At 57.2% G+C, this 57671-nt stretch carries 47 protein-coding genes, 2 tRNA genes and 1 pseudogene (2 of these 50 cut by a window edge); 14 read left to right on the forward strand and 36 right to left on the reverse strand.

Translation table 11 applies throughout. The features are described from left to right. From ACN0V1_RS06560 to aspS, 15 genes are all read right to left on the reverse strand, one after another. On the reverse strand, positions 1-264 hold the beginning of the coding sequence (locus tag ACN0V1_RS06560; protein WP_417544234.1) for a EutP/PduV family microcompartment system protein. The gene continues 291 nt to the left of window position 1, outside the view; 264 of the gene's 555 nt are visible here — the first part of the coding sequence; the start codon lies at positions 262-264; its stop codon lies off the left edge, out of view. After that, on the reverse strand, positions 243-605 hold the full coding sequence (gene eutS / locus ACN0V1_RS06565) for an ethanolamine utilization microcompartment protein EutS (protein ID WP_417544235.1): 363 nt from the start codon (positions 603-605) through the stop codon (positions 243-245). Before eutS ends, ACN0V1_RS06560 begins: the two co-directional genes overlap by 22 nt. A 301-nt stretch (positions 606-906) precedes the next feature. Next, positions 907-982, reverse strand: a tRNA-Lys gene (locus tag ACN0V1_RS06570). A 72-nt stretch (positions 983-1054) separates the two neighbouring features. Beyond that, positions 1055-1130, reverse strand: a tRNA-Lys gene (locus ACN0V1_RS06575). 86 nt (positions 1131-1216) lie between these two features. After that, positions 1217-1990 carry a tol-pal system protein YbgF gene (gene ybgF / locus ACN0V1_RS06580; RefSeq protein WP_417544236.1) on the reverse strand — a complete coding sequence of 258 codons (774 nt, stop codon included), beginning with the start codon at positions 1988-1990 and terminating at the stop codon, positions 1217-1219. Between the two features lie 27 nt (positions 1991-2017). Then, positions 2018-2587 (reverse strand): peptidoglycan-associated lipoprotein Pal, encoded by a 570-nt coding sequence (gene pal, locus ACN0V1_RS06585; RefSeq protein WP_417544237.1) that lies wholly within the window; start codon positions 2585-2587, stop codon positions 2018-2020. Between the two features lie 67 nt (positions 2588-2654). After that, a complete protein-coding gene (gene tolB, locus ACN0V1_RS06590; RefSeq protein WP_417544390.1) occupies positions 2655-3911 on the reverse strand; it encodes a Tol-Pal system beta propeller repeat protein TolB in 1257 nt (418 codons plus the stop codon). A gap of 73 nt (positions 3912-3984) precedes the next feature. Continuing rightward, complete coding sequence (gene tolA / locus ACN0V1_RS06595; protein WP_417544238.1) at positions 3985-5028, reverse strand: cell envelope integrity protein TolA; 1044 nt, start codon at positions 5026-5028, stop codon at positions 3985-3987. Between the two features lie 22 nt (positions 5029-5050). Further along, on the reverse strand, positions 5051-5497 hold the full coding sequence (gene tolR, locus ACN0V1_RS06600) for a protein TolR (protein ID WP_417544239.1): 447 nt from the start codon (positions 5495-5497) through the stop codon (positions 5051-5053). A 46-nt stretch (positions 5498-5543) separates the two neighbouring features. Then, entirely contained in the window at positions 5544-6233 is a 690-nt protein-coding gene (gene tolQ, locus ACN0V1_RS06605; protein WP_417544240.1) for a protein TolQ, read from the reverse strand. A gap of 3 nt (positions 6234-6236) precedes the next feature. After that, complete coding sequence (gene ybgC / locus ACN0V1_RS06610) at positions 6237-6698, reverse strand: tol-pal system-associated acyl-CoA thioesterase (protein WP_417544241.1); 462 nt, start codon at positions 6696-6698, stop codon at positions 6237-6239. Beyond that, the gene (gene ruvB, locus ACN0V1_RS06615; RefSeq protein ID WP_417544242.1) at positions 6691-7722 is read right to left on the reverse strand and encodes a Holliday junction branch migration DNA helicase RuvB; all 1032 of its coding nucleotides are present in this window, start codon (positions 7720-7722) and stop codon (positions 6691-6693) included. The genes ybgC and ruvB overlap by 8 nt, the downstream gene beginning before the upstream one ends. A 139-nt stretch (positions 7723-7861) precedes the next feature. Further along, a complete protein-coding gene (ruvA, locus tag ACN0V1_RS06620; RefSeq protein ID WP_417544243.1) occupies positions 7862-8491 on the reverse strand; it encodes a Holliday junction branch migration protein RuvA in 630 nt (209 codons plus the stop codon). Between the two features lie 30 nt (positions 8492-8521). Further along, the gene (gene ruvC / locus ACN0V1_RS06625) at positions 8522-9049 is read right to left on the reverse strand and encodes a crossover junction endodeoxyribonuclease RuvC (RefSeq protein ID WP_417544244.1); all 528 of its coding nucleotides are present in this window, start codon (positions 9047-9049) and stop codon (positions 8522-8524) included. Positions 9050-9084: 35 nt separating this feature from the next. Then, the gene (gene aspS, locus ACN0V1_RS06630) at positions 9085-10887 is read right to left on the reverse strand and encodes an aspartate--tRNA ligase (protein WP_417544245.1); all 1803 of its coding nucleotides are present in this window, start codon (positions 10885-10887) and stop codon (positions 9085-9087) included. Between the two features lie 413 nt (positions 10888-11300). Between aspS and fabR the strand changes: the two genes are divergently transcribed. Next, positions 11301-11924, forward strand: a complete 624-nt coding sequence (gene fabR / locus ACN0V1_RS06635; RefSeq protein WP_291948993.1) for an HTH-type transcriptional repressor FabR — start codon at positions 11301-11303, stop codon at positions 11922-11924. A 23-nt stretch (positions 11925-11947) separates the two neighbouring features. Here the strand turns inward: fabR and ACN0V1_RS06640 are convergent, their stop codons facing one another. The 4 genes from ACN0V1_RS06640 to tadA are packed head-to-tail and all read right to left on the reverse strand — an operon-like array spanning position 11948 to position 15286. After that, complete coding sequence (locus ACN0V1_RS06640; protein WP_417544246.1) at positions 11948-12379, reverse strand: HIT domain-containing protein; 432 nt, start codon at positions 12377-12379, stop codon at positions 11948-11950. Positions 12380-12401: 22 nt separating this feature from the next. Beyond that, positions 12402-13742, reverse strand: coding sequence for a UDP-glucose dehydrogenase family protein (locus tag ACN0V1_RS06645; protein WP_417544247.1), 1341 nt, complete (start codon positions 13740-13742; stop codon positions 12402-12404). A gap of 38 nt (positions 13743-13780) precedes the next feature. Continuing rightward, a complete protein-coding gene (galE, locus tag ACN0V1_RS06650; protein WP_417544248.1) occupies positions 13781-14776 on the reverse strand; it encodes a UDP-glucose 4-epimerase GalE in 996 nt (331 codons plus the stop codon). Positions 14777-14782: 6 nt separating this feature from the next. Then, a complete protein-coding gene (gene tadA, locus ACN0V1_RS06655) occupies positions 14783-15286 on the reverse strand; it encodes a tRNA adenosine(34) deaminase TadA (protein ID WP_417544249.1) in 504 nt (167 codons plus the stop codon). Positions 15287-15592: 306 nt separating this feature from the next. On the opposite strand from tadA, the gene ACN0V1_RS06660 reads away from it, so the two are divergent. From ACN0V1_RS06660 to ACN0V1_RS06675, 4 genes are all read left to right on the forward strand, one after another. Further along, on the forward strand, positions 15593-15934 hold the full coding sequence (locus ACN0V1_RS06660; RefSeq protein ID WP_417544250.1) for a lipid A-modifier LpxR family protein: 342 nt from the start codon (positions 15593-15595) through the stop codon (positions 15932-15934). Between the two features lie 106 nt (positions 15935-16040). Beyond that, positions 16041-16262 (forward strand): lipid A-modifier LpxR family protein, encoded by a 222-nt coding sequence (locus ACN0V1_RS06665; RefSeq protein ID WP_417544251.1) that lies wholly within the window; start codon positions 16041-16043, stop codon positions 16260-16262. Between the two features lie 52 nt (positions 16263-16314). Then, a complete protein-coding gene (locus tag ACN0V1_RS06670) occupies positions 16315-16755 on the forward strand; it encodes a cytochrome c (protein ID WP_417544252.1) in 441 nt (146 codons plus the stop codon). Further along, positions 16742-16927 carry a hypothetical protein gene (locus tag ACN0V1_RS06675; protein ID WP_417544253.1) on the forward strand — a complete coding sequence of 62 codons (186 nt, stop codon included), beginning with the start codon at positions 16742-16744 and terminating at the stop codon, positions 16925-16927. Before ACN0V1_RS06670 ends, ACN0V1_RS06675 begins: the two co-directional genes overlap by 14 nt. Positions 16928-16974: 47 nt before the next feature. Here ACN0V1_RS06675 and ACN0V1_RS06680 read toward each other — a convergent pair whose 3' ends face one another. From ACN0V1_RS06680 to ACN0V1_RS06710, 7 genes are all read right to left on the reverse strand, one after another. Further along, positions 16975-18099 carry an ABC transporter permease gene (locus ACN0V1_RS06680; RefSeq protein WP_417544254.1) on the reverse strand — a complete coding sequence of 375 codons (1125 nt, stop codon included), beginning with the start codon at positions 18097-18099 and terminating at the stop codon, positions 16975-16977. 2 nt (positions 18100-18101) lie between these two features. Then, positions 18102-20945, reverse strand: a complete 2844-nt coding sequence (gene rbbA / locus ACN0V1_RS06685; RefSeq protein ID WP_417544255.1) for a ribosome-associated ATPase/putative transporter RbbA — start codon at positions 20943-20945, stop codon at positions 18102-18104. Further along, positions 20942-22003: an HlyD family secretion protein gene (locus ACN0V1_RS06690; RefSeq protein WP_417544256.1), complete on the reverse strand. Its 1062-nt coding sequence runs from the start codon at positions 22001-22003 to the stop codon at positions 20942-20944. Before ACN0V1_RS06690 ends, rbbA begins: the two co-directional genes overlap by 4 nt. A gap of 2 nt (positions 22004-22005) precedes the next feature. Beyond that, positions 22006-22635 carry a TetR/AcrR family transcriptional regulator gene (locus ACN0V1_RS06695; protein WP_417544257.1) on the reverse strand — a complete coding sequence of 210 codons (630 nt, stop codon included), beginning with the start codon at positions 22633-22635 and terminating at the stop codon, positions 22006-22008. A 25-nt stretch (positions 22636-22660) separates the two neighbouring features. Then, complete coding sequence (locus ACN0V1_RS06700; RefSeq protein ID WP_417544258.1) at positions 22661-25762, reverse strand: efflux RND transporter permease subunit; 3102 nt, start codon at positions 25760-25762, stop codon at positions 22661-22663. Next, positions 25759-27126 carry an efflux RND transporter periplasmic adaptor subunit gene (locus ACN0V1_RS06705; protein ID WP_417544259.1) on the reverse strand — a complete coding sequence of 456 codons (1368 nt, stop codon included), beginning with the start codon at positions 27124-27126 and terminating at the stop codon, positions 25759-25761. The genes ACN0V1_RS06700 and ACN0V1_RS06705 overlap by 4 nt, the downstream gene beginning before the upstream one ends. Before the next feature lie 155 nt (positions 27127-27281). Continuing rightward, complete coding sequence (locus tag ACN0V1_RS06710; RefSeq protein WP_417544260.1) at positions 27282-28016, reverse strand: murein L,D-transpeptidase catalytic domain family protein; 735 nt, start codon at positions 28014-28016, stop codon at positions 27282-27284. An 87-nt stretch (positions 28017-28103) separates the two neighbouring features. On the opposite strand from ACN0V1_RS06710, the gene ACN0V1_RS06715 reads away from it, so the two are divergent. After that, positions 28104-29729, forward strand: a complete 1626-nt coding sequence (locus ACN0V1_RS06715; protein WP_417544261.1) for a L,D-transpeptidase family protein — start codon at positions 28104-28106, stop codon at positions 29727-29729. On the opposite strand, the gene ACN0V1_RS06720 is transcribed toward ACN0V1_RS06715, so the two are convergent. Next, positions 29719-30327 (reverse strand): protein-L-isoaspartate O-methyltransferase family protein, encoded by a 609-nt coding sequence (locus ACN0V1_RS06720; RefSeq protein ID WP_417544262.1) that lies wholly within the window; start codon positions 30325-30327, stop codon positions 29719-29721. The two genes, ACN0V1_RS06715 and ACN0V1_RS06720, sit on opposite strands and share 11 nt — an antisense overlap. A gap of 200 nt (positions 30328-30527) precedes the next feature. Here ACN0V1_RS06720 and ACN0V1_RS06725 point away from each other — a divergent pair, with 200 nt between their 5' ends. The 3 genes from ACN0V1_RS06725 (at position 30528) to ACN0V1_RS06735 (ending at position 41134) form a co-directional block, all read left to right on the forward strand. Further along, a complete protein-coding gene (locus tag ACN0V1_RS06725) occupies positions 30528-31562 on the forward strand; it encodes a universal stress protein (protein ID WP_417544263.1) in 1035 nt (344 codons plus the stop codon). A gap of 191 nt (positions 31563-31753) precedes the next feature. After that, positions 31754-39991 (forward strand): GH36-type glycosyl hydrolase domain-containing protein, encoded by an 8238-nt coding sequence (locus tag ACN0V1_RS06730; protein ID WP_417544264.1) that lies wholly within the window; start codon positions 31754-31756, stop codon positions 39989-39991. 111 nt (positions 39992-40102) lie between these two features. Continuing rightward, complete coding sequence (locus tag ACN0V1_RS06735) at positions 40103-41134, forward strand: zinc-dependent alcohol dehydrogenase family protein (protein WP_417544265.1); 1032 nt, start codon at positions 40103-40105, stop codon at positions 41132-41134. A 111-nt stretch (positions 41135-41245) separates the two neighbouring features. On the opposite strand, the gene ACN0V1_RS06740 is transcribed toward ACN0V1_RS06735, so the two are convergent. The 3 genes from ACN0V1_RS06740 to guaB form a co-directional block, all read right to left on the reverse strand. Next, positions 41246-42814 (reverse strand): phospholipase D family protein, encoded by a 1569-nt coding sequence (locus ACN0V1_RS06740; protein ID WP_417544266.1) that lies wholly within the window; start codon positions 42812-42814, stop codon positions 41246-41248. 56 nt (positions 42815-42870) lie between these two features. Beyond that, positions 42871-44448, reverse strand: a complete 1578-nt coding sequence (guaA, locus tag ACN0V1_RS06745) for a glutamine-hydrolyzing GMP synthase (protein ID WP_417544267.1) — start codon at positions 44446-44448, stop codon at positions 42871-42873. 62 nt (positions 44449-44510) lie between these two features. Continuing rightward, positions 44511-45974 (reverse strand): IMP dehydrogenase, encoded by a 1464-nt coding sequence (gene guaB / locus ACN0V1_RS06750; RefSeq protein WP_417544268.1) that lies wholly within the window; start codon positions 45972-45974, stop codon positions 44511-44513. A 221-nt stretch (positions 45975-46195) separates the two neighbouring features. Here guaB and xseA point away from each other — a divergent pair, with 221 nt between their 5' ends. From xseA to ACN0V1_RS06765, 3 genes and pseudogenes are all read left to right on the forward strand, one after another. Continuing rightward, on the forward strand, positions 46196-47575 hold the full coding sequence (xseA, locus tag ACN0V1_RS06755; RefSeq protein ID WP_417544269.1) for an exodeoxyribonuclease VII large subunit: 1380 nt from the start codon (positions 46196-46198) through the stop codon (positions 47573-47575). A 78-nt stretch (positions 47576-47653) separates the two neighbouring features. Continuing rightward, positions 47654-49540 (forward strand): annotated as a pseudogene (locus ACN0V1_RS06760) (propionyl-CoA synthetase); the annotation flags it as partial. A gap of 202 nt (positions 49541-49742) precedes the next feature. Beyond that, complete coding sequence (locus tag ACN0V1_RS06765; protein WP_144776544.1) at positions 49743-49952, forward strand: cold-shock protein; 210 nt, start codon at positions 49743-49745, stop codon at positions 49950-49952. Positions 49953-50033: 81 nt separating this feature from the next. Here ACN0V1_RS06765 and leuA read toward each other — a convergent pair whose 3' ends face one another. After that, entirely contained in the window at positions 50034-51740 is a 1707-nt protein-coding gene (gene leuA / locus ACN0V1_RS06770) for a 2-isopropylmalate synthase (RefSeq protein ID WP_417544270.1), read from the reverse strand. Positions 51741-51886: 146 nt separating this feature from the next. On the opposite strand from leuA, the gene ACN0V1_RS06775 reads away from it, so the two are divergent. Then, positions 51887-52384 (forward strand): Lrp/AsnC family transcriptional regulator, encoded by a 498-nt coding sequence (locus ACN0V1_RS06775; RefSeq protein ID WP_417544271.1) that lies wholly within the window; start codon positions 51887-51889, stop codon positions 52382-52384. A 119-nt stretch (positions 52385-52503) separates the two neighbouring features. Next, positions 52504-54234 (forward strand): proline--tRNA ligase, encoded by a 1731-nt coding sequence (locus ACN0V1_RS06780; RefSeq protein ID WP_417544272.1) that lies wholly within the window; start codon positions 52504-52506, stop codon positions 54232-54234. A 99-nt stretch (positions 54235-54333) separates the two neighbouring features. On the opposite strand, the gene murB is transcribed toward ACN0V1_RS06780, so the two are convergent. The 5 genes in view from murB to lpxK are tightly spaced (at most 26 nt apart) and all read right to left on the reverse strand, a layout consistent with a single transcriptional unit that may run on beyond the window. After that, positions 54334-55362: a UDP-N-acetylmuramate dehydrogenase gene (gene murB, locus ACN0V1_RS06785; protein WP_417544273.1), complete on the reverse strand. Its 1029-nt coding sequence runs from the start codon at positions 55360-55362 to the stop codon at positions 54334-54336. Next, complete coding sequence (locus ACN0V1_RS06790) at positions 55359-55838, reverse strand: low molecular weight protein-tyrosine-phosphatase (RefSeq protein ID WP_417544274.1); 480 nt, start codon at positions 55836-55838, stop codon at positions 55359-55361. The genes murB and ACN0V1_RS06790 overlap by 4 nt, the downstream gene beginning before the upstream one ends. Positions 55839-55852: 14 nt before the next feature. Further along, positions 55853-56650, reverse strand: coding sequence for a 3-deoxy-manno-octulosonate cytidylyltransferase (kdsB, locus tag ACN0V1_RS06795; protein ID WP_417544275.1), 798 nt, complete (start codon positions 56648-56650; stop codon positions 55853-55855). Positions 56651-56676: 26 nt separating this feature from the next. Then, entirely contained in the window at positions 56677-56865 is a 189-nt protein-coding gene (locus ACN0V1_RS06800; RefSeq protein WP_144776537.1) for a Trm112 family protein, read from the reverse strand. Positions 56866-56884: 19 nt separating this feature from the next. Next, positions 56885-57671, reverse strand: the 3' portion of a protein-coding gene (lpxK, locus tag ACN0V1_RS06805; RefSeq protein WP_417544276.1) for a tetraacyldisaccharide 4'-kinase. 251 nt of this gene lie beyond the right edge of the window; 787 of the gene's 1038 nt are visible here — the last part of the coding sequence; its start codon lies off the right edge, out of view — the gene reads right to left on this strand; its stop codon occupies positions 56885-56887.

Genomic DNA, 57671 nt, shown 5'->3' on the forward strand with positions numbered 1-57671 from the left:
AGACTGCAGATACACAACCGTACTGATTTCCGCGATGGTAGACAGCAAAGCGCCATAGTATGCAGGGCGGCTAGTGAACTCGCCTGGCGTGTCCACAACATGGCTGGGATGAAACACAACAGCCTGGGTTTTCAGTAGTTCGTCAGTGGATTCAAGCAGTGCAAGAGTGAGCGCTGTTTTGCCACTCCCGACATCACCCACCAGCACAAAATCTGCCAGATCAGGATGTAGTTGATGCTCATTCACGTCCGGGTTGCGTGACATACTCTGTATCCCAGTGACGACTCCAATGTAGACAGAATCGCGCTTAATGCTTCTTCTACCGACCCAATACTCCCGGTAAGGACAAGTGCCCCCGAAAAACGATCCAGAAATCCGATTTTTACTGATGCGAACTTGGTTGCTACGTCTCCGGCGATAATGGCTGTTTCGCCAGGCGTCAGGGTAAGAATGCCAACAGCCTCCGCATGTTCAACTCCAACCTTGTGACAAAGATCTTCAGTAGGATTTGCGAGCAAATGCGCCAGAGTTACCTGCTTGCCTGGAACATATTCCTGAATGATGCGTTCGATATCGGCTGATTCGCCAGAACTGCTCAAAGTCACTATAGAACACCCCGCTTCTCAGGTGCCTCTGACAACCGGCGCACCCAAGCTGTAACCTGAACATGTGGTTACAAGATGTAACCAAAACATATGACTATCCTAGACCGCTCCTGCCCAATTATCAGCCTTCATGAAACGAATGCGCTGAGGAATTGATGCTGGTCAAATTATGGTTGCAGGTTGCAAATAGGAAAGAGGTGTAAATCAGACAGGAGGAACAGGGATCAGAGGAACAAACCGACAAAAAAAAGGACCACATCTCTGCAGTCCTTAGAAGCTTCAATTTTCAAACTTCAAAATATGGTGGGTCGTGATGGATTCGAACCATCGACCAATTGGTTAAAAGCCAACTGCTCTACCAACTGAGCTAACGACCCAAAACTAGTGATCAGTGCCCGGACCCTGATCGATCCCAAGGCGGCTCAGAAAATGCCCCGGAATATCGAATATGGTGGGTCGTGATGGATTCGAACCATCGACCAATTGGTTAAAAGCCAACTGCTCTACCAACTGAGCTAACGACCCAAGCGAGGCGCATATAGTAATGATTTTTCCCCGTCGATCAACCCTTTCGCGCCATGTTTTTCAATATTCTTTTAATTACTCGCAACTCAACCCTGACCTGAGTCCAGAAATTTCTTGGCGAGGCGAGCCGCTTCGCTTTTCGGGTAGTCATTTACAACCTGCTCCATCTGCTGACGAGCTTCGGTTTTCTTGTCCAACCGATCCAGCGTTACGCCTAATTTGTAGACAGCATCCGGCGCTTTGCGATGATCTGCATAGCGAGTTGCGACAATCGAAAACGCCTGCCTGGCCTGCTCAAGCTGCGGCTTTACCAGATACACCTCTCCCAGCCAATAGTAGGCATTCACCGTAAGGTCCCCTTCGGGATACTTGTCGATAAATTCGTAAATCCGACTGATGGCCTCATCGTACTTTTTCTGGCCATGAATGAGATCCTGAATGGCCTGATACGCCTTTCTCTCCTCAGCCTCAGGCTGACGATACTCGCGTATCTGTGCAGCGCCTTTATCCTGCGCGCCAGCTTCTCCACCACCGCTCTCGGCAGCCTGGGGTTGAGCTGAGACCTTCTCGGAAAGATCGAGGATACGTTGATCCAGATCGATGTAGCGGTCTCGCCCCTGATCTTGCAGGCGCTTTATGAGGTGTCGCTGTTCTTCGGTTTCACCCTGAAGCCGCCGGACTTCACCCTGCAACTGCTGGATCATGTAGAAGAGCTCAGACGTAGCCTGACTGGAATTGGCCTTGCGCTGGGCTTCCGAAGCACTGTTCTGGAATGCGGGCGTAGATGATTGCGCCAGCGTCATTCCCGCTTGCCCCAAGGCAAGCGGGAAAACAACTGCCGCCATGAGCTGCTTTCTCATGGGGTTAACCTGATGTTGTGTTTACGTTTACTGGAATACGAGCTCCACACGGCGATTCTGTGCCCATGCACTCTCTGACGAACCCATCACCGCCGGCTTCTCTTCACCATAGCTTACGGTTTCCATCTGGCCCCGTGAAGCGCCATTCACAATCAGAAAACGCTGAACGGCGTTGGCACGACGCTCACCCAAAGCCAGGTTGTATTCCTTGGAGCCACGTTCATCACCGTGACCTTCAAGGCGCACGTTCTGGCCGGGATTGTTGGACAGATAACGGGCGTGGGCTACCAGCACGTCGCGGGCTTCTGGCTTGATTTCGGAGGTATCAAAATCGAAATAGAAGGTGGTAATGTCGCGCAGGGCTTCCTGTTCAGCTTGTTGCTGAGCTTCCATCCGCTCTGACTCGGTCATTGAGGACGAAGAAATACCACCCTGGTCACCGCCACCATACACGGTAGAGCCGCCATCCTGATCAATAGGCGCAACGTCGGAGCCGTAGCCCCCTTCATCCATGTTTTCACCGGTGGTGCTACAGCCAGCGAACAGGCCTGCAGAGAACAATAGAGCAAGTACTTTGGTTTGAGCTGACAACTTCATGGTTTATTCCTTTCCGTTGATTAACTTTAACTTCTGCCTTTCAGGTGACCGCATGCGCCGTCACCGACTACCGAACAATAGGCCCCCAGGCCGGGTCGCGAACGTCACCTTCCGAGGCGGGAAGACTGTACGCGGCGCCGCCATCAGCGGAGATGACCGTCAGTACACTTTCACCACTTTGCTTGGTGGCATAAATCAACATGCGGCCATTTGGCGACACGCTGGGGGACTCATCGGATTCTGTACGAGTGAGAACCGTTTCCTCATCGTTTTTAAGATTGGTGCGGGCGATGGTGAATGCCCGGTCACGCTGATGCACGTAATACACGTAATTACCGGAGGCATCCGGACGCGGCCTTGCATTGTAACGGCTGCCAAACGTAATCCGACGCGGCTCGGCACCCGGTTTTGCCATGTAATAAATCTGCGGACCACCTGAGCGATCCGAGGTGAAAAAGATTCCTTCACCTGAACTGTCCCAAGTCGCTTCGGTATCTATTGCCCAGTGATTGGTGAGCTTTGTCACTTTGCGGGACTGAAGGTTCATTTGATAGATTTCGGCGTTACCATCTTTCGATAAGGTCATCAGCAGGGATTGTCCGTCTGCCGACCAAGCAGGTGCTGAGTTCAAACCCGGGAAGTCCGCCACTTTTTTGCGTTCACCGGAGCCTAGCTCATGAACAAAAATGACAGGCTTGCCCGTTTCAAACGAGACATACGCCAGTTTTTTTCCGTCCGGTGACCAGGCCGGTGACAGGATCGGCTCTTTGCTCTCCAAGCGGATTCGGGCGCGTTTTCCATCAATATCACTTACCTGCAGCCGGTAACGGGCGTTACCATTAGCCCTGTCGAGCGTTACATACGCAAGCTTGGTCGAGAATGCGCCGGGAACCCCTGTGATGGCTTCATACACTTTATCGCTAATGTGATGGGCCAGTGAGCGCATATTTGAAGCGGGCGCTGCCGCTGCCTCACCCAGTATCCGCTCTTCACGGTTAACGTCGAACAGCTCGTAGCGGGCCTCTACCCGGTCGCCGTTGCGGGTGAGTTCGCCTACCAGCACGTACCGCTGGCCGAGCAGACGCCAGTCGCGGAAATACACATCAGCCCGTTTTGACGGAAGGCTCAGCATTTTCTGAGGCGGCAAAGGGCGAAATTCGCCGCTCATCGCCAGGTCGGCCTGCACAATGCCGCTGACCTTATCGCCTGCTGGCATGCTGCCGTTTTCTGCAAACGGCACCACCGATACCGGAATAGCGGAATCGGCACCTTCAGTCACCCGGATTAACAGTTCAGCCTGGGCGCTGGTGGCTACCACAAGCATCAGGGCAACCGCTGGAAAAAGGGCCTGTAATGGTCTGAATGAAATTTTACGCATCATGGTGTTACCCGCTTCCTTATCTCAATCTTCGAGGATTGAATTCGATCGTGAACTGGCGGAAATAGGTTTCAAACGTATCCCGCTCACCTGGCACCGGGTACCGATTCAAAGACTTTACTGCCTGCAACGCGGAGTTATCAAACGCTGTATTCCCGCTGGAAGCAACAAGCCTCACTCCCGCAAGCTCGCCAGTTGGCAGCAAGGTAATCTGCAGTCGCGCTGTCATTTCCTCTGTTGCCGATGAAGGCGGGTACCATGCCTGACTGAGCCGCTCACGGATCAGTGCCTGATATTTCTGGCTCTCCGACAGCATCTGCGTTTCTCTGGCCCTGGCAGCGGCAGCCTGTTCTTGACGCAGCGCTTCATCCGCGCGTGCTTTTCTGGCTTGTTCAGCCTGGGCCTCAAGTTGCTGTTCCTGAAGGCGCCGCTCAGCCTCAAGCCGCTTGCGCTCAGCTTCCTGTCGTGCCTGTTCCTCTTTTTTCTTACGCTCGGCTTCTTCCCGCTTGCGTTGCTCTTCCTTACGCTGCTTTTCTTCTTCAGCCTTGCGCTTTGCCTCTTGCTGACGCTGTTTCTCGGCTTCAGCTTCCGCCTTGCGGCGCTCTCGTTCTTTCGCCTCAGCTTCCGCTTTCTGACGCGCCGCTGCCGCTTCACGGGTCTTTTGAGCTTTAAGCTCTTCGACCTTAGCCTGTTCGCGTTTGCGGATGTCTTCTTCGGCTATACGCTTGGCGTCTTCGCGCTTCTTTTGCTCCGCGGCCTTGCGTGCCTCTTCTTCTTTCAGGCGCTTTTGAATTTCCGCCTGCTTTTGTTTCTCAAGCTCCTTTTGCTCCCGCTCTTTATCCGGCTGATCTACCGGTTCAACAATCGGGCTCGGCTCCGGCTTCTGTTGCGTAATAAGGCGAGCGGAGATGCTGCTGGGAGGTGGTTCCTGGATAGGAGAAGACCACGACCAGCCAGCAAGAGCGACGCCTGCAATAAGCAGATGCAAAGCAACCGACAGCGCGACTGGCGATTTCCAGGGCGGCACTCCGGTGCTGCTGAATTCCCGTTGCTGACCTATCACGACAATTCCACCTGCACTGATCTCACGTGTCGTCCGGGGCCGAGTCGGTAATCAGCCCAATGCTGGTTGCCCCCGCACCCTGGAGAGTGGACATCAAACGAACCACAGTGCCGTAATCCACATTCTCATCACCGCGCACAAGTATATCGCCGGATGTTCTCTGAGACAGGATCTTGGCCACTTGTTCACGGACTTCCGAGAGCGGCATGGGGTCACTGCCCTTGTCGCCGACTTCTACGTAATAGGCGCCGTTGGCATCCACAGATACGATGATGGATTCCACATTCTTATCTGCCTGAATCGGGTCAGATGTAGTCTCCGGGAGATCGACTTTCACCCCCTGAACAAGCATCGGCGCCGTGACCATGAAAATAATCAACAGCACCAGCATCACGTCGATGTATGGAACGACGTTGATTTCCGACATCGGCTTCTTCCGATTTTCGGGCATCATCCCCATACCTTTCATAGCGCTGTACTCCGGCTGTTAACGGTTTGCATCATTGCTCTCGTCACTACGATGCGCCCTTGTCGGCACTGTGAACACGACGATGCAGAATGCTGGAAAATTCGTCGGCAAAGGTTTCGTAGTTCTTCAGAAGCGCATCCGACTTGGTCGAGAAGCGGTTATAGGCTATGACCGCAGGAATCGCCGCAAACAGGCCCATGGCGGTTGCAATCAGTGCTTCTGAAATACCTGGAGCCACCGTAGCCAGCGTAGCCTGCTGAACCTGCGCCAGACCACGAAACGAATTCATGATGCCCCAAACGGTGCCGAACAGGCCTACATACGGGCTTGTAGAGCCGACTGTGGCAAGAAACGGCAGATGAGCTTCAAGGCGTTCCTGTTCGCGCGAGAACGCAACCCGCATGGCTCGTTGGGTTCCTTCCATAACAGCATCGGCGTCGCGGCTTTGCTGGCGCAGCCGGGAAAACTCTTTGAAGCCGGCTCGAAATAACGACTCCAAACCAGAGAAGGGTGTGGGATCAGCGTTCACTTCGCGGTAGAGTTGCCCCAAATCCATGCCGGACCAGAAACGCTCTTCAAACGCGAGCTGCGCCTGCCGGGCTTTACGAAACACCTGAAAGCGCTGAAAGATGAGCGCCCATGACACCACCGATGCGGCTGCAAGCAACAACATAACCAGCTGCACCAACACACCGGCATTTGAAATCAGACTCCAGACTGACAATTCCGAATCCACCGCTTACTCCTGGCTTATGTCGTGTTTTGTTTCGTTTGAAAGTGTGGCCTGCTCAAGCAAACCTCGCATATTATCCGGTAAACGCTTTGGCCTACCGCTGTCGAGTGCTATGCACGCAACTTTTACATCGGCCTCGCACAACTGCTTCTGATCCTGCACCCGCACAACCCGTTGCCTGAATTCCATCCAGACCCGGCCAAACGCCACAGGCTCTGCCGTTACGACAAGCTCATCATCGAGCTTGGCCGGCACCGCGTAATGAATTGACAGGCGTTGTACGACATAGCTTATGTTATCAGCCAATCCTGCCCTGAGCTCCACTCCGCAGTTGCGAACCCACTCTGTGCGGGCGCGTTCCATGTAGTGCAGGTAGCGGGCATGAAAAACAATGCCTCCGGCGTCTGTATCTTCTATATAAACCCGGATTGGCCAGCCAAACGTTGCTGCCGCTTCGCCGTCACTCAAAGGGGCCTCCTTCCGAGCCTGAGCCCTCCTTCACGATACCAAAGTGCTGATAAGCGTGAGATGTGACCATACGACCACGGGGTGTGCGCATTATGAAACCTTGCTGAATCAGAAAAGGTTCAAGCACATCTTCAATGGTGCCGCGTTCCTCACTGATTGCGGCTGCCAGGCTTTCAACACCCACAGGGCCGCCATCAAACTTTTCAATCATCGCCAGCAGCAACCGCCGGTCCATGTGGTCAAAGCCCTCGCTGTCGACCTTCAGCATGTTCAGAGCCTGGTCCGCAATGCCTGCGTTGATGTGTCCGTCGGCCCGCACTTCCGCATAGTCTCTCACGCGCCGCAAAAGGCGGTTGGCTATCCGGGGCGTTCCGCGTGAGCGGCGCGCTATCTCATAGGCGCCTTCTTCATCAATATCCACACCGGAAAGCCGTGCGGAGCGTACGATAATGTGGGTAAGATCCGCCGTATTATAGAACTCCAGACGCTGCACGATGCCGAAGCGATCCCGCAGTGGAGACGTCAGCAAACCTGCCCGGGTAGTTGCCCCAACCAGAGTAAAGGGTGGCAGATCCAGCTTGATCGAGCGCGCTGCCGGCCCTTCGCCGATCATGATATCCAGCTGATAGTCTTCCATCGCCGGGTACAGTATTTCTTCTACTACGGCGCTGAGCCGGTGTATTTCATCAATAAAGAGAACATCGTTCTCTTCAAGATTGGTGAGCATCGCAGCCAGATCACCGGCTTTTTCAAGAACCGGGCCGGAGGTGGTCTTTATCGCCACCCCCATTTCATTGGCAATAATATTGGCCAGCGTGGTTTTGCCAAGCCCGGGTGGCCCGAAAATAAGAACATGATCCAGCGCTTCCCGGCGCCCTCTGGCAGCCGAGATAAAGATATCCATCTGTTCCCGCACCGCAGGCTGCCCCACATATTCGGAGAGCAACGCGGGCCGGATAGCACGATCCTGAACCTCTTCGTTGTCACCGGCCCGGGCTGAGATCAGTCGGTCGGATTCAATCATTTACTCGTCCGTATATCGGGAATCAATAGACTGCAACTTAAAACCGGAAGTGGACCAATTGTACAAACAGCCCACTGCGTGTCACGTTACGCTCTCTACAGGTTTGGTGCTACATAAGCGACACATTAAAGTCACGTTATCATGCCGGGATCATATTTCTCAGGGCTAGACGTATCAGGGCCTCACTGGACAGACCTTCTTCTGCCACTTTGGTGATCGCGCGAGCAGCTTCCTGCGGTTTATAACCGAGCGCTATGAGTGCTGCCTCAGCTTCGTCTGCAGGGTTCTGCGCGGTGAACAACAACTCGGGCGTACTGCTTGCGGACTCGGCTGTAGCTGACGACGCGGGCATAAACTGCCCTTTCAGCTGACTAATGCGGTCGGCCATTTCAATCAGCAGGCGCTCAGCGGTCTTCTTGCCAACACCCGGAAGCTTTACCAGAGACTTGATATCACGCCCCTCCACGCAGCGAATAAACTGCTGCGCATCCAGACCGGAGAGAATTCCGGCGGCCATCTTTGGGCCTACACCGTTCACTTTGATCAGCAACCGGAACAGGTTGCGGTCAAGGCGTGAAACAAAGCCATAGAGGCTCTGGATGTCTTCGCGAACCACAAAGTGTGTATGAAGTGTAACTTCCTGCCCGGGTTCAGGCAGATTAAAGAACGTGGTGAAAGGGATATCGACTTCGTAACCCAGGCCGCCACATTCAACCAGCGCCTGCCCGGGTGTTTTTTCAACCAGAATACCTCGGATACGACCTATCAAGGATTGCCTCCTGCCGCTCCGCAGAGCAGTTTATTGTTGACGCACGCGCCCGCTGCGCGCCTTACCCGTAACACCGGCTACTCTCAGAATACTTTGATTCATATGCGCGTGGCATAGCGCTATTGCCAAAGCATCGGCGGCGTCTGCCTGGGGTTTTCGGGAGAGTGACAGCAACACCTGAACCATGTGCTGTACCTGGGATTTGTCGGCACTGCCCTTACCTACCACAGCTTGCTTGACCTGCCGCGCGGAGTATTCATGCACGTCGAGGCCGCTGGTAGCTGCGCCAACGATTGCGGCTCCACGAGCCTGTCCTAGCTTGAGGGCTGAATCGGGGTTGCGCGCCATAAAAACCTGCTCAATGGCAAATTCCTGTGGTCGGTATTCGCCAATGAGGCTTACCAGGCTCTGGAAAATGATTCGCAGGCGCTCCGCCATGGGCTTTTCCCCCACGCGGATGCACCCACTGTCGATATATTCTATGTGCCGGCCCTCGGCGCGGATAATACCGTAACCGGTGATCCTTGAGCCGGGGTCGACACCCAGAATAATCGCCACATCAATGCCCTTTTATTGATCTGTTAGCGCCCTGTTTACTCTTCGCCGGTGTCTAACGTGTTGCCTTCAACCGCTTTTACCGGCTTGCGCAGGCGGATGTGCAGTTCGCGCAACTGCTTTTCATCCACTACACCTGGCGCCTGAGTCATCAGACAGGTTGCACTCTGGGTTTTCGGGAACGCGATCACATCGCGAATCGAGCTGGCGCCGGTCATCAGCATGAGCAGACGGTCCAGGCCGAAAGCCAAGCCGCCATGGGGCGGGCACCCATACTTGAGCGCGTCGAGCAGGAACCCGAACTTGGCGCGGGACTCTTCCTCACTAATGCCCAAAATACGGAACACTTCCTGCTGCATTATGTCGCTGTGGATACGAATGGAACCGCCGCCCAGCTCAGTACCGTTAAGAACCATATCGTATGCGCGAGACAGAGACGTTTCGGGATTCGCAGCCAACTCTTCCGGACTGCAGCTCGGCGCCGTAAACGGATGGTGGATGGCGGTGAGGCCGCCATCCGGCAGCATCTCAAACATCGGGAAATCAACGACCCACATTGGAGCCCAATCGCAGGTCAATAAGTTCAGATCATGACCGACCCGGATACGCAATGCGCCAAGAGCTTCATTCACAACCGTGGTCTTGTCGGCGCCAAAGAACACGATATCGCCGTCCTCAGCTCCCGTGCGCTCAATAACGGCCATGGCGACGCCCTCACCCAGGAACTTGACGATGGGCGATTGCAGGCCTTCCACGCCTTTGGCCAGCTCGTTCACCTTGATGTAGGCAAGACCTTTGGCACCGTAAATGCCCACAAATTTTGTGTACTCGTCAATCTGCTTGCGGCTCAACTCTCCGCCCTTGGGTACGCGCAGCGCAGCTACACGGCCTTTCGGATCATTGGCTGGCCCAGCAAATACCTTGAAATCAACGCCGGAGACCAGATCGCCCACGTCCTGAAGCTCCAGCGGAATGCGCAGGTCCGGCTTGTCACTGCCGAAACGCTCCATGGCTTCAGCGTATGGCATACGCGGGAATGCTGGCAGCTCGACGTTCATTACGTCTTTGAACAGGGCGCGAATCATGTCCTCGTTCAGGCTCATCAGATCTTCTTCGTTGATGAACGAGGCTTCGATGTCTACCTGGGTAAACTCAGGCTGACGGTCTGCTCGCAGATCTTCATCACGGAAGCACTTGGCAATCTGGTAATAACGATCCACACCCGACACCATCAGCATTTGCTTGAACAATTGGGGCGATTGCGGAAGCGCAAAGAAGGAACCCTCATGCGTGCGGCTCGGCACCAGGTAATCACGAGCGCCTTCCGGTGTTGCGCGAGTCAGGATAGGTGTTTCCACATCCATGAAACCGTTGCTGTCGAGGTAGTTACGGATGTAGCTGGTCACGCGCGAACGGAAGCGCAAGCGGTTCAGCATTTCCGGGCGGCGCAGATCCACAAAGCGGTAGCGCAGACGCACGTCTTCGCCCACGTCTACATGCTCATCAAGCGGGAACGGAGGCGTAGCGGCAGCGTTCAGGATGGTCACTTCTTTACCGAGCAGTTCAACCTGGCCTGTGGACATGTTGCTGTTCTCAGTACCTGCCGGGCGACGGCGTACGCGGCCTGTGATCTTTACCACAAACTCGCTGCGCACTTTCTCGGCAAGCGCAAAGCTTTCAGGAGTATCCGGGTCTACCACGACCTGGGATATGCCGTCCCGATCACGCAGATCCAGGAAGATAACCCCACCATGGTCACGGCGGCGGTGTACCCATCCGCAAAGTGTAACTTCCTGATCAATGTGAGATTCGTTGATCCCACCGCAATAATGACTGCGCATACCGGTTCCCGTAGTGTCTGATGTCTAAAGTTAATGATGATGTCTGGCAAGCAAGTGGGCAGGGCTTTCCGAAACCGTGCGGAGCCATGGGTGAAGTGCAAAGCACTTCACGGGCAAGCCATGGACGGTTTGCCCAGGACCTTTGGCGCGACGCAGGAGCGTTAGCGCCAAAGGGCGGAGCCGAGCGTACACGGACGTATTTACAGCGTGTTTCGGAAAACCCTGCCCACTTGCTTGTTACGCCAATCTGGCCTGCTCTCTAAATAGGCAGGAACCATACTGGAAAAGCGCACCATTATAAACATATCAGCGCGGGAAATCAGGCGTGTTTACCCCGGAATTAAAGGGTTCTGATGACTCCCGGCAGGCATATCGCTAGAATGCTGCGTTCATTTGTCATTGGAGCCGCTACCTTGTCAACCAGAGCCGAGCAGAAACTTGTCACCCGGCGCACCCTGATGGACGCTGCGCTCGGCCAGCTGAGTGCAGACCGTGGTTTCGGAAGCCTGAGCCTGCGGGAAGTGGCGCGGGGGGCGGGAATCGCGCCAACGTCGTTTTATCGACATTTTGCAGACCTTGATGAGCTGGGATTGGTACTGGTCGACGAAGGCGGCGTTGCACTGCGGCAGTTGATGCGCCAGGCGCGCAAACGGATTGCCCGGGATGGCAGCGCCATCTCCACTTCTGTCGAAACCTTCATGGAGTATCTTGGCAACAACGCCAACGTGTTTCGCTTAATGCTTCGGGAACGTACCGGCGGCTCCAAACCCTTCCGGACGGCGATTAAAGCCGAGATCGATCATTTCGTGACGGAGCTTGCTGACGACCTTCGGCGCTTTGCGGAAGAACAGCACAAGCCTTTGTCTGATGCACGGGTGGTTGCCGAAGCCATGGTAACGCTGGTGTTCAACCAGGGCGCGGACGCACTGGATGCCACACCGAAAGAGCGGGATGAGCTGAAAGCCAAACTGAAAACCGAACTCAGGATGATTCTGATCGGCTCCCAGATGATGGCCAAGCATGCGTCAATTCGGTAATCGGTGCCAGCGAGCGGAATCACTCAGGCGGCATCCAGCTGTGACAACACAGGCGCCAGAGACCGCTTGACCTCCGCCAGCCTGTATTCATCATAAGGAACTGGCGGCTGCTTACCCCACACCGGGCCAGGCCAGGCCGGATCACCCTCAAAGCGAACGATGTGATGCAAGTGCAACTGGGGAACCATGTTTCCGAGTGCCGCCACGTTCATCTTGTCGCCCTCAAATGCTTCCATCATGCCACGACTGAGCGCAGAGGATTCCTGCATCAACTGGTGTTGCTGCTCCGGACTTAACTCGTAGATTTCACGAATGCCGGCAAGTGCTGGCACCAGCAAGACCCAAGGCCAGGTCTGATCGTTCATCAGCCGGATTTCGCACAGGCTGCTACGGCCAAGGCTGATGGTGTCTGCAGTCAGCCGCTCGTGAAGTTTGTATTCCTGCCCCTGAGTCATCGTCGCGCCCTGCCCTGCTTTATCAGGAATGAAACTGGTTACGGCCACGCCCGATGGCGTAGTAAATCAGATCGTGTCGCGCCAGCATTTCCGGCTCGTAAAGGTTACGGCCATCGAACACAACCGGCTCGCGCAACGCCGATGCAATAGCGGCAAAATCCGGTGAGCGGAACTCTTTCCACTCAGTGCAAATCGCCAGCACGTCTGCGCCCCGTAGCGCCTGCTCTTTGGTGCCGCACAGCGCAAGGCCTTCGTGGTCGCCGTATATGCGCTGGGTCTCTTCCATGGCTTCCGGGTCGAACGCCTGAACGGTAGCGCCAGCTTTCCATAGATCGTCCATCAACATGCGCGCTGAAGCTTCGCGCATGTCGTCGGTATTTGGCTTGAACGCCAGCCCCCAGATTGCCACTACCTTGCCCTTCAGATTGCCGCCAAAATAGTGGCTGATCTTGTCGAACAGTACGTGCTTCTGGGCGTAGTTGACTGCCTCTACGGCGTTCAGTAAACGCGCATCGTAACCACAATCGGCCGCCGTGCGTGCCAGAGCCTGTACGTCTTTGGGGAAGCAGGAGCCTCCGTAGCCACAGCCCGGGTAGATAAAGTGGTAGCCAATGCGCGGGTCTGAACCTATGCCACGACGCACCGCTTCAATATCAGCACCCAGGCGCTCGGCCAGGTTTGCGATTTCGTTCATGAAGCTGATCTTGGTGGCCAACATTGAATTGGCCGCGTACTTGGTCAACTCCGCAGATCGGATATCCATGAAGATCATCCGATCGTGGTTGCGGTTGAACGGGTAGTAAACTTCCCGAAGCACATCCGCCGCTTTATCGCTGTCGGTACCGATAATGATGCGATCCGGCTTCATGAAATCGTTGATCGCCGCCCCTTCTTTCAGAAATTCCGGGTTGGAGACCACATCAAACTCAAGCTCCAGGCCACGGCTGTCGAGCTGGGCCCGAACGGCCGCTTTGACCTTGTCACCTGTACCAACCGGCACGGTGGACTTGTCCACTATGACTTTGTAGTCGTCCATGTACTGCCCGATAGACTTGGCTACCGCGGTGACATACTGCAGATCCGCCGAGCCGTCTTCATCCGGCGGTGTACCCACCGCGATGAACTGAAGCTTACCGTGTTGTACCGCCTCTTGCGCATCCGTGGTGAATGCCAGGCGCCCTGCTTCAACTGTGTGCTTTACGATATCTTCAAGCCCGGGCTCATAAATAGGAATATGGCCACTCTTCAGCTTGTCGATCTTTGCCTGATCAACGTCCATGCAAAGTACGTCATGGCCAACATCAGCCAGGCAGGCTCCGGTAACAAGACCGACATAACCGGTACCAAAAATCGTTATTTTCATCTGTTAAATCCCGATATCTCAAAGGTTTGAATATAGTCTTACTGGCCAGCTGCAGCTTTCTTCTTCTGCCAGATTGATTCCCAGGCCAACGCGGTGCCGACAATCGTTTCGAGATCGTCATAGGCAGGCTGCCAGCCCAGGGTCTTTCTAATGAGTGCATTGTCTGCCATCAACGCAGCCGGATCGCCGGCACGGCGACCTACTTTGGTCACCGGGAAGTCGACACCGGATTGCCTACGCACCACGTCGATCACTTCACTTACGGTGAAACCACGACCATAGCCGCAGTTCATGATTTTCGATTCACCGCCATTGGCCATATAGTCGAGAGCCATAACGTGAGCACTGGCAAGATCTTCCACGTGAATGTAATCGCGGACACAGGTGCCGTCACTGGTGTCGTAGTCCGTTCCGAATATACTCATGCCATCGCGTTGGCCGGTTACGCACTCACAGGCCACCTTGATCAGGTGAGTCGCTTCGGGTGTCGCCTGCCCCAGCAAACCATCCGGGTTGGCGCCCGCCACGTTGAAGTAACGCAGTACAACATAATTCAGGCCGGAAGCCGCGGCGAGATCCGTGATCATCCGCTCGCTCATCATTTTGGATGCGCCGTAAGGATTGATCGGCGCAAGAGGAAGGTCTTCCGTAAGAACCGTCTGCTCCGGCATGCCATAAACCGCAGCGGTTGATGAAAACACCATGTACGGAACTTTGTACTTGTCGACAGCCTTGAGCAGGTTCAGCGTATTGCGGGTGTTATTGCCGTAGTACTTGAGCGGGTTGGTAACAGACTCCGGGACCACAATATTGGCGGCAAAGTGCAAGACTGCGTCAAACCGGTGATTGGAGAAAACCTGATCAATATCGGCTTCGTTCGCCAGATCACCTATCACCAGCTCGCCGGCTGTTACAGCCCAACGGTAACCGGTCGAGAGGTTATCGAATACAACGATATCATGCCCGTCCTCTGCCAACTGGCGCACCACATGGCTGCCAATGTACCCGGCCCCGCCCGTTACTAGTACTTTCATGCAGAACTACTCCTTCCCTGAATTCTGTTTGCGCCGCTGCCGGATTTCTGCCCGCCGGCGGCTGAAAAAATCACTGATGATCTGGCTGCAATCATCCTGCAGGATGCCACCCACCACGTCTACTTGCCAATTAAGGTGGGGTTCATCCAGTGTTTTCCGGGCCGATTCAACCGCACCCGCCTTGGGTTCGCATGCACCGTAAACAAGGCGACTGATGCGGCTGTGCACAATGGCGCCAACGCACATGGTGCAGGGCTCCAGAGTGACGTAAAGGGTTGCTCCGGTCAGCCGGTAGTTCCCTGCCCTCGCCGCCGCATCACGCAGCGCGCATATCTCAGCGTGGGCGGTGGGGTCACACCCGGTAATTGGTACATTAAAGCCTGTACCCAGCTCTTTGCCATCGCGGACGACAACTGCTCCAACGGGGACCTCGCCCAAGGACGCCCCGCAAGCTGCCAGTGTAAGTGCCCTGGCCATCCAGTAATCGTCAATGTTCTGTAAATCCTGCATAAACGCGACTCTGCTGATAGCGCCCTACACTAATACGACACTGGGTACACCAAGAAGCGCCACGAAAATACCATTGTTCGCTTTTTTTACCAAGCAGTCCGCACGGCCAGCGAACAGGATATCTATCAGTAAGACGCCAACTGTCTGATGGCATCTGAACAATCTCATGAACCTGTTCAGCCTCTTCATGAAAACAATCCGTCAGGCCTAAACCTTCATTTGGATATTGCATTGCACGGTTTCGATCGCCTATATAAGATAGTAATCAATTACTATCTTATATAGGGTATTGTGAGGAGTATCGCTATGCCCAAAAACGCAGGAGGTCTCGACAGTGTTGCACGCATCGTAGTGGGCTTGGCGCTTACGTGCACAATGTTTTGCCCCGCCCCCAGCCGCGCAGAACAGTGGTTCGATCAGCAGAGCCGGTGCGCACCTGAAGACGGATTGCAGTGGTGTGGTGGCACGCTACGGTTGGAAAATGATTTGTTTGCCGGCACCGATAGTAACTATACAAACGGCCTGGCGTTGAGTCTGGTGTCTCACGACATGGAGGGCCGGCTTGACCCAGGCTGGGGCAGCGACCTGATTGGGAACTATGGCTTACGCCTGGGTAATATCGAGACGGCTGCCAGTACCGGGGGCTGAAAACAGGCCGCCATCGGCAGTGGCGAATCTTCGCACTGCGCAATCACGATCCGTTACTGCTCCGCGGCCCGAAGTACATGCCTGCGCCAATCTGGAAGGAAAAGCCATGGCCTGGGATTTCTCCCTCGACGGCAATTTGTTTCGCAGCAGCCACCGTGTCAGCCGGCGACCATGGGTCGCTCAGGCGGCAATCGGTATCAGCAGCCAGTGGCTTGTTGCCGGGCATGGCGTCCGGCTGGCACTGATGCGGATCTGGCGAACCCGCGAGTTTGACGAGCAGCTCAGCGGCCACGCCTTTGGCTCGGTCGCATTGAGCTTTGAAATTTGATTGATGTTGCCGTCTTTGACCAGTCACCCCATCCAACGATAAAGGAACAAAAATGAGCAGATCAAAATGCACTTCAACCGCCATCGTTATGGCATTACTCGCCACTGCTGCAACTCTACGCGCTGAGTCTGCCGAACCCTTGGCTTTGCAGGGTGTGATGCAGCAACTCGGGCGTGATATGCAAACCGTGGCAGGTGCAATTGCCACGGAAGACTGGGGTACAGTGGCCGAACGTGCCCCAAAAATTGCTCGTCATGCCGAACCACCAATAACGGAAAAGTTGCGCATTCTGAACTGGGTTGGTAGCGATGCCGGTAAATTTCGTGGATTCGATGGTGAGGTGCACGATGCGGCAACTGCGATGGAAGAAGCTGCAATGCGCGGCGACGGCAAAGCGGTTATTAAAGCATTTTCCAAGGTGCAGCTAAGCTGTCTGGGGTGTCACCAAAATTTCCGTGAGCCATTCATTAAGCATTTTAATGGCCCACGTTGACGTAGACAACGCAGCCGTCGCGCGCGACCAGCAGGATACCCGGGCCCAGGCCGAAACCTTCAACCGTATGACCGAATCCTGCGTGGCTTGCCACAGCCGCTATGTGACGGATCGATTCGAGGGACTGAAAGAGCAGTCGGCTCCTCAGGCATGGGGGCGCGCCACTGAATAGTTTCCCTGTGACCTATGACTTAGCCAACAAGGCTGATTATCTTTCAACTAGCCCGAAAGGCTCATGGATCTGCGGAACAGCGCCAAACTGGCCACGAAAAAGGTAATCCCCAGCCCGGCCATCATCGATAACTCAATCCATACGGTATCCGGACCCGCGCCGCGGAACACCACGGCCTTGGCAAACGCGAGAAAGTGTCGCGAAGGCAGTGCCAAGGTCAGGCGCTGGACAATATCTGGCTGGCTTTCGATCGCGCCCATACCACCGGAAAGCATAATGATCGGGATGATTACCATGATCACCAACAGCGCAAACTGAGCCATGCTACGCGCCATGGTGCCAAGGAACATCCCGATGGCCGCGGCGGCGGCCAGATACACGGTCGTGCCCGCCAGTAGCAGCGGCACAGACCCGGCCACAGGCACTTGGAGAATCTGTTGCACGACAAAGACAAGCGATAAGGTGAACGCTCCCAGCACCACAACAACATTGGCCAGCACTTTGGAAAGCGCGATTTCGAGCGGCGTAAGCGGCATGACCATCAGATGCTCAATGGTGCCCTGCTCGCGCTCGCGCAGCATAGCTGCGCCCGTCAGCGCGATGGTGAGCAGCGATAACTGATTGAGCAGCGACGAGACTGCCTTGAACCAGACAGGATCGCCATTGGGGTTAAAGGCCCTGCGCAGTTCAAGCCGCAACGCCGGTTCAGGCTCATTGGGACTGCCCGATAAAAATTCCCGACTTTCGGATAGCAGAATGTTGGAAATGTAATCAGTACCAAGTTGCGCCTGCGACACTGCGGTCGCATCTACCTCAAGCTGGGCGGCCGGCATCAGGCCAGCGATCACGTCGGCTTCAAATCCGGGCGGGAAGCTGAGCACAAACATGATACGCCCGGCGTCCATTTCAGGCGCCACCTGATCGGCTGAGATCAGAACGGGGGGCTGAAACCACGGAGGCCCCAAAGCCTCCGTTACTTGCCGGCTAAGCGACGATTGGTCTTCATCGACAATGGCAATAGCAGCGTTGTAAACCGTATCACCCGCCCCACTGGCCTCCAGAATTACGGCTGCCACGAACGACCACAGAATCAGAATAACCATGACCGGATCACCGAGAACGCTTTTCAGTTCCTTGCCCGCGAGCCAGAAGATGTTGGCGAGACGTTTCATTCTTATTTCTCCTGCTTGCGCAAAGCCAACACGGCCAATCCCGTCAGGATTGGCCCGAATGCAGCAAGACGCCAGAGGTGACCCGACAGATCCGACAGGCCCAGCCCTTTGGTAAAGGTGCCGACGCTGATTCCCATGTACCACGTTGTTGGCCAGAAGGTGCCAACCATCTGTGCTGCTCCCTCCAGCGAGGAAACCGGGGTAATCATCCCGGAAAACTGAAGGGTTGGCATAACCGACAAAATAGCGGCAGCAAAAACCGCCGTTACCTGCGTTTTGGCAATCATGGATACGATCAGGCCGTACCCTGTTGCTGCAACGGCATAAAGCAACGCTCCCAACACCAGCACGAGCGGCGAGCCCTTCAGCGGAATCCCCAGAACCGTTACCAGTAGCACCGTCAGGATCACAAAGTTCAAAAGCGTGACGACGATATAAACCAGTTGTTTGCCGATCAGGAATTCGGCACGACTGGTGGGCGTAACGTAAAAATTGGTGATTGTTCCGATCTCCTTTTCACGTGCCACGCTGACCGCCATCAGGATCGCCGGGAACAACAATAACAAAAGCGGTGGGATCGACGGGCCGATCGACGGCAGGCTTTCCATTGCCGGGTTGTAGTGAAAGCGCGGGATCAAGGCCGCCGGCGGAACCGAATCCGGTGACCTGGGTATCGTCAGATCTGCCAACGCCAGTGCCGATTGCGCGCCAATGCCCATTACGTGGGCGTGAGCACCCTTGACGTAGCTTTCCACGGTACCAGCCCGGTTGGTATCTGCGCCGTCGATCAGCGCGGCTATTTCGGTTATTTCTGCTCCCCGCACCGATCTTCCGAAATCTGGCGGTATCTGGATGGCCAGTGCCAGCTCGCCGCTTTCGAGGCGTTGCTCAAGTTCTTCCACACTGCTGATAGGTGGGCGCTTCAGAAACCATTGAGAGTCTTCAAATCCTGAAAGGTAAGCCCGGCTCTCGGGGCTTTGATCCTGGTCCAGGACGGCGAACGGGATGTTGCGCACCTCCTGTGAGATACCAAAAGACATGATTAGCAACAGCAACGCGCTACCCACGAAGGAAAACACCAATCGCACAGGGTCGCGTCTTACCTGCATTGCCTCCCGTGTGGTGAAAGCAAACATACGCTGTAGGCTGAAGCGTGGCGCGGTTGGGCCTGGCTCATGAGCGCTGTTTGCGCCAAGCAGATTTCCGCCTTCGGCTGTTTCAGCTGACTGAGACGGCCCTTGAGTCAGCTCTTTAACCAGGCCCGGCTGCGCCGGTGCTGAAGCATCAAGCATGTAGGCTATGAAAGCTTCTTCCAGCGTCTCGGCACCTCGCGCCTCAATTAGCGCTGTGGGTACATCCGACACCAGCACCTTGCCCGCGTGCATCAGCGAAATCCGGTCGCAGCGCATGCCCTCATCCATAAAATGCGTCGAGATAAAAATCGTCACTCCGTCCCGGTGCGCAAGCTCCAGCAACATATCCCAGAACACATCCCGCGCCTGCGGATCGACGCCGGAGGTCGGCTCATCGAGAATCAGGATGGTGGGCGCGTGGATTACCGCTACCGCCAGTGAAAGGCGTTGGCGTACCCCCAGGGGCAAGGACGCGGCCCCCTGATCAAGATAGGGCCCAAGCCCGAAACGCGGAATCAGCTCCGCCATCCGTTCAGCGGTCAGAGCTCGGCCCAGATGAAACAGGCGCGCGTGTAACAGCAGGTTCTCACGCACCGTCAGTTCGCCATAAAGCGAAAACGACTGGGACATAAAGCCGACCTGCCGACGCGCGTCGAGATTTTGCGCATCCACCGGCTCACCGAAGATCCAGGCCTCACCCTCGGTTGCAGGCGTGAGCCCGGTCAGCATTTTCATGGTGGTGGTTTTGCCACAACCATTCGACCCCAGAAAACCGAAAATCTCACCCCGGGCGATCTCGAAACTCACAGAGTCCACGGCGGTAAAATCGCCGAATCGCTTGGTCAGGTTGTGCGCCCTGATAGCCGGCTGGTCTGCCTCTCCTTCTTTTTTCTCCCCTTGCGCTGCTACTGACGCACCGGGAGCCTGATGAACCTCAGAGATCAATGCGGGTTTGCTGCCCAGCAATGTCACGTAGGCCGCTTCGACGGTCTCCGTTCCTGTCTGGGCCAGCAGCTCTACAGGACTTCCAATGGCCAGAATGCGCCCTTCGTTCATGGCCACAAGATGCTGAAAACGTGCGGCTTCTTCCATATAAGCGGTAGAGACCAGAACGCTCATCTGTGATCGATCAGCGCGGATGGTATCAATCAGATCCCAGAACTGACTTCGTGACAGTGGATCCACACCGGTTGTCGGTTCGTCCAGCAACAGAAAATCCGGATCGTGAATCAGTGCTGCACAGAGTCCCAGTTTCTGTTTCATACCACCGGAGAGCTTACCCGCAGGCCGGTTCATAAAAGAGTCCAGTCCCGTTGCCTGGGTCAGCCGGGCAATCCGTGCCTGGCGCTCAGATTTGTTTAGCCCAAACAGCTTGCCGAAGAAATCGAGATTCTCCTGCAAGGTAAGATCGTGGTACAGATTGCGCCCAAGCCCTTGGGGCATGAAGGCGATTCGGCTACCGGCATCGGCCCTATGGCGTTTATTCGACATATCGCCGCCCAGCGCAGCAATGCGCCCGGCCTGCAAGCGCTTGGCGCCGGCGATCAACCCCATCAGGGTGGATTTACCTACGCCATCAGGACCGATCAAGCCGACCATGCGCCCGGCGGGCAAATCCAGGGTTACGTCATTGAGCGCACACACCTTGCCATAGCGATGAGTCACACCAGATACACTTGCAACTGGCGTGTCAGATCTGTCGGCGACATTCACTTTGCAGAGCCCTCAGACACCTCGCCAGTTGTCCTCATCGGGTTGTCTAGTACAGATAGAGTTTTAGCGACGGGTGGTGTCAGCCCTTCGGGCCAGCCAGGCAAGGTTCCATCGGCTCCCACTAACCGAACCCAGGCTTCGCCGCGCACACCGGTTTTTACCTGTGCAAGCCTTACGGCGACCATTTCCGGGGGAATGCGCACACGGATGCGGAACATCAGGCTCTCGCGTTCATCCATAGTCTCAACCTGTTTTGGTGAGAACTGCGCCTGTGGCGCGACGAAGCTCACAACCGCTGGTATCGCCATATCCGGCATGATATCAGCCACAATCCGCGCCTCATCACCCAACCGCACCTTTGGCGCGGAATTTGCGGGCAAGAAAAACTCCATATAAACATCACCAAGGCTGACCAGTGTCAGCACTTTGCCACCGCTACCCAGAACCTCACCGGGCTGGGCAAGGCGATAGAGTACCCGCCCCGCTTGCGTTGCATAGAGTGTGCTGTCGGCAATGCGCGCCTCAATTTCCTGCAAGGCAGCGCTTTCCGCATCAACAACCCGCTGTTTCGCAACCGCTTCCGCATGCGCTGCAACCAACACAGACTCGGCCACTTTGGCTTCCATCCGACGGATATCCAGTTCCTCGCGGGTTACGACACCTCGCTCGCTCAAGGTTTCTGCACGGGCCAGATTGCTCTGCGACAAGGCCAGTCTGGCTTTGGCCTGCGTAATGCCAGCGTTCGCCACAGCCACGGCTGCCTCCGCGCTCGCCACCGCCGCCTGCGCTCGCCTCTGTTGCGCCACCAGTTCGGTGGTATCCATCACGGCCAGAACGTCACCAGGCCGAACCAGGTCACCTTCGCGTACCGCGATATCCGAAACCCGGGCGGCCAGACGCGTCGAAATGTCAACCAGATCAGCCTCAATACGCCCATTCCCGCGGGCAAATCCGTCGGGTGGCCGATTATCCGGCGCCAGCAGCACCTTCCAGATGGCGTAGCCCAAAAATACCGCCAGGGCGGCCACAACAAGAACAGTGGAAATTTTGCGCGACATGATTACTCTCCTCGGTCTCCCGGTTCTGCGCAGGCAATTCCGCGCCGGTAAATGGCAAACACCCTTGGCGCCGCCCGGCGCATTTGCTCCATGTCTCCCGAAATCAAAGACTGCATGACCAAGCCCTGAATTGTGCCAATAAATAGCGTGGCAGCCGCCTGATTATCTAGCTCATGGGGAAGTTCACCGCAGGATTTCGCCGTCTTGATAAGCTCATTCAGACGCTCCGCGTACTGTTTGAGCAACGCACGCGCCAGGCTCTTTGCCGGTGTTGCCTTTGCACCTTGAAGCTCACCGAACAACATGCGCGGCGCCCCGGGGTGTTCGGAAACAAACGCAATATGGGCCATGAACATGGCTTGCATTGCCTCAAGGGGTGATTCAATCCCTTCCGCTGCTTTCTCGATTCGCGCCATAAGGCGTTCCGCCACCCATTTCATGACCGCCTGCCAAATCGCTTCTTTATTGGGGAAATGCCGGAACAGCGCGCCTTGCGTCAGTTTCATATGTTTGGCGATGGCCGCCGTTGTTATGTCGCTCGGGTTTGTTGTTGCGGCAAGGTCAATCACCGCTTCAACAGTGACGGTGCGACGCTCCTCGGCGGGAAGGTTTTTTTGCCTGGTCTTATCCATTACGCACTCTCATAAACGTTAAAAACTATTCGGCCTCAGCTGGCTCCACGCGAGTCCAGCCCCAGTCATCGAATAACACATAAACCGCCGGGATCATGACCAGCACCAGCACGGTCGTTGCCAGCAGACCGAACACCACCGAAATCACCAGGGGCTTGATGGCCGCTGACTGCACGCTGGTTTCGGCCAGCAAGGGCAACAACCCGGCGATGGTGGTGGTGGAGGTAATAAGAATGGCCCGAAGCCGGTCGCGACTGGCCTGCCCTGCCGCAACAATTGCACTCATGCCCTTGCTGCGGTTTTCCTTGATGAACTGAACCAGCAGGATGGAATCATTCACTACGATACCTGCCAGAGAGGCGGCACCGATCATCGATGGCATGGAAATGTACCAGCCCAGCAGCACATGCCCCCAAAGTGCGCCGACAAAGGCCAACGGAATCGCCAGCATAACGATAAACGGCTCTGCATAACTGCGAAACTGGAACGACAGAATCACAAACACACCCAGCAGACCAACCATCAACCCGCGCGCGATGGAGCCGCCGGTTTCAGCGGAGCGGGCCACCTGGCCTTCAAAACTGGCCACAACATTCGGGTGGCGTTGCTCAAACTCCGCCAGCCATTGATTGCGCATATCGTTGACGACCGACTGGGCGCTCGCCTTGCGTGCATCCACATTAGCCTGAACCGTTACGGTGCGCTGGCCGCCAACGCGGGTGATCATCGCCCAGTCGCGTTGGTGGTGCATATCGGCCACAACCTCCAACGGCATCTGACGCCCATCGGGCATCAAAATGGTCTGGTCGGCAAGATCATCGAGGCTGGATCTGTCGCGCTCAGCCTGGCGCACCAGTATTTCCACATCGCGCTGGTCTATGCGCTGCGTATCGGCGATTTCCCCAAGGAAGGCCGCGCGCAACTGGGCGGCGACCATTTCCGCTGTTAACCCGGATGCCAATGCGCCGTCCGTCAGTGTAAAGGTTCGCTGTGGTTTACCAGGGCGCAAATCGTCAATGATGTTATAAACGGCCTCATAACCGGTCAAGTGATCACTCACGTCCAGCGCGGCGGCCTTGAGATCTTGGAGATCCGCTCCCTGCAGTCGCACTTCAATGGGTATGCCGGCAGGGCCGAAGCCCGGTTCCTGAATAATCAAACTGGAAAGCCCGGGAATATCGCCAATCTGTTCACGCCAAGCAACCGTCAACTCATCCAGGGTCATGGTTCGAATTTCGGCACTTAGCAGATCGACCATCACCGTAGCAACGTGGGCGCCCGCCTCTTGCGCGCTGGGGTTGTAATTGAAGCGCACCTGAATGGCGTTGACCAGTGGGGCTTCATCGGGTTGTTCAGGTGTCAGAACATCATTCAGATGCCACATGGCGTCTGCAATCTGCGCGGCGGCCAACTCGGTGCGCGCCAGGGGGGTGCCTTGGGGCAGCAGAAGCCGGGCTTCCAGGGTATCGCCATCAAGATCCGGCATGGCTTCCGTACTGACATGGCCGCCGGCCATAAAACCCGCCGTGCCCAGCAGTATGAGCAGTACTGCACCCAACACGGCATAGCGCCAGCTCACCGCCCTGTCTGCGAGCCTGCCAACACGCTCCTGAAACACGCCAAAATGGCGGTCAAAGGCGGTGCGAAAACGGGACTGGGTGTCTGCCTGCAACAACGGAACACTGCCCTTGAGATGATGCGGCAGAATCCAGAGTGCTTCGATAAGGCTCGCGAAAAGCGCTGCAATCAACACCACCGGCAACACTTCCAGCACGGCACCCAGCTCGCCGGCGAGAAACGCCAGAGGCGCAAACACCCAGACAGTTGTCAGGAAAGACGATACAACTCCCGGCAACACCTGCCGTGTGCCCTCCACTACGGCATCCAGGGGCGAAGCACCCTTACTGGCTTGAACCGCGATATTATCGACTATCACGACGGCATCATCCATAACAATACCAATCGCCATCAGCAGCGCCACCAGGGTGATCATGTTCAAAGACAAACCACTGAGGCTCATCACAAAAAAAGCGCCCGCAAATGCTACCGGCAGGCCGAGTACAGCCCAAAGTGCAAGGCGTGGGCGGAAGAACAGCCCCATCACCACGATCAGCAAAGCCAGCCCCGCGATACCGTTACTCACCAGCATTTCCAGCCGATCGCGTACGATGCTGGTCATATTCTGCGTCAGTGTCAGTTGCAATGGGGCGTCGATACGCTGGCGCTCAGCGTCTATTAATGTCGTCAGCTCCTCCAGCACATTCAACGAATCATCACGAAGTGTTTTGCTGACTTCCAGCACGACCGCACGTTGGTTATTGAAATAGATTTGCGCCTCGGGCTGCTCACCGATTTCCCGCAGCGTTGCGATCTGGCCGAGGGTAAGCTCGCCTCCGCCACTACCCGAAACCACCACCAAGTCTGCAAGTTCCTGCAGGCTGCGCCGCTGGTCGGTAAAACGCAGTAAAATATCCCGTTCGGGAGTTTCCAGGGTGCCCAGCGGCACATCGATGCTCTGCTGCTTGAGCCGCAACGCCAGATCGCTGGCGGACAAGCCATATTGGGCCAGCACGCCCCGCGATACCTCGACCTGCCACTGGCGCTGTGAAAGCCCTTGCAGGGAAACCTGGGCCACTCCAGGCAGCGCCATGACGCGCTCTTCCAGCTGCAGCGCGTAGTCTTCGAGCCGGTTCGGTGCCATGTCGCCATACACGGCCACCGCAGCCACCAGATCACTTCGGTTCAGCTCCCGCACCACAGGTCTTTCGGCCCGCGCCGGCAAGTCGGTGAGTGCATTGACCTCGGTATCGATGTCATTCAGAAAGCGGATGGAATCCCCAGCGGCCTCCATAGAGACTGTGGCGCGGGCGAGATTGTCCTGTGCAACACACTCTATTTCGTTAAGATAATCAACACCTTTGACCGCATCGTACAAACGCCGACAGACTGCATCTTCAACGTCGGCGGCACTGGCTCCGCGATACACAACATCGATGCTGATTTCTACAGGTCGGTAATCAGGAAAGGTTTCACGCTTCAGGTCCGGTACCGCAAATAAACCCGCCGCCAGCAACAGTATCAGGAGCAGGTTAGCCGCTGTCGGATGGCCTGCAAACCAGCGGATCATTGCGCAGCACCCAGCGCAAGTTGCCGCAAGTGTTGTTCAAGATCCAGGTCCCGATGTGGCGCGACTTTCATGCCTGTAACTGCAGGCACGGGATCATCCGTGATCAGCAGCTCGCCGGCCACCAACCCACTTTCAATCACCGCCAGACCATTCTGCTCAAAGGCGACCGTCACGGGGCGCCGCTGCAGAAGGTTACCCTCCGCCAGCAGGTAAATCTCGCCCTGATGCACCGCCGAAGACGGCACTGCCAGCAAAGGCTCGGAGCTGTCGGCGGCAAAATTGACCTGAACATGCATATCACGCTGAAATGCGGGGCGCTCGGGCAATCGTGCGAGGCTGTATGGCTGGTCCACGGTAACCACCACCCGACCGCTGCGTGTACCGGGATCCAGGCCACTGGCCACTCTGGTGACGCTTGCAGGCCAGCGCACGGCCGGAAAGCCGGTCAGCTCTACTTCGCTGCGAATGACCGAAAAATCAAGCCGCTCGGTGATATCCAGCGCGGATCCCTGCGAATCAACGGGCCTCGAGACGGCTTTCATGAGCCTGCGCAACATGGTCAGAGGGACCTGCGCTTCAACTTCAGCCTGTTCAATGCCGTCCGCAAGAAACAGCGATTGCCCAATGCCCGCGTACTGGTGCTCTTCCACTTCGACAGTGCGGATGCGCAGATCATAGGGAGCAATAAAGCGGGTATCTTCAAGATCCTGATGCCCCTGCTCCAGACGCGTATTAGCGCGCTGTATCTGGGCATCAAGATATTGTTGTTTCGACGGCAACAGCGAGAGCTGGTTATCCAGCGACTGCACAAGCTGACGCTGTGCGAGCGTTGCGCGCCGCTGCTCATCAAGGTGTGACTGGGACACCGAGCCGGTTTTGAGGAGACGCTCTATACGGCTGAGCTCGCCTTCAGACAACTTCAGCCGTTCACGTTCCAGCTGTAACAGGTGGCGGGTATTTTGTGTTTCTACTTCAAGCTGGGCTTGCTCGGCCGCCAGAGAGGCCAACTCAGCTTCGGTTTCGGCAATCGTCAACTGATAGCGCGCCGGGTCCAGCGTCAGCAACAATGTGCCTGCCGGCAGCAAGGTACCGCTGTTGAGTTCCGGATGACGCTGAACAACGCGCCCGGCGACGTTGGCCACAGCCTGCCAGGTCTGTACGGGGCGCGTAATGCCAAAGCCCCGCGCAGCCAGAACAAACGGCACTGGCTGCACTTCAATTACCGTCATGGGCTGAGGCGGGGAGTTTGCCTCGTTGTGCGCCGGCCCCTCGCTCAAGAAAATAAGAAGCGCAACCAAGAGAACACCTCCCACCAGGCCGACTAAAGCCAATACCTTTCTATTGCAGAACTGCCGCAGAGCCATTGAACGTTCTCTTGTGGAAATTACCCGCCAGAAAAGATAGTAATCAGTTACTATCTTTTCTGCAACCAAGGAGAGCAGTTTTGTTTTAAGAAGGCCAGACATCTATTTGGTGGGAAGCAAAACCGGATCCCCGAGGTACCGGTTAATAATACGGATCAGTTCAGGGCGAGTTGACCATCGCTACGGTTACAGCGCAGAAATTCCGAACTTGCCAGCCACTCCGAGTCCGGATAGTAGGTAAACAAATACTGATTTTCCTTCAGGCTGTCGATCAGTGCCCCGGCAATCTCCTGGCGAACGGCAGGACAGCCATGGCTGCGGCCCAGGCGGCCGGTCTTTCCAATAAAGCTCTCACTGACATAATCCGCACCGTGAATCACAATCGCACGCTGGTACGCGAGATCATTAACGCCGGACTCCAGCCCCTCCAGGCGCAACGAATAACCATTCCTGCCCTGATAACTGTTGAGCGTGCGAAACAGACCAATGCTGGACTGATGGCTCTCTGGCACATTGGAAAACGTGCTGGCCATTGCATTGCCGGACCCCTGGCCGTGAGACACCAGTTCCTTGAACAACAGCTCCTGATTCTTCAGATCAAACACCCAAAGCCGAGGCTGCGTAGAAGGCAGGGAGAAATCGATGACCGCCAGACGCTCAGCACCGGGAGCAGCGCAAGATACGGCTTGGGCCGCCAGACGCATCACATGAGGATCGGCTTGAGGTGCCAGCCTGGCAAGCGTCTTATCAAGAACCAACTCGTGTGCCGTGGAGTGCACGGCAGTTGCCTCGGTTTGATGATCACCAGCCAGCACAGGCAAAGTGCCCAGCAAAAGCTGACTGCAAAACACTGTACCGAAGAGCCATCGGTTCAGGAAGTTCGTGGGCATTCAGAAAACCTGTTTAGAAATCGGGTAGTATTATAACCATAAGTTTCGTTATGGAAAGGCTTTGCCCGAATCACCCAGGAGAGGGAGATGACTTTCAGCACCCACTCAATTTCTGCAAGTCTGGCAATCATACTCCTGCTCCATCTGGCACTACCTACCCAGGCAAATGAACACGACCGCACCCTGTTCGAAGCTCTCGCAGATCGTTTACCGACCGAGCAGGCTGACCTGCAAGACTTTTATGCTGCCAGGCAGGGTAGCCCTGCATGGCAACAGACCGAAGCCGTTGCCGGTTTTGCCGCTGCACTCAGCGCGCTGGAAACTGACGGCTTGAATGCAGCGGATTATCGACCGGCCGCTCTGATTTCAACGCATCGTCAACTTCAGACCGCCGCCGGAAACATGGAAGACCAGGTCCAGTTTGAGTTACGTGTCAGCCGTGTGCTTATGACGGTGCTGCAGCACCTGCAGCGCGGTAAAGTTGACCCCTATAGTGTTGACCCCGAATGGGAAATGCCCATCCTGGCCGCACCGCTCGACTTGCCGGCAGTATCGCAGGCGGTAGATGCCCAGCGTTTCGAGCAGGCATTTTCTCTGGTGCGGCCCCAAGCTGCACCTTACCAGCGCTTGCGTGCGGGGCTGGCGCAATATCGCCATCTGGAGCGACAAGGGGGCTGGCCCCGGCTACCAGACCGTCAACAGTCGCTCAGACCCGGCGACATCCATAAAGATGTGGCTCTGCTGCGTAAACGGTTGGCTATCACCGGCGAACTGGCCACCCCTGATGTGGATGAATTGGCTGCTCAGACAACCGTCAATACCTTGCCTGAAACCGATCAATACGACGAGAATCTGGTCGATGCTGTGCGTCGTTTCCAGCAACATCACCTGCTGGAGGAGGATGGAATCGTCGGCAGACAAACCCGGGCCGCAATGAATGTGCCGGTCACTGTGCGCATCAATCAAATCCGGGTAAACCTTGAGCGCGCCCGCTGGATGCTGCACGGTGAAGCTGAAGATTTTGTACTGGTCGATATCGCGGGTTATCGCATCAGTTATTTTCGCCCGAATGGCGAAATATGGCGCTCCCGCATCGTGGTGGGCCAACCATACAGACGCACGCCTTCGCTGCGTTCCGCAATTACACACCTGACACTCAATCCAACCTGGACCGTGCCGCCCACCATATACACTGAAGATATGCTGCCCAGAATACGTCGCGATATTACCTACCTGGACCAACAAAACATGAGCGTGTTGAGCTTCTCAGGCCAGCGGCTGGACCCCCACTTGATTGACTGGTGGAACCCGGGGGGCATTATGTTGCGCCAGGATCCGGGCCCGACAAACGCGTTGGGACAAGTGGTACTGCGCTTTCCCAATAATCACTTGGTGTATCTGCACGACACACCGAGCCAAGGTCTATTTTCGCGACAGCAACGCGCGTTCAGCTCTGGCTGCATTCGTGTCCAGGGGGTGCTAGAGCTCGCTCAACTGCTCTTTGACGACACTGGCACCGCAGCTGATATAGACTCGTTGATCGCCGCAGGCGAAACCCGCGACATTCACCTGAAACGGTCGGTGCCGGTCATTCTGCACTACTGGACCGTTCACCCCGGAACAGACGGCGAGCTGGTTTTTCGCCCGGATGTCTATCAGCACGACGCCAGTTTGCTGAGAGCACTTGACCGGCCTTTGGCGCTCAGTAAATAAGCGGCACGAAACGAAAGCCAGAGAAGTTACTCTGTTCAATATTGCCGTCCTCGCGCTTGGAGACGACAACCATGTCGTTTTTAACGGGAATCACCATGATGCCGCCAGGGTTAAGTTGCCCGATCAGCTCGGGAGGGACCTCTTCTGCGGCGGCGGATACCAGAATCTTGTCGAACATCTGCCCCGGAATACCGAGGGCCTCACCGGCCAACTCCAGCTTGATGTTGGCAAACTGGTATTTTTCGAGATTACTTCGTGCCAGCTCCAGAAGCTCGGGAACGAGCTCAACCCCTGTTACAAAACCCGATTTGGCCGTCTGAGCCAGAAGCGCCGTGCTCCAACCCGAACCACAGCCAATGTCCAGAATATGGTCGCTTTCTCCAAGTCCCAAAAGCTCCAGCATAAAAGCGACAGTGTAAGGCTGGGAGATGGTTTGGCCTGCACCGATGCCAAGAGGGTGATCTTCATATGCCTCACTCAGTAATGCCGGGCTTACAAAATCTTTACGGTCAATAGCGTTGAAACTGTCCACAAGCAGCGGGGACTTGAGTACCCCGCGCTGCTGCAGATAATAAGAGAGTTCGTAGTGGTTTTTCATACGCTTTCCTGAATAGGACCCAGATTCAAACATACCAAACCACCAATCGGAGTACTCCCTTTAGCATACTTGCTTTACAAAAGATAGTAAGCTATTACTTTGATGTCAAAGTCCTCGAAGAAACCCTTGGTTAACCTCACGGCCCGATGGCTGGGCAGTGAACTTTTGCCTGATGGCGGTTCGCCATTAAGGAGCACGACATGTCTGAATCTGAACTTCCGGCAGGGACTCCGCAGTCGAGCCCGCTCGCCAAGCAACCTATCCTTCGCCATGTCCTGGCCTGTGTTGATGCATCCCCTTTCGCAGTTGATGCGGCCCCTTTCGCACAAGCCGTGTTGGCTCACGCTGCCGCAGTGGCCGAGGCTGTCGGTGCACGTATGACTGTCATGCACGTGCTCGAATCGCCAGCGGCGCATGAGCCGATAGATCCGGTGGAGTGGGCGTTACGTCACCGCGACGCGACCGCATATTTGCACGAGCGCATGTCGCGCATCGGCCTTCTTCAGGCCGATGCGGTGATCTTGGCCGGGGTGCCCGCCGAACGCATCAACGCATGGGCTCATGACAATGCGGCGGACTTGGTCGTGCTGGGTCGAGGTGGCGAAAGCGATGGTTTTTCCGTTGAGCTGGGCAACACGGCGCGTAGGGTCGCCGAACTCGCCAACGCGTCGGTGTTACTCGCGCCATCGGTACAGGTCGGCGACACGCGGATCCGCTATCGCAAGGTGCTCGCCCCGCTTGATGGCTCATCACGATCGGAATGCGCTTTGCCGCTCGGTCTGAAGATTGCGGCCGCCCACGAAGCCGAGATGGTGCTGGTTCACGCCGCCCCGAAAGTCGATCTCATCGAGTCAGACCTGCTCGACGCGGAGGCAGTTGCACTGCGCGATCGACTGTATCGTCGCAATGAACACGCTGCCCGACAGTACCTGGACTGGATTCGATCTCTATTGCCCGCCACACCGACGATCCAAACCCGTTTGCTGCCAAGCGGCGATGCGCGCCGTGCGCTTGCACGGGCGATCGTAAAAGAGTGCGCCGATCTAGTAGTGCTCTCCTCCACCGGCAAGAGCGGGCACCCGGAAATGTCCATTGGCAGCATCGCCGGCTATCTGATCAATCACCTGAACATCCCGGTGCTGCTCGTGCGGCAATGCAAAATAAATTCGCCGACGCCTCACAGAAGTCCGAACCCCGCCATAGACACGAGGCTACCGAGCCAGGGGATAATGTGACACCAACCGCAACGCTACAGGAAGGCAACACTGTGCGGTCCGACGTATATGCCCGGAGTGCGGCCGCGCTCCGGGCACGTCACGACATCATTGCAGGTCGACCCGAGGCGGCCTCCGCATGGCAACAGCTCTCCGCGCTTCTCCCCTGGCTGGATCGCGCTCATGACCATTGTGTCAAGCCACCGCCTCATATGGCCAAAGCCTCGGAGTGGCTGCTCGACAACGAGTTTCACCTGCGCCGCGCTGTCCGGCAGGTGCGGGAAGACCTCCCCGCTTCGTTCTATCAGCGCCTGCCGCGACTCGCCGCGGCCGATTATCGCGGCATCCCGCGTGTCCTGGCGCTGGCACGAGGTATGCTCGACGTGGATCGGATGCAAGTCGGTCTCGCGGGGGCGGTCGATTTCGTCAACGCTTATCAGCGCGAGGGACCGTTGACGATCGCCGAACTCTGGGCGTTCCCGGCGGTGCTACGCCTTGTTTGTCTTGAGGAATTCGTTCAATCTTTTTCCGAGCTCTTGCCTGAACTCACGCCGCCATTCGAAATGACCCCACGATCGACTCTGCATCAGGCGCTCGACCCGACCGAAGGCGTTTCGCGCGCGATCTCGTCCATCGTGACGATCTCGCATATTTCCTGGAAGACGTTTTTTGAGCAGGTGAGCCGTGTCGAGGCGATCCTGCAGGATGATCCTGCTGGCGTTTATTTGGCCATGGATTTCGACACACGCGACCGGTATCGCAAAGCCGTCGAAGATATCGCCGACGGCGCGCTGGCCTCCGAATGGGAAGTCGCCGAGACCGCACTGAAATTGGCGCGCGCTCATCCCCGAGCCCGGCGCTCAGGGCATGTCGGCTGCTGGCTGGTCGCGGAAGGCCGAGCCGAGCTTGAGCGACAGGTCGGCTATCGCGCCGGGTGGCGCGCGAGCTGCCGCCGCTGGATCATGGCTCATCCCGGCAGAAGTTATGCGGGGGCATTAGCCGGCTTCACTATGTCCGCACTGCTCCTTCCGGCACTGCTGCTCGCCATGTTCGAAGCCAACGTGGCAGCGTGGGTGGCGGGACTCGCGCTCTCGCTCATGCCGGCGATGATCATCGGTATGACCTTCACACATTGGCTCGTCAGCCGGTCCGTACCGCCCCGAGTACTGCCGAAACTCGCCATCGAAAACGGCCTCGACGCCGGCTGCGAGGCAGCACTGGTGATGCCGGTGATCCTGCGCCATGAGGCTGAGGTCGCGCCACTGATTGAGCGGCTGGAAGCGCACTGGTTGTCGAATCCGGACCCGCGAATGTGCATGGCACTGCTGAGCGACCTCGCGGACGCCAATTCGGAACACACGCCGGCTGATGTATCGATCGAAGCCGCCCTCGTCGCCGGTCTGCGCCGCCTCAATGCACGCTACGCCGAACAGGCACCGTTCGTGCTACTGCACCGCAGGCGCCGCTGGAATACCGCCGAAGGCCGATGGATGGGCTGGGAGCGCAAACGCGGCAAGCTTGAAGAGCTTGTCGGCCTCATCCTGGGCCATCGACCGGATGCATTCGCCTTACGTGAAGGCGATCTCGATGCACTCCGCCGGACACGCTTCGTCGTGACTCTCGATGCGGACACCCGGGCGCAGCCGAACGACATCAACCGTCTGGTAGGGACACTGGCCCACCCGCTCAACCGCGTTGAGTTCGATCCGACCACGGGACAGCCGACTTGCGGCTATACCTTCATCCAGCCCCGGGTCGAAATCTCACCCGATGCCGGAGACCGGTCGCTGTTCACCCGTCTCTACACCGGCGATACTGCGATCGACATATACAGCCGCGCGGTTTCGGATATCTATCAGGATCTGTTCGGCGAAGGAATATTCACCGGCAAGGGGGCGTTCGACGTTGCCGCATTCCACAAGTGCCTGCACGGACGCGTGCCGGAAAACGCGATCCTCAGCCACGATCTGTTCGAGGGGCTTCACGGCCGCGCCGCGCTTGCCAGCGACATAGTCTTCTACGAGGACTTCCCCGCGAACTATCTCGCATACTCCCGGCGCGCCCTGCGCTGGATCCGGGGTGACTGGCAGCTCACGCCCTGGCTGGGCAGCATCGTGCCGGGCCGCGGCGACCAACACGTTCCCAACCGGCTGTTGGCCCTCGACCGCTGGAAGGTGCTTGATAACCTGCGCCGCAGCCTGATCGCCCCCATGCTCGTCGCCTTGGCAACGGCCGGCTGGCTTCTGCTGCCCGGACAGGCCCTGATCTGGACAGTGCTGGCAGTGGGCGCGCCGGGTGCCCATCTGTTCATCAGCCTCATCCCCGGCCTGGGGCGTGGACGCAAGCTCGGCGCGATACGAAGCATGCTGCATCCACTGGCTGATCATGCCGGACGCTGGCTGCTGGCGGTTATCTTCCTGGCCCACGAGGCCGCAGTCGCGAGCGAGGCGATCGCACGCACTCTATGGCGCGTCCATGTCTCACACCGCCGCCTGCTGGAATGGACCTCAGCGGCCCATTCTGCTGAGGAGGTTTCGCAAACATTGCTCGGTACCTGGCGCGAGATGGCAGCGGCGCCGTCGTTCGCAGCCGTAATTGCACTGACGCTCGCTTGGCTGAACCCCATCGCGCTGGCAGGGGCCGCACCGCTGTTGCTCATGTGGTTCGCCTCCCCCCAGATCGCCTGGCTGATCAGCCGTAAGCGCCAACCAGTGTCGGAAATCCTGGGGGAGGATGACCGGCTCTATCTGCGCCTGGTCGCACGACGCACCTGGCTGTACTTCGAGACGTTCGCCGGCCCCGACGACAACTGGCTGCCGCCCGACAACTATCAGGCCGCTCCGCACGAGGACATTGCGCACCGCTCCTCGCCGACCAATGTCGGGATGCTTTTGCTGTCGGCACTGACGGCATGGGATCTGGGCCACATCGGACGACGTGATCTTGCCGCGCGCATGGCCGCTGCACTGAACGCGCTCGATCGACTGGAGAGTCATGCCGGTCACACGCTCAACTGGTTTGACACCAGAACATTCGAGTCGCTTGAGCCACGCTATGTCTCGACGGTTGACAGCGGTAATCTGGCGGCGAGCCTGCTGACGTTGTCCGCAGGCTGTCGGGAGGCCGCGGCTGGCCCGACGCTGTGCCCGGCACGGTGGGACGGCCTTGGCGATGCCCTTCACCTACTGCGGGAGGCTGTCTCCCAACTTCCCAAGACAGATCAAGGCGCGGTTGCTGACCACCTCAATGCCATCATCGGCCGACTCCCCGCCATCCGCCGCACGCCGCAAGACTGGTGGTCAGCATTGGTACGGATTAACACGGATGACTGGCCGCAGGCTCAAATTCGCATCGCCCGAGTGCTCGAAAACGACGTGAAGTCCGACCCACACGAAATCCATCTTTGGCTCAAGCGTGTCAATCACCAGTTGATGGCCATGCGGCGCGATCTTGACGCGCTGGTGCCCTGGCTCGCCTTGGCCGAAACGTCTCCGCCCCGACTGGCCGGCGTGTCGGAGGTGCTCGAGGCGTTGCCCCCACCAGACACCTCACTCGCCGGGAGAGTCAATAGCATCGACGAGGCGCGCCGCGCTCTTTCACAATTGGTTCCGGCCGACCCGGAGAGTCGACACTGGGTCGCCAAGATGAGGGAGGCGCTCGACCAAGGGGAGACGACTTGCCGTGATCTCTGCGACAGTCTCCACCGTTGCGCTGAACGGGCGGAGGCACGCGCCTTCGGTATGGACTTCCACCCACTCTATGACGAGGAGACCAGCACTTTCTTCATCGGCTACGATCTCGACGCCGATGTTCTCGACCCACACCACTACGACCTGCTGGCGAGCGAGGCTCGGCTGGCCAGCTATGTCGCGATCGCCAAGCGCGACGTGCCCGTCAAGCACTGGTTCCACCTGGGGCGCCCCATCACCAAGATAGCTGGCACGTTGACGATGCTGTCGTGGAATGGGTCAATGTTTGAGTACCTGATGCCGGCTCTGCTGTTACCGAGCGAGTCCGGGCGACTTCTCGGCCAGAGCGAACGTGCCGCGGTCAATGTGCAGCAGCGCTATGGCGAGAAGCTCGGATTGCCCTGGGGTGTGTCGGAATCCGGCTTTGCCGTCCGGGACGGCTCCCATCACTATCAGTATCAGGCATTTGGCGTTCCCGGGCTCGGCCTGAAGCGGGGTCTTGCCAACGACTATGTTGTCGCACCCTATGCAAGCGCATTGGCATTGAGCGTGGCGCCAGCCGCCGCCACCTCCAACTTGCGGCGGCTGGATAAGCTCGGTCTGCGCGACCGGTACGGATTCTTTGAAGCCGCCGATTTCACGCCAGACCGGGTGCCATTAGAAGGCGGGGTTTCGCCGGTACGCGCCTACATGGCTCACCACCAAGGCATGATCTGTGCCGCGATCGGCAACGCGCTGAACGACGACATCCTGATCAGACGTTTCGGCCGCGACCCGCGCATGCGCGCCACCGAGTTGCTGTTGCAGGAACGTGTTCCATGGGAGTTTTCACCCGAGCAGGCGACCGAAACCGACACTACGACAGCGGATCTCACCCGCATCCCGACACCGACGTTGAATACCTGGACGGCACCGCACCAGCTCGACCCTCAGCTCCATGTGCTCGGCAACGGCAGCCTGGCCGCCTGGATCAGCAATGCCGGAGACAGTGCACTCTGGTGGCGCGGCCAAGCCCTGACCCGCTGGACGGGAGATCCCGTTCGCCGTGGCGGTGAGGCGCGTATCCATGTCAGCGAACGCGACGGTAGCGCAATCTGGTCACTCGGCGGACACGGCTCGAACCGGATATCTGACACCATTTACCACGCCCACAAGATCGAGTTTCACGAGCGCAGGGAAGGTTTGTCGACGAGCCTCGAAATCGTGATTGCCCCCGGCGACGATGTGGAGATCCGCCGTGTCACGATCTCCAACGATAGCGACCGGGTGCGCGAGATGTATGTGACGAGCTATGCGGAGATCGTACTTGCGCCTGCGGCCAGCCATGAACGTCACCCCGCCTTTAGCAAGCTCTTCATCCACAGCGAGCGCCTGGATGACCAGAATACACTCATCTTCGAGCGCCGCCCGAGACGACTCGACGATCAACCACCGGCCCTGCTTCATCGCTTGCTGTCGACCGACGCAGCGGTCACACCGACGGGCTTTGAGACCGACCGCAGGCGATTTCTCGGCCGACACGGCGACCCGGAACGACCGTTGGGGGCGTCCGAGACGCTGGATGGAACGGTTGGCTGGACGCTCGACCCGGTCATGGCCTTGCAGGCGCATGTCGTCTTGCCGCCCAGGGCGCAGGCACAAATCGATTTCGTGACCGTCGCTGCCGGCTCACGGGAGGCGGCACTCGGGATCGTCGAGCGCTTCGTGACCAGGTCGGCTCTCGATTGGGCGACGGAAGACGCGCGGCGATCAGCCGCGCTCGAAGCGCAACGCCTCGGGCTGGACTCACGAACGTTGGCCGAGGCGCAGATCCTTTTCCGGGACCTGATTTTTCCGCGTACGCCACCGATCCTGTTAGTAGCGGCCGACACAATGCTTCCTGCACAGCCGCATCTCTGGAGCATGGGGCTGTCCGGTGATCTGCCAATCGTATTGGTGCGAGTCGTTGATGAGGCCCATGCGACGCTGCTGCCGACCATCATCCGCGCCCATCGATGGTGGCAGAGACGCGGCCTTCGTATGGACCTGGTGTTCCTGCAGGATGGTCTCTCAGGCTATCAAGAGCCGATTCGCGACCTGCTGCTTGCCGCGCTTCGCGACGCGAACGTGCTAGAGGGGCTCGGCGGACGGGGAGGCGTTCATCTCCTGGCAACCGAGCGGATTGGTGCGGCGGAGCGGCGCGCCCTCGAGGCCACGGCCCGCGTGACGCTAGACGCCGCAGCGGGATCACTGGCCACTGCGATGGCTCAGTTGCAGCTTGGGCGCGCCCCGCTACCCCGGTTCCAGCCGCTCGGAGTGCCTACGTCCAAACCGCTGGACGTGGAACCACTACGGCGCCCCGATAACCTGATGTTCAACAACTCTCTGGGAGGCTTCATTCCGGCAACAGGCGACTATGCGATTCATCTCGACGGCGACCGCGTGACGCCGTCGCCATGGTGCAATGTACTGGCGAACGAGAGTTTCGGCTCAATTGTCTCGGAATCGGGACTGGGCTTCACCTGGAGCATCAACAGCGGCGAGCATCGCCTCACCCCATGGTCAAATGACCCGGTGGTCGATCCGCAGACCGAGGCACTTTACCTGCGCGACGAGGAGACAGCCGACATCTGGACGACCACCCCACTGCCAGCCGGCGGCCATGCATCCTGCCAGATCCATCACCATGCCGGCGCCACAACCTGGTTACGCAACGCCGAGGGGCTGGAACAGCGTCTCACCGTCTTTGTTCCCCCCGATGCACCCGTGAAACTCGCTCTGCTGACCCTGACCAATCCGGGCGACCGCGGGCGTCGATTTACAGCTACCTACTATGCCGAGTGGCTGCTTGGGTCTATGCCCAGCGCGGCGCGACCGCATCTGGTCTGCGGTTTCGATAGCGAAAGCCAGGCACTGATTGCACGCAATGGCTGGAACCCGGAATTCGGCGAGCGCACCGCGTTTCTCGCCGCCAGCCGTCAGCCGCACAGCCTGACCTGTGACCGCGCGGCGTTTCTTGGCCTCCACGGCAATGCGGCCCGACCAGCCGGCCTCGTGGCCTGGAGCCTCGACGGTGATCTCGACAACGTGGCCGACCCTTGTGCGGCATTCCAGGTTCACATAGATCTCCCAGCCGGCGCCACCGAAGAGGTGGTGTTCGTGCTCGGCGAGGGCAGCGATCCTGCCGAGGCGGCACGACTCGCGGCACACTGGGCGAACGTCGAAACCGCCAAGCGGGGGTTGATCGACAACGATGCTGTCTGGAAACGACGGCTCGGTGCCGTTCAGGTCACCACTCCGGACCCGGCTTTCGACTTGCTGGTCAATCGCTGGCTGATCAACCAGACATTCGCCTCGCGCATATTCGCTCGGGCCGGGTTCCAACAGGCCGGGGGCGCCTTCGGTTTCCGTGACCAGCTTCAGGACATGATGGCGCTGCTGCTCATCGATCCGCAGCGCGTGCGTGTGCATATTCTGGAAAGCGCCTCGCATCAGTTCGAGGAGGGTGATGTGCTGCACTGGTGGCACCCACCTCAGGGAAGAGGTGTGCGAACTCGCTGCTCGGACGATTTGCTATGGCTAGTCTACGCCACCGGCCGTTATGTCGAGGCGACCGGCGATACGTCTATCCTCACCGAGGAAGTCCCGTTCCTGTCCGCCGCCCCACTGGAAACCGACGAGGAAGATCGCTACGCACCGTTCGAGGCAGGCGATCAACGCGGCACCTTGTTCGAGCATTGCCGACGTGCGTTGGATCGTGGCGTAACCGCAGGAGTTCATGGACTGCCGCTCATTGGCACCGGGGACTGGAACGACGGTATGGACCGCGTCGGCAGCGAGGGGCGCGGCGAAAGTGTATGGCTCGCCTGGTTCGCCGCGACATGTGCCGAGGCCTTCGCCAACCTCGCCAAAGACGTCGGGCGCAACGACCTCGATAGTCTCTGGAGGACGCGCGCCGATGATCTGCGCCGAACAGCCGATGCAGCAGGCTGGGATGGCGAATGGTACGCGCGCGCCTTCGCGGATGACGGGCTCCCATGGGGCTCGAAAGATTCCGAAGAGTGCCAGATCGACAGCATTTCCCAGTCCTGGGCGGCGCTGGCCGACGGGCCTTCGCCCGAGCGCACCATAGCGGGTATCAACGCTGCAACCAACCGTCTGGTAGATGACGACGCACGGCTGGTGCGTTTGCTGAGCCCTCCATTCGATCGAACACTGCGCGATCCGGGTTACATTCGCGCCTACCCGCCGGGGGTTCGCGAAAATGGCGGTCAGTACACCCATGCCGCAGCGTGGCTAGGCCTGGCCCACGCACGGCTCGGCAATGGCGACATGGCCTACAAGATCTTCGACCTGATTAACCCCATCCGCCGCACCGATGACCTTGACGGAGCCAAGCGCTACCGCGGCGAGCCCTATGTTCTGGCCGCCGACGTGCGCGGCGCAGGACCGGGCACCGGCCAAGCTGGCTGGACCTGGTACACGGGGGCGGCTGGCTGGAGTTGGCAACTGGCTGTCGAAGGCATTATTGGCCTGAGCCTGCAACGTGGCGCAGTCCGGATTACCCCCAAGATCCCAACGAGTTGGGGCGGCGCCAGGGTTCAGATCAACGGCCCCGACGGCGTTCTGGTCGTGACAATCGAGGATCCCGAACGCCTGGGCACCGGGCGCGTCGAGCTCACAGTAGACGGCCAGCCCGTCGAAGGCGATTGCATTGCCGTCCCGACAGGCGGAACAATACAATACGTCACCGCCCGGTTGCGGCAACTGTCTTCCGACTGATCAACCGGCCGTGGTCTTGATGTGGATCAAGGAGAAGGTGCGCAGTCCGAGCAATCTAGGTGTAACGATATTTTGCATTGGCAGCTTTCCACCATCAAAGGAGAATGTGTCATGAAAGCACTGGTATTTCACGGCCCCGGCAAACGCAATTGGGAAGATAAGCCTAAACCGGCTATCGAGAAATCTACGGACGCGGTGGTTCGCATCACCCACACAACCATATGCGGCACCGACCTGCACATCCTGAAAGGCGACGTGCCTGCGGTAACAGAGGGGCGCATTCTGGGCCACGAAGGTCTGGGGGTGGTAGAAGAAGTTGGTAGCGGCGTGAGCAACATCAAGGTTGGCGACGAGGTGTTGATATCCTGCGTCACTTCCTGCGGGCGCTGCGACTATTGCAAGCGCGGCGTTTATGCCCATTGCCGCGACGGAGGTTGGATTCTCGGCCATTTGATTGACGGCACCCAGGCCGAATACGTGCGCATTCCTCATGCGGATAACAGCCTGTACATTCTACCCGAAGAGATGGATCGCGCTGCAGCCGTCATGCTCAGCGACATCCTGCCCACCGGCCACGAAATTGGCGCCCTGAACGGCGAGGTCAAACTCGGGGACACCGTGGCCATCGTCGGCGCCGGCCCCATAGGGCTGGCGGCACTGATGACCTCTCGCTTCTACTCTCCAGCGCGGATCATCATGGTTGACCCGGATGAGAATCGCCTGGCCATGGCCAAAATGCTCGGCGCCACCGACACCGTAGCCCGGGACCCGATTGAGGCCATCAAAAAGCTGACCGATGGTGAAGGCGTAGACGTAGCCATGGAAGCGGTAGGCATCCCCGAAACCTTCGACATCTGCCAGAGCATTGTGCGCGCGGGCGGCCATATCGCCAACATCGGTGTGCACGGCAAGAGCGTCGAGTTCAAGCTGCAGGACTTGTGGATCAAGAACATCACCCTGCGCACCGGCCTGGTGAATACCGATACCATCCCCGTGCTGATGCGGGCTGTCGAAAGCGGTGGCGTCAAGCCCGAGGAATTGGTCACTCATCGCTTCAAACTCGACGACATCGAAAAAGCCTACGATATCTTCAGCGAAGCCGCGAAGACGCAAGCCATCAAGATGCTGTTGACTGCCGAGTGATGGGATAGTCAGCAACTAAAACAGCGCACTGAAACGCACCGCGCAACGATTGAGCGATGCGTTTCAATACTGAGACCTGCTTCCGGTGTTTGCGCAAACAGCTATTCGAAGTTACAGATACTTCTCCATTGGCAACAAGCTGAACAGGCCGGATTTGAAACGCCGCCAGAATCCCGTGGCCGGTTCGTGCGTCCAGGATTGCCCCTCACCCGCCGACCAGAGCAGTTGCCCATCCCCCTTCCGGGTCACCCGCCAGCTGTTCTCCGGCGCCATTGCCGCTTCAATGTCCTGCGCAAGCTGCTCTGCCAGTTGGGAGCTGTGGATCACCAGCACGGTTTCAGAATTGAGGTAGATCGAACGCAGGTTGATGTTGAACGAGCCGATGTACAAGGTTTTGCGATCAAACACCGCCGATTTGGCGTGCAGGCCCACCGCACCTTTACTGCAGAAGCCCGGCATCTCAACCCAACTCGAGCAGGCTGCTGCATCGGGCCGCATCTCATACAGTTCCAGCCCGTTGGCAAGCATCGCACCGCGACGACGTGCGTAGCCGGCATGATTGGTGGTGAGGTCGTTAGAGGCCAGTGAATTGGTCAAGGCCAGGACACGGACGCCTCGCGCCCTGATCTGCTCCAGTATATCGAGCTGGTCGTCTCCGAGAATGAGATACGCGGATTCCACAAGAATTTCCTTGTCAGCCTGCTCAACAAGTTGGTACAGCGCCTGGGCACTGCGTTGGGGGCGATCCGTCTCCGCTTGACTATTCACCACCGGTGAATCGAACACCAGTTCCCCCTCGGCCCAAGTCAGTAGCGACAGCACCTGCGCCATGTACTCAAACGCTAGCGTCGCATTTTGCGGCGGCACCCGAGTGAGCCCGGTGGTATCGGATGCGGCCACACGGATCTGATCCAACTGTGCGTTCAGGCTCTGCCCCTCCACAGCATCAGGCTCCAATTGGCTAATGGGGTAGCTTGACGCGCTGTTCCAGAACGCATCGAAATTGGCGGACAGGTCAGCAACGATCGGACCTGCGATGAGGACATCGCGGTCGCGAAAATTCACCTGTGGGTGCAGGTCGAAATACTCGTCTCCGATATTGCGGCCACCCATGATGCCTAGCGCGCCGTCGACCACGAAGGTCTTGTTGTGCATGCGCTGATTGAGACGCTGAAAGTCGGTGATAAAGGTCAGCCATTTACCGATACCCGAGCGGACCGCGAAGGGATTGTAGATGGAAATCTCGATATTGGGATGCTGATCCAGCGCGGCGAATATCGTATCGCGCCCGTCTACGTTGACATCATCGAGCAACAGCCGCACACGCACACCGCGGTCGGCGGCCACCAGCAGACGTCGCGCCAGATAAGTCCCCGACACATCGCTGTTCCAGATGTAGTACTGCGCGTCGATACTTTGCTCGGCAGCCTCAATCAGCGCCGCGCGCTGCAGAAAGGCCTGGCGCCCGGTGTCCTGAATGTAAAATCCGGAATCACCCGGTTGCTTCTGCAGGTAAGGCTGAACCTCGCGGCCCAGGCGTGTTTCCTCCGGACGATCAAACGCGTACGACAGCGACGATGCATTATTAGGGGGCAACTGGGCGCAACCCTGTATAAACAGACTGGCGACCAGGATACATAGACTCCTGGCACACAGTGCGCGCTTTGAAACTGCCGTCATCCTGTCAAGCAATGTCTCTATCCCGGTTATTGCAACCTGTCATTGCGGGATCCGGACTACTCCCACTCAATCGTAGCAGGCGGTTTGGAAGACACATCGTAAGTCACCCGTGATACACCGCTAATCTCATTGATAATACGATTAGACACAGTTTCCAGAAGTTCATACGGCAGATGTGCCCAGCGTGCAGTCATGAAATCGATGGTTTCAACGGCGCGTAGCGCGATTACCCATTCATAACGACGGGCGTCGCCCACTACACCTACTGATTTCACCGGCAGGAACACGGCAAAGGCCTGACTGGTTTTGTGGTAAAAATCAGCGCGGTGCAATTCTTCCAGGAATATGGCGTCGGCGCGGCGCAAGATGTCGGCGTAGTCTTTTTTCACTTCGCCCAGTATACGCACGCCCAAGCCTGGCCCCGGGAATGGGTGGCGGTAAACCATGTCATATGGCAGGCCAAGTTCAAGACCAATGCGCCGCACTTCGTCTTTGAACAGTTCGCGCAGCGGCTCTACCAACTTCAGCTTCATGGTTTCCGGCAGGCCACCCACGTTGTGGTGGGATTTGATCACATGGGCCTTACCGGTTTTGGAAGCTGCCGATTCGATCACGTCCGGATAAATAGTGCCTTGGGCGAGCCAGTTCACATCCTTGATGCGCGTGGCTTCCTCATCGAACACATCAATGAAGGTGTTGCCAATAACCTTACGCTTCTGCTCAGGATCGCTAACACCCTTGAGGTTGGTCAGAAAGCGCTCTTCCGCATCGGCACGAATGACTTTTACGCCCATGCTGCTGCCAAACATGTCCATCACCTGATCACCTTCGTGCAGGCGTAGCAGGCCGTTGTCGACAAACACACAGGTAAGCTGGTCGCCAATGGCCTTGTGCAGAAGCGCTGCCGTTACAGACGAATCTACACCGCCAGACAAGCCAAGCAACACTTTGTCGGAACCTACCTGCTCACGGATCTTTTGCACTGCGTCGTCAACAATCTTGGCGGGAGTCCATAGAGCTTCACAACCACAGATGTTTATCACGAAATGCTCAAGAATCCGCTTGCCCTGCAGAGTGTGAGTCACTTCCGGATGGAATTGCAGGCCGTAAAGATTACGTGACAGGTCCTGCATCGCAGCAATGGGTGCGCTCTCGGTTGAAGCCAACAGCTCAAAGCCCTCAGGCATGGCCACAACCTTGTCGCCGTGGCTCATCCAGACATCCAGTAGTGATTCGCCGATGGCAGTCAGGTGGTCGGTGATGTCCTGTAGCAACGGGCCCTTGGCGCGCACTTTCACCTGGGCATAACCGAACTCACGCTTTTCCGAACTGGCAACTCGCCCGCCCAACTGCTCGGCCATGGTTTGCATGCCGTAGCAGATGCCCAGCACCGGAATACCAAGATCAAACAGCCCCTCAGGTGCGCGTGGCCCACCCAGTTCGGTAACAGATTCAGGGCCACCGGCCAGCAAGATGCCTTTGGGGTTGAACGCCTTCAGCTCGTCATCGGTAATGTTGAAAGCGCGAACCTCACAGAACACACCAATCTCACGCACGCGGCGGGCAATCAGCTGTGTGTACTGGGAACCAAAATCCAGAATCAGGATACGGTGGTCGTGAATGTTGTGGGCCATAGAATCCTCGAAAAAAATAAGCTGTGCGGCTCCGGTCAGAGCCGCACCCTGGCTGTCTGCTCTCAGCTGACGCGGTAGTTTGGCGCTTCTTTGGTGATGGTTACGTCGTGCACATGGCTTTCACGCATACCAGCCCCGGTAATGCGGACAAATTGCGGCTTGGTACGCATTTCTGACATGTTCGCGCTCCCGGTGTAACCCATGGACGCGCGCAGACCCCCTATCAACTGGTGGATGATATTGCGCATTGGGCCTTTACAGGCAACGCGACCTTCAATGCCTTCCGGTACCAGCTTTTCAATACCTTTACTGGCGTCCTGGAAGTAACGGTCGCTTGAGCCCTGCCCCATGGCGCCCAGTGAACCCATACCACGATAGGCCTTGTAGCTGCGCCCCTGGTACAGTTCGATTTCACCGGGCGCTTCATCTGTGCCTGCCAACAGGCTGCCGATCATTACGCAGTGGGCGCCGGCAACGATAGCCTTGGAAATATCGCCGGAGAAGCGCACGCCACCATCAGCAATCAGCGGAATACCACGATCTTTCAGCGCTTCAGCGACGCTGGACACTGCAGAAATCTGCGGTACGCCGACGCCAGCAACAATCCGGGTGGTGCAGATAGAGCCGGGGCCAATACCCACCTTCACCGCATCCGCACCGGCATCAGCCAGCGCTATAGCCGCTTCACCGGTAGCAATGTTGCCGCCGATCACTTGAAGGTCCGGGTAGTGCTCTTTAATCCAGCGCACGCGCTCGATTACACCGCGTGAATGGCCGTGGGCCGTGTCCACCACAATCACATCCACGCCGGCATCGGCCAGCGCGATAATACGCGCTTCGGTGTCGCCACCGGTGCCAACTGCGGCACCTACTCGCAATCGCCCTTGGCTGTCTTTGCACGCCAACGGGTAGTCTTTCGACTTTTGAATGTCTTTAGCAGTAATCAGGCCGCGCAGCTGGAAGTCAGCATTTACCACCAGCACTTTTTCAATGCGGTGGCGATGCAGCAATTCTTTAACCTCATCAAGGCTCGCGCCTTCTTGCACTGTCACCAGCTTCTCTTTCGGCGTCATAATCTGGTGCACCGGCGTATCCATGCTGCTCTCAAAACGGATATCGCGACCGGTAACGATGCCAACCAGTTCATTTCCGTCAACTACCGGCAAACCGGAAATGTTGTTGGCCATGGTAATCTCAACCAGCTCACGCACGGTGTTTTGCGGGCTGACGGTGATCGGGTCTTTTACTACGCCACTTTCGAACTTTTTCACCCGGCGCACTTCAGCAGCCTGCTGATCCGGGTTCATGTTCTTGTGCATGATGCCAATACCGCCTTCCTGAGCCATGGCAATCGCCAGCTCTGCGTCGGTTACCGTGTCCATGGCCGCAGACACCAGTGGTATGTTCAGCGTAATAGTCCGGGTCAATTTAGTGCGCAGGTCCACTTCGTGTGGCAAAACCTCGGAATAACCGGGCACCAACAGAACGTCATCAAATGTGAGAGCTTCTTCGGCAATTCGCAGCATTGGGATCGGCCTTTTGAACGTGCTAAATTTAAACCTTCCGCGCGGCACCGATAGATTAAGGAGGGTGCAGCCGCAAAGTAAAATGCGTAATCGACCTATTATAAAGAGGTGTCGCAGGTCAGTAAACTGCACAGTTTCCTGTCACTTACCGCATGTGTTTGAATTTCCAGAAATTTACACTCATATTTTTCGGCTATTGCGTATAGGCCGGTCAGGAGTTTTTGGTGAATGACGTGTTTCAGGATACCCGGACCAGGGCGCTGAGCGTCAGCGAGCTGAACCACCAGGCCAGGCACCTGCTGGAAACCAGCTTCATGCAGGTGTGGGTTGAAGGTGAGCTGTCCGGTTTTTCAAGGCCCTCTTCCGGGCATTGGTATTTTTCCCTGAAGGATCAAAAATGCCAGGTTCGCTGCGCCATGTTCCGGGGGCTGAACCAGCGAATTCGCACTATACCCAAAGAGGGTGAGCAGGTTCGCATTCGCGGCAAGATAACCCTGTATGAGAACCGGGGTGACTTCCAGATTATTGTTGAGCACATTGAGCCCGCCGGCCTTGGCGCACTGCAGCAAGCCTTTGAGGAGTTAAAACGCAAGCTACAGGCAGAAGGCCTGTTTGAGGCAGGCCGAAAGAAGCCAATTCCCGCGCTGCCCGCGCACATTGGCGTCGTCACCTCTCCGACCGGTGCGGCCATACACGATATTCTCACAGTTCTTGCACGGCGCTGCCCTGCCATACCGGTCACTCTCTATCCCACAACGGTTCAGGGCAAGCTCGCCACGGCAGAAATTGTCCGGGCCATTGAACTGGCCCAGGCTCACGGAGTGGCCGATGTGCTGATTATCGGCCGTGGTGGTGGCTCTCTGGAAGACCTTTGGTGCTTTAACGAGGAAGCCGTCGCCCGCGCAATAGCGGCGTGCCCTATTCCCACGGTCAGTGCTGTTGGTCATGAGACGGACGTCACCATCGCCGACTTTGTGGCGGACCTGCGGGCACCCACACCTTCCGCCGCGGCTGAAAAAGTATCGCCCGATCAGAAAGATATGCTCCGGCAAATCAATGATCACGAGTTCCGCCTGGCAAACGCCGCCAGAAGAGTACTGCAACGACTCAACACGAAACTGGAGCACCTCTCAGCGCGTTTGCGCGATCCACGGCGGGAGTTGCTGGAGAAGGCTCAACGCCTGGACGATCTGGAGCTGCGGTTGGGCAAGACCATGGGGCAGCGGCTGGATCGTTTGCAGGTGCGCAGCAACCATCTGGCTCAACGCCTCGCTATGCAATCCCCCCGCAAACAGCTTGCAAACAATCGCGAAGCACTCGATCGGTCTGCCTCGCAACTGGACAAGGCCATGAAGAGACTCCTGGCGAAGCTTCAGGACCGGCTGGAGCACACCGCCGGAACGCTCAACGTTGTAAGCCCCTTGGCCACGTTGGGGCGTGGGTACGCCATCGTTCGCGATGAACACGGCAACATCATCCGTAACGCGCCAGATGTTGCCGCTGGCGATCGAATTTCCGCGCACGTCGCAAACGGCACCGTTACGGCGGAGGTAAAATCCATCAACCCGGAGAACAACTGGCCCCAAAACCCCGGGAACTAATCCTATGGTCTACTGGTTCACTATCTCAAAGCGCCTAAAGTTGGAGGTAACTGACAACAAAATAACAACAGGCATAATGAGGCAGAACGTATGGACTACCACTCAGAATTCCGGAGATCAATAGACAAGCCGGAAGAATTCTGGCGTGAAAAAGCTGGCAGCATTGACTGGATCCAGTCACCTGCGACCATCTGGCAAGCCAACGACAACGGCCATGGCCAGTGGTTTCCTGACGGCACACTCAACACCTCCGATATAGCCCTGGATGCCAATGTGCGAGCTGGCCGGGGTGATCACAAAGCCCTCATATACGATTCGCCGGTTACCGGTGCCAAGCGCAGCTACACCTACAGCGAACTGACCGACGAAGTTGCTCGTTTCGCCGGGGCTCTGAAAGCACAGGGAGTCAGCAAGGGCGACGTGGTTATCATCTATATGCCGATGATTCCCGAGGCCGTTATTGCGATGCTGGGCTGCGCCCGCATTGGTGCTGTTCACTCGGTGGTCTTTGGCGGCTTTGCTGCCCACGAACTCGCAGTACGAATCGACGACGCACAACCCAAAGCAGTAATTACCGCGTCCTGCGGCATCGAAGTCACGAAAGTAATCGAGTACAAACCCCTGGTCGACAAAGCCATAGAACAGGCATCCCACAAGCCAGAATTCTGTGTTGTCTATCAGCGCCCTCAAGCTAAAGCCGGGATGCAAGCTGGCCGTGATCATGACTGGGGCGATCTCATGGCCACCGCCGAGCCAACTGATCCCGTGCCCGTGCAGGCGACTGACCCGCTGTATGTGCTTTACACCTCCGGCACCACGGGCAAACCCAAGGGTGTTGTAAGAGACAACGGCGGGCACGCCGTCGCCCTCAAATACAGCATGCAGTTGGTGTATGACGCCAAGCCGGGAGATATATTCTGGGCGGCCTCCGATGTGGGCTGGGTGGTTGGCCACAGTTACATTGTTTATGCGCCCTTGTTCGCGGGCTGCACCACCATACTTTATGAAGGCAAGCCGGTCAGAACCCCGGATGCCGGCGCTTTCTGGCGCGTGGTTCAGGATCACGGCGTAAATCTTCTGTTTACCGCGCCTACGGCTTTCCGCGCTGTGCGCAAGGAAGACCCGGAGGCCGATCAGCTTTCGCGTTACGACATCAGCTCACTGCGGCGCATTTTCCTGGCCGGCGAACGTCTGGACCCACCAACCTATGAGTGGCTCCGTGAGCACACTCAGCTCCCGATACTGGACCACTGGTGGCAAACCGAAACCGGCTGGGCCATTTGCTGTAACCCGGTGGGAATCGAGACCATGGCCATCAAGCCCGGCTCGGCAACCGTTCCCTCACCCGGTTATAACGTGCAGATTGTCAGCCCTGGTGGCAGCCAGATGCCGGCGGGAGAACAGGGTCAGATTGCGGTTAAACTTCCGCTTCCGCCAGGTTGCCTGGTAACCGTATGGGGCGATGACAAAAGATTTCAGGACAGCTATCTCAACCCCATTCCCGGCTTCTACAGCTCGGGCGATGGCGGTTTTATTGATGAGGACGGCTATGTGTTCGTTATGGGCCGTACCGATGACGTGATCAACGTAGCAGGTCACAGACTTTCCACCGGCGAGATGGAAGAAGTGGTCGCTTCCCATCCGGCCATTGCCGAGTGCTGCGTGGTAGGTGCTCACGATGACATGAAAGGCCAGGTTCCGCTTGGCCTTGTGTTGATCAAAGACGGCGCCACCATTGATCACGACGAGTTGGAGGAAGAGCTTGTTGAGATGGTGCGAGACAAAATCGGCGCAATCGCCTGCTTCCGCAGAGCCCTCGTGGTAGAACGCCTGCCCAAAACCCGCTCCGGAAAAATCCTGCGGCGAGTTATCCGTCAGATTGCCGATGGTGAGGAATACGCCGTTCCAAGCACCATCGATGACCCTGCGATACTCGAGGAGATCAGCGAGCAGTTCCGCCGCTGAGCCCCGTGCAGCTGACAACAAAATGCCCGTACCACCTCATGGTGCGGGCATTTTTATTCATTGTGACATAAATCTTTGTTTTTTAAGGATATAAAAGCAACTAAAAAACGTTGACGACCCCCAAACTCGGTCTATACTGAAATTGCTGTTGAAAATCTTCAGTGCCCCATAAGGGGAAATCTCAGAAATACAGGAAAGATCAATGTCCGATACAGTAACAGGCACCGTAAAGTGGTTTAACGAATCCAAAGGCTTCGGCTTCATAGCTCAGGATGGCGGCAGTGACGTTTTCGTACACTACAGTGCCATTACCTCAAGCGGCTTCCGCACACTGACAGAAGGTCAGCAGGTGCAGTTTACCGTAACACAGGGCCCCAAAGGCCCACAGGCAGAAAACGTTACCCCGGTCTGAGGTTATGTTTTCGCTCTCTGCCCCTCGCGGGCATGGGAGAATGCAACAAGCCGGCACGTGTGCCGGCTTGTTGCATTCTGATCAGGCACTTATCGCGCGCTCTGTCGCATTTTTCTGACGGCTTCCCTTCTCTCCCGATTCCCCTGCAGCCTGGGCAACGGCGGAAAACAACGCCTGCAGAGTCGCGGAGGTTGTGTCTTCAGCCAAAGCAGCAGCGCTGCAATGCCTGCCGCCTGCGGTGAGGCGTATACAAGCAAGCGCATTGGCCCGGGTTCCCTCGCCCAACGCAAATTCGTCATAGGCTTCTACGGCTATTGCAAACCCAAAACGTTTTTCCAGTGCGGCGGAGACTGCCTCTACTGCGCCAGAGCCGCGACCTTCGAGACGCGTCGGAGCCGACTCTTGTCCGAAAGTTACTTCCGCAAATACACCCTGATCGTCCCTGTGCAGATCATAGGCACGCAACGCCCAGTCTTCGTGAACCTTCAGGTAGCGCTGCTCGAACAGGGTATGAATCGACAGTGAGTCGATCTCGCCACCATTGGTTTCGGCGGCCTTCTGAACAACCTTGCTGAACTCGATCTGCAACCAGCGCGGCAGGCTGATGTCGTAATCCCGCTCAAGGACATAGGCCACTCCGCCCTTGCCAGACTGACTGTTGATGCGCACAACTTCTTCGTATCGGCGGCCCAGATCAAACGGATCAATGGGCAGGTACGCCACATTCCACACATCCCCGTCTTTTCTGCGTGCAAGGCACTTGCGAATTGCGTCCTGATGGCTTCCGGAGAATGCCGTGAATACCAGTTCGCCTGCATAGGGATGGCGTGGGTGGGTTGATATTTCCGTACAAACCTCGACAACTTCTGTGATTTCCGCCATGCCCGACAAGTCCAGCGTCGGATCAATGCCCTGGGAATACAGATTCATGGCCATGGTCACCAGATCCATGTTACCCGTGCGCTCGCCATTTCCCATCAGCGTGCCTTCCACCCGGTCGGCACCTGCCATAACGGCCAGCTCCGCCGCTGCCACGCCACAACCACGGTCGTTATGGGTGTGAACGCTGATGCTGATATGGTCCCGCCGGCGGATGTTGTCACAGACCCATTCAATCTGATCCGCAAACGCGTTCGGAGTCGACATTTCCACTGTGGCAGGCAAATTAATGATAACCGGCTGTCCTTCGTCCGGGCGCCATACTTCCGTTACTGCGTCGATAACCTCCACCGAAAAGTCCAGCTCGGTGCCGGTAAAGCTCTCCGGTGAATACTGGAACGTCCATTCGGTGCCCGGATAGCGTGCGGCAAAATCCTTGACCACTTGGGCACCGTTAACTGCAATATCGCGAATCCCGGCCCGGTCGAGCCCGAACACCTGCTCCCGCTGTACCGTCGATGTGGAGTTGTAGACGTGAACAATAGCGCTGCGGGCACCTTCCAGTGCTTCATAGGTACGCTCGATCAACTCTGGTCTGGCCTGAGTCAGCGCCTGGATTTTTACATCATCAGGAATCCGGTTTTCTTCAATCAACTTGCGACAGAAATCAAAATCCGGCTGGCTGGCGGCCGGAAAACCGATTTCGATTTCCTTGAACCCCAACTTGACGAGCAAGTCGAACATGCGTTGTTTCTGTGCGACATTCATGGGCTTTACCAGAGCCTGGTTGCCATCGCGTAGATCCACCGCACACCAAGTCGGTGCTTTTTCAATGACCTTGTCGGGCCAGCGGCGGTCGGTTTTTGCGATCGGCCGGAAGGCCACGTATTTGCGATGATCAAAAGCCATGTCTGTCGTTCTCCGTTGCGCTTCTGGGTGTTATCTCCATGGTTCCTAGCTTAACGCGTTCTCTGCAGCATGTGATTGCTAACTCAAGGGCAAAAGCGTACTTTATTAGCCATATATTTCACTGAATACGACTTGCGGACAATTTTATGCCGATAAAATCCGAAACGCTCATACAAATTGACAGAACCGACCGTCGCATCCTGGCCCAGATACAAAAAGATGCCTCCCTGACCAACCAGCAGCTCGCGGAAAAAGTGGGACTTTCTCCTTCCCCCTGCCTTCGACGGGTGCGTGCGCTTGAGGATGCGGGCATTGTTATGCGTACGGTTACGGTGCTTGATCATAAGAAGCTTGGCCTGTCGCTGACCGCCATCATTCTGATCGGAATGGACAGGCACACACCTGAGCGTTTTTCAGCGTTTGAGGAACAGGTAAGCGAATACCCGGAGATTCTGGAATGCTATCTGGTGACCGGCCACGATGCGGATTACATGCTGAAAGTGGTGGTGCCGGATATGGATCACTATCACCACTTTTTGCTCAACCGGATCACACGGATCCAGGGCGTCAGCGGCGTTCATTCGAGCTTCGTACTGAAGCGTGTCATCGACAGTACGGCCCTGCCGCTGGGGTATTTGTCCTGATCAACCCTGGCTTGCCCGATAACCCTGTTCGCCGTCTGTACCTTGTGCGGCTGGCTCCGTACAATAACGGCCACTTTACGAAATCCTTTTCTACGAAACACCAATGAACGGAAACCACGATGCGAGCGAGCCGTTACCTGATTGCAACCCAGAAAGAGACGCCTTCTGACGCAGAAGTTATCAGCCATCAACTGATGCTGCGGGCAGGCATGATCCGGAAACTGGCAGCCGGACTTTATACCTGGCTGCCCATGGGCCTGAGAACCCTGCGCAAGGTTGAGCGGATTGTTCGTGAAGAAATGGACAAAAGCGGTGCCCAGGAAGTCCTGATGCCGGCGGTTCAACCGGCAGAGCTCTGGCAAGAATCCGGGCGCTGGACGCAATACGGTGGCGAACTGCTGAGAATGAATGATCGCCACGGCCGCGAGTTCTGCTTTGGACCTACCCACGAAGAAGTCATTACCGACCTGGTCCGCAATGAGCTGAAAAGCTACAAGGAACTGCCGGCCAACTTCTATCAGATTCAAACCAAGTTCCGCGACGAACGTCGCCCCCGCTTCGGGGTAATGCGTGCCCGGGAGTTCATCATGAAGGATGCCTATTCCTTCCATGTAGATGCCGAATCCCTGGATGAGACCTATCAGGTTATGCATCGTACCTACTGCGCTATCTTTGATCGCCTGGGGCTGGATTACCGCCCTGTACAGGCAGACTCAGGCGCCATTGGTGGCAGTGCATCCCATGAGTTCCACGTTCTCGCCTCGTCGGGTGAAGATGACATAGTGTTCAGCACAGACAGCGATTACGCCGCCAACATTGAAAAGGCCGAAGCCGTTGCGCCAGAGGGCGAGCGTGCGGCACCGGCGGAAGAGCTGAAAGAAATTGCAACGCCGGAGCAGCGCACCATTGAGGCTATCTCACAATTTCTGAGCATTGACGCTACCCGCACAGTGAAAACCTTGCTGGTTAAAGCCGAAGCGGACGAAGAAGGCAATGCGGGCCTTGTAGCCCTGATATTGCGCGGCGACCACACGCTGAACGAGATCAAGGCAGAGAATCTGGGAGGTGTGGCAGAACCTCTGACCATGGCAACCGATGAAGAAATCGAAGCCGTAATTGGCTGCAAAACCGGTTCCATTGGCCCCGTAAACCTGAAAGTGCCGGTTATCGTGGATCGCAGCGCAGCTCACCTTGCCGACTTCGTATGCGGTGCCAACAAGGAAGGCTATCACCTGACCGGCGTTAACTGGGAGCGGGATCTGCCGCTTGGTCGGGTTGAAGATGTTCGCAACGTTGTAGAAGGCGACGTCAGCCCCGACGGCAAAGGCACGCTGGAGATACGCAGAGGCATTGAAGTCGGCCACATCTTCAAACTGGGCAACAAGTACAGCACCGCCATGAACGCTACCGTACTGGATGAAAACGGCAAAACCGTGATCATGGACATGGGCTGCTACGGCATCGGCGTGTCCAGAATCGTGGCTGCCTCAATTGAGCAGAACCACGATGACAAAGGCATTATCTGGCCCGATGCCATCGCGCCGTTCCAGGTCGCTATTGTTACGCTTAATGCCCACAAAACGCCCATAGTGGCCGAAGCCGGTGAGAAGCTCTACGAGCAGCTACGTCAGGCTGGCTATGACGTGCTGTTGGACGACCGTAAGGAGCGCCCGGGCGTAAAGTTTGCCGATATGGAACTGATTGGCATTCCCCACCGCTTCGTGATTTCCGATCGTGGGCTTGCCGCTGGCACTCTTGAATACAAAGGGCGCAGAGACGCTGACAAACAGGACGTGGCCGTTGCCGAAGCGCTGGCGTTTCTTGTCAACGCATCGCCGCTTAAAGGCTGATAGAAGCACCTGCAGCGGGAGTTTGCAGGGAGAACTGAACCAAGGTCAGTAAAAGGCCTTGGTTTATCGGGCTGGCAGTCGGATGTTCAGCTGCAGCACTCAGCCGCCCACGATGCCGGGTTCCATCTCCAGATTCACACCAAAACGTTCCTGTACCGACTGGCGGATTTCCGAAGCCAATTCCAGTACGTCCCGCCCTGTGCCACCTGAATGATTGATCAGCACCAGCGCCTGGCGGTTGTGAACGCCTACGCGGGCATTGCGGTAACCCTTCCATCCGCTCTGGTCAATAAGCCAGGCCGCAGCCAGCTTTACCGTGCCATTCTGTGGATAACCGACAACATCTGGATGCGCAGCATGAAGTTCACGGAAGTGTTCGGCGGGCACAACCGGATTTTTGAAAAAACTGCCGGCGTTGGGAATCATCTCGGGGTCCGGCAACTTACGGCGGCGAATCGCCATTACAGCCTCGGCGACGGTCAGAACATCCAACTGCTGAGAGACAGTGTCTCCCAGGTAGTCTTCAAGATCCCTGTAGCCCAGTTGCAAAGGCTTTGTGCGGGATAACCGGAGCCTTATCCCGGTAATGATGTAACGACCGGGCCAACGCTTGAACAAGCTGTCCCTGTAGGCAAAGCCACATTCCGCATTCTCAAGACATAGGAGCTCGTTTGACTCACGATCCAGCGCCGTAACAGAAATCAGCGTGTCGCAAAGCTCAACGCCGTAGGCGCCTATATTCTGCACCGGTGCAGCACCAGCTGTGCCGGGGATGAGCGCAAGATTCTCAATCCCCCGATACCCTGCCCTGGCGGCATAGAGCACCGCATCATGCCAGTTTTCACCGGCACCCAAAACCAGTGTGGCGCCCTTATCATCAACCTGTTCCCAGGAACGCGCCGCTATTTGCATGCGAATCACAAGGCCGTCAAAGTTCCCGGCAAAAACCAGATTGCTGCCACTGCCAAGCACCAGTATTTTGTGCCCGTTATCCCGCGCCCACGCCAGAGCGCTGCGTAAGTCATTCAGGCTGGCAACGTCCATGTAATATCTTGCGGTTGCGGATACGCACAGAGTATTGAGCTTTGTCAGCCCAACGTTCTCCTGCAGTTCCGCTTGCGGGCTCACGCCATACGCTCCTGAATAGTGCGGAGCAGACCCGCGCCGGCGTCTTCAATCAGGTCAAGCACATGCTCAAACCCGTCCTCGCCGCCAAAATAGGGATCGGGAACTTCGGCGAGTTCAGAGCGGCCATACTCAAGAAACAATGCGGGCGTTGTGCCACCATTCTGGTGCCAGATATCTTTCACATCGGCCAGATTCTGACGGTCCATCACGACCACATAGTCGAAGGCATCCAGGTCCTTTTCAGTGAATTGGCGTGCCTTGAGTGTGCTGATATCGACGCCGCGCTTCCCCGCAGCTTCCTGCGACCGCAGATCAGGCCCTTTGCCTATGTGCCAGTTACTTGTGCCGCAGGAATCGATGAGAATATGGTCCTGCAATCCAGCCTGCTCTACCAGTTTGCGAAATACGCCTTCTGCCGTCGGCGAGCGACAAATGTTGCCCAGACACACAAAAAGCACACTGGCGGGTTTACTCATACCCCGTTTTCTCCTCATTCAAAAGATTTGGCCATCCAGGCTCTGACCCGTTGCAAATCTGCTTCGGTATCAACGCCTGCCGGCGGCGTTCCGGCTGCTACTTCCACATGTATCCGGGCGCCGTTATATAGTGCCCGAAGCTGTTCCAGTGACTCCGCCAGTTCAGTCGGTGCAGGCGGCCAGCGGACAAAGCGGCTCAGCACGCTGGCCCGGTACCCATAAATGCCGATATGTCGGAAATACCCGGCACCATCTTTCAGCGCAGCTCCGAAATTGTGCCTGGAGAGGTTATCCTTGAGCATGTCGCCCCAGTGATCGCGTGCCCAGGGAATGGGTGCCCGGCTGAAGTAGTGGGCCATCCCCTCCAGATCAAAAACAACTTTTACAACGTTCGGATTGAAGACCTGCTCCACGTCGTGGAGGCGTTCGCAGAGTGTCGCGATGGCGACGTCCGGATACCGCTCCAGGTTATCTGCAACCTGGTCAATCAATCGTGGCGGGATCAAGGGCTCGTCGCCCTGGACATTCACAACGCGGTGGTCCGCATCCAGACCCAGTTTGCGCACAACCTCTTCCAGACGATCAGTGCCGCTGACATGGTTCGGGGACGTCATGACAACTTCCGCACCGAATGCCTCGCAGGCAACCTGAATACGTGAATCATCTGTTGCCACAACAACACGGCTCGCCCGGCTTTCAGAAGCTCGTTCGCAAACGTGCTGAATCATTGGCTTGCCAGCGATATCAAGCAGGGGTTTGCCGGGCAGCCGGGTGGAGGCATAGCGAGCCGGAATCACAACCGTAAAAGACATGGGTTTCGATCCTGCAAAGAGCTGGTTCAGTTTTTGTGAAGGCGTTCGTCGGTGGAAAGTGTGCGGGCCTCAGTGGCCAGCATGACCGGAATACCCTCTCGGATAGGAAATGCCATGGCGTCCTGGTAGCAGACCAGCTCAGTCCTGGCTTCATTGAGCTTCAGTTCACCTTTACAAACCGGGCAGGCCAGCAAGGCCAAGAGTTTTTTATCCATGATTCAGTCTCACTGACAGTTAAGAAGTTGACGGTCCAGAGCACGCCCGAAGCTTGGCAAGAATGGCCTCTGAGAACGCCTTTGGCAGCTCTGCCTCGACATACAGAACCCAGGCATTATCCGGGGCGAAACCGCGGCATTTGACACCATCTTTGGCCGTCATCACGAGCAAGTGGCCGGATTCGGTGCCAAGATCTTCAGGGCGGAAACGATGATGGTCGGGAAACGGTACGGCGATTTGTTTCGCACCCAATCTTTTAAGGGTGTCGAAAAAACGGGTCGGGTTACCTATGCCGGCTATCGAGCGAATCTTCTGGCCCTGGAGGCTTTCGGGCGAACGGGTCTCGCCTGTTTTGAGGTTAACCAGGCGCGTCGGCTGCAGATTCATGGCATACATGTGTGGGTGCTTGATGCCAGATAGCGCTTCCGGTGGCACTCGGCCGTCTTCATCGGAAGTAGTCGCACCGTTCACAATCACAAAATCAACCGCATCCAACCTGTTAACGGGCTCACGCAGGGGACCCACAGGAATCAATGCACCGTTGCCAATACCGCGGGCGCCATCAAACACCGCCAACTCGATATCCCTCGGCAACCGGTAATGCTGCAGCCCGTCATCACTGATGAGGACGTCGCCCAGAGCATTGTCGAGCGCAAACGCCGCACCCCGGCACCGGTCTGGATCAACCACAACGGGTGTACCCGTTGCCTGAGCGAGCATCACCGGCTCATCCCCTGCAAGCGATGGCAGCGTGTCTTCTGTCACCAGAAGCGGGTATCCGGATGATTTACCGCCATAGCCACGG

This window comes from Marinobacter sp. (assembly GCF_048266785.1).
Lineage (GTDB): Bacteria > Pseudomonadota > Gammaproteobacteria > Pseudomonadales > Oleiphilaceae > Marinobacter.

Bases quoted from the DNA above. Each gene is read 5' to 3' on its own strand.
- ruvB (WP_417544242.1), bottom strand. From the start codon at position 7,722: ATGATTGAATCCGACCGACTGATCTCAGCCCGGGCCGGTGACAACGAA.
- ACN0V1_RS06690 (WP_417544256.1), bottom strand. From the start codon at position 22,003: ATGTCGCGCAAAATTTCCACTGTTCTTGTTGTGGCCGCCCTGGCGGTA.
- ACN0V1_RS06735 (WP_417544265.1), top strand. From the start codon at position 40,103: ATGAAAGCACTGGTATTTCACGGCCCCGGCAAACGCAATTGGGAAGAT.
- ACN0V1_RS06715 (WP_417544261.1), top strand. From the start codon at position 28,104: ATGACTTTCAGCACCCACTCAATTTCTGCAAGTCTGGCAATCATACTC.
- ACN0V1_RS06705 (WP_417544259.1), bottom strand. From the start codon at position 27,126: ATGGCTCTGCGGCAGTTCTGCAATAGAAAGGTATTGGCTTTAGTCGGC.
- kdsB (WP_417544275.1), bottom strand. From the start codon at position 56,650: ATGTCTTTTACGGTTGTGATTCCGGCTCGCTATGCCTCCACCCGGCTG.
- ACN0V1_RS06675 (WP_417544253.1), top strand. From the start codon at position 16,742: ATGGCCCACGTTGACGTAGACAACGCAGCCGTCGCGCGCGACCAGCAG.
- ACN0V1_RS06640 (WP_417544246.1), bottom strand. From the start codon at position 12,379: ATGACTCAGGGGCAGGAATACAAACTTCACGAGCGGCTGACTGCAGAC.
- tadA (WP_417544249.1), bottom strand. From the start codon at position 15,286: ATGCAGGATTTACAGAACATTGACGATTACTGGATGGCCAGGGCACTT.
- ACN0V1_RS06790 (WP_417544274.1), bottom strand. From the start codon at position 55,838: ATGAGTAAACCCGCCAGTGTGCTTTTTGTGTGTCTGGGCAACATTTGT.
- tolB (WP_417544390.1), bottom strand. From the start codon at position 3,911: ATGCTTGTGGTAGCCACCAGCGCCCAGGCTGAACTGTTAATCCGGGTG.
- ACN0V1_RS06775 (WP_417544271.1), top strand. From the start codon at position 51,887: ATGCCGATAAAATCCGAAACGCTCATACAAATTGACAGAACCGACCGT.
- ACN0V1_RS06710 (WP_417544260.1), bottom strand. From the start codon at position 28,016: ATGCCCACGAACTTCCTGAACCGATGGCTCTTCGGTACAGTGTTTTGC.
- guaA (WP_417544267.1), bottom strand. From the start codon at position 44,448: ATGGCCCACAACATTCACGACCACCGTATCCTGATTCTGGATTTTGGT.
- ACN0V1_RS06700 (WP_417544258.1), bottom strand. From the start codon at position 25,762: ATGATCCGCTGGTTTGCAGGCCATCCGACAGCGGCTAACCTGCTCCTG.
- ACN0V1_RS06765 (WP_144776544.1), top strand. From the start codon at position 49,743: ATGTCCGATACAGTAACAGGCACCGTAAAGTGGTTTAACGAATCCAAA.
- ACN0V1_RS06730 (WP_417544264.1), top strand. From the start codon at position 31,754: ATGGCCAAAGCCTCGGAGTGGCTGCTCGACAACGAGTTTCACCTGCGC.
- ACN0V1_RS06680 (WP_417544254.1), bottom strand. From the start codon at position 18,099: ATGAAACGTCTCGCCAACATCTTCTGGCTCGCGGGCAAGGAACTGAAA.
- ACN0V1_RS06695 (WP_417544257.1), bottom strand. From the start codon at position 22,635: ATGGATAAGACCAGGCAAAAAAACCTTCCCGCCGAGGAGCGTCGCACC.
- leuA (WP_417544270.1), bottom strand. From the start codon at position 51,740: ATGGCTTTTGATCATCGCAAATACGTGGCCTTCCGGCCGATCGCAAAA.
- ACN0V1_RS06720 (WP_417544262.1), bottom strand. From the start codon at position 30,327: ATGAAAAACCACTACGAACTCTCTTATTATCTGCAGCAGCGCGGGGTA.
- ACN0V1_RS06660 (WP_417544250.1), top strand. From the start codon at position 15,593: ATGCCCAAAAACGCAGGAGGTCTCGACAGTGTTGCACGCATCGTAGTG.
- ACN0V1_RS06665 (WP_417544251.1), top strand. From the start codon at position 16,041: ATGGCCTGGGATTTCTCCCTCGACGGCAATTTGTTTCGCAGCAGCCAC.
- ybgF (WP_417544236.1), bottom strand. From the start codon at position 1,990: ATGAGAAAGCAGCTCATGGCGGCAGTTGTTTTCCCGCTTGCCTTGGGG.
- ACN0V1_RS06670 (WP_417544252.1), top strand. From the start codon at position 16,315: ATGAGCAGATCAAAATGCACTTCAACCGCCATCGTTATGGCATTACTC.
- aspS (WP_417544245.1), bottom strand. From the start codon at position 10,887: ATGCGCAGTCATTATTGCGGTGGGATCAACGAATCTCACATTGATCAG.
- tolR (WP_417544239.1), bottom strand. From the start codon at position 5,497: ATGAAAGGTATGGGGATGATGCCCGAAAATCGGAAGAAGCCGATGTCG.
- ACN0V1_RS06645 (WP_417544247.1), bottom strand. From the start codon at position 13,742: ATGAAAATAACGATTTTTGGTACCGGTTATGTCGGTCTTGTTACCGGA.
- ACN0V1_RS06780 (WP_417544272.1), top strand. From the start codon at position 52,504: ATGCGAGCGAGCCGTTACCTGATTGCAACCCAGAAAGAGACGCCTTCT.
- ACN0V1_RS06800 (WP_144776537.1), bottom strand. From the start codon at position 56,865: ATGGATAAAAAACTCTTGGCCTTGCTGGCCTGCCCGGTTTGTAAAGGT.
- pal (WP_417544237.1), bottom strand. From the start codon at position 2,587: ATGAAGTTGTCAGCTCAAACCAAAGTACTTGCTCTATTGTTCTCTGCA.
- galE (WP_417544248.1), bottom strand. From the start codon at position 14,776: ATGAAAGTACTAGTAACGGGCGGGGCCGGGTACATTGGCAGCCATGTG.
- guaB (WP_417544268.1), bottom strand. From the start codon at position 45,974: ATGCTGCGAATTGCCGAAGAAGCTCTCACATTTGATGACGTTCTGTTG.
- ACN0V1_RS06740 (WP_417544266.1), bottom strand. From the start codon at position 42,814: ATGACGGCAGTTTCAAAGCGCGCACTGTGTGCCAGGAGTCTATGTATC.
- ACN0V1_RS06725 (WP_417544263.1), top strand. From the start codon at position 30,528: ATGTCTGAATCTGAACTTCCGGCAGGGACTCCGCAGTCGAGCCCGCTC.